50 protein-coding genes, 5 tRNA genes and 2 pseudogenes are annotated in these 51,839 nt (G+C 67.6%); 19 read left to right on the top strand and 38 right to left on the bottom strand.

Annotation, left to right across the window (positions count from 1 at the left end; all coding sequences use genetic code 11):
* From X946_RS36330 to X946_RS18315, 3 genes are all read left to right on the top strand, one after another.
* On the top strand, positions 1-435 hold a 435-nt coding region (locus tag X946_RS36330; RefSeq protein ID WP_038750368.1), incomplete at its 5' end, for a hypothetical protein.
* On the top strand, positions 320-913 hold the full coding sequence (locus tag X946_RS18320; RefSeq protein WP_235364039.1) for a restriction endonuclease fold toxin 5 domain-containing protein: 594 nt from the start codon (positions 320-322) through the stop codon (positions 911-913). The genes X946_RS36330 and X946_RS18320, both read left to right, overlap by 116 nt.
* Before the next feature lie 8 nt (positions 914-921).
* Positions 922-1,635, top strand: coding sequence for an immunity 52 family protein (locus X946_RS18315; RefSeq protein WP_038750363.1), 714 nt, complete (start codon positions 922-924; stop codon positions 1,633-1,635).
* Between the two features lie 68 nt (positions 1,636-1,703).
* Here X946_RS18315 and X946_RS31610 read toward each other — a convergent pair.
* The 6 genes and pseudogenes from X946_RS31610 to uvrC all read right to left on the bottom strand — a co-directional run.
* Positions 1,704-2,231, bottom strand: a pseudogene (locus tag X946_RS31610) (DNA adenine methylase); the annotation flags it as partial.
* A gap of 65 nt (positions 2,232-2,296) precedes the next feature.
* Positions 2,297-2,370, bottom strand: a tRNA-Cys gene (locus tag X946_RS18305).
* Positions 2,371-2,485: 115 nt separating this feature from the next.
* Positions 2,486-2,561 (bottom strand) — tRNA-Gly (locus X946_RS18300).
* 60 nt (positions 2,562-2,621) lie between these two features.
* Positions 2,622-2,697, bottom strand: a tRNA-Gly gene (locus X946_RS18295).
* A gap of 156 nt (positions 2,698-2,853) precedes the next feature.
* On the bottom strand, positions 2,854-3,447 hold the full coding sequence (gene pgsA, locus X946_RS18290) for a CDP-diacylglycerol--glycerol-3-phosphate 3-phosphatidyltransferase (RefSeq protein ID WP_038750360.1): 594 nt from the start codon (positions 3,445-3,447) through the stop codon (positions 2,854-2,856).
* Positions 3,448-3,560: 113 nt separating this feature from the next.
* On the bottom strand, positions 3,561-5,924 hold the full coding sequence (gene uvrC / locus X946_RS18285) for an excinuclease ABC subunit UvrC (RefSeq protein WP_038750358.1): 2,364 nt from the start codon (positions 5,922-5,924) through the stop codon (positions 3,561-3,563).
* Between the two features lie 213 nt (positions 5,925-6,137).
* Here uvrC and earP point away from each other — a divergent pair, with 213 nt between their 5' ends.
* From earP to X946_RS18270, 3 genes are all read left to right on the top strand, one after another.
* Entirely contained in the window at positions 6,138-7,358 is a 1,221-nt protein-coding gene (gene earP / locus X946_RS18280) for an elongation factor P maturation arginine rhamnosyltransferase EarP (protein WP_038750356.1), read from the top strand.
* Positions 7,359-7,542: 184 nt separating this feature from the next.
* On the top strand, positions 7,543-8,100 hold the full coding sequence (gene efp / locus X946_RS18275) for an elongation factor P (protein ID WP_038750354.1): 558 nt from the start codon (positions 7,543-7,545) through the stop codon (positions 8,098-8,100).
* 270 nt (positions 8,101-8,370) lie between these two features.
* Positions 8,371-9,768, top strand: a complete 1,398-nt coding sequence (locus tag X946_RS18270; protein ID WP_038750351.1) for a sigma-54-dependent transcriptional regulator — start codon at positions 8,371-8,373, stop codon at positions 9,766-9,768.
* Between the two features lie 55 nt (positions 9,769-9,823).
* On the opposite strand, the gene nagZ is transcribed toward X946_RS18270, so the two are convergent.
* The 22 genes from nagZ to X946_RS18160 all read right to left on the bottom strand — a co-directional run bounded on the left by nagZ (position 9,824) and on the right by X946_RS18160 (position 29,952).
* Complete coding sequence (gene nagZ, locus X946_RS18265) at positions 9,824-10,852, bottom strand: beta-N-acetylhexosaminidase (RefSeq protein ID WP_038750349.1); 1,029 nt, start codon at positions 10,850-10,852, stop codon at positions 9,824-9,826.
* Positions 10,853-10,877: 25 nt separating this feature from the next.
* Positions 10,878-11,309, bottom strand: coding sequence for a holo-ACP synthase (gene acpS / locus X946_RS18260; RefSeq protein ID WP_038750345.1), 432 nt, complete (start codon positions 11,307-11,309; stop codon positions 10,878-10,880).
* Positions 11,310-11,314: 5 nt separating this feature from the next.
* The gene (pdxJ, locus tag X946_RS18255; protein WP_038750344.1) at positions 11,315-12,088 is read right to left on the bottom strand and encodes a pyridoxine 5'-phosphate synthase; all 774 of its coding nucleotides are present in this window, start codon (positions 12,086-12,088) and stop codon (positions 11,315-11,317) included.
* Positions 12,085-12,963 (bottom strand): DNA repair protein RecO, encoded by an 879-nt coding sequence (gene recO / locus X946_RS18250; protein ID WP_038750342.1) that lies wholly within the window; start codon positions 12,961-12,963, stop codon positions 12,085-12,087. Before recO ends, pdxJ begins: the two co-directional genes overlap by 4 nt.
* Positions 12,950-13,849 carry a GTPase Era gene (era, locus tag X946_RS18245; protein ID WP_038750341.1) on the bottom strand — a complete coding sequence of 300 codons (900 nt, stop codon included), beginning with the start codon at positions 13,847-13,849 and terminating at the stop codon, positions 12,950-12,952. The genes recO and era overlap by 14 nt, the downstream gene beginning before the upstream one ends.
* Before the next feature lie 69 nt (positions 13,850-13,918).
* Complete coding sequence (rnc, locus tag X946_RS18240; RefSeq protein ID WP_038750338.1) at positions 13,919-15,400, bottom strand: ribonuclease III; 1,482 nt, start codon at positions 15,398-15,400, stop codon at positions 13,919-13,921.
* Positions 15,401-15,551: 151 nt separating this feature from the next.
* Entirely contained in the window at positions 15,552-16,445 is an 894-nt protein-coding gene (gene lepB, locus X946_RS18235; RefSeq protein WP_038750336.1) for a signal peptidase I, read from the bottom strand.
* A 16-nt stretch (positions 16,446-16,461) separates the two neighbouring features.
* A complete protein-coding gene (gene lepA, locus X946_RS18230) occupies positions 16,462-18,255 on the bottom strand; it encodes a translation elongation factor 4 (protein WP_038750333.1) in 1,794 nt (597 codons plus the stop codon).
* Positions 18,256-18,517: 262 nt separating this feature from the next.
* Positions 18,518-18,772: a glutaredoxin family protein gene (locus X946_RS18225; protein WP_038750331.1), complete on the bottom strand. Its 255-nt coding sequence runs from the start codon at positions 18,770-18,772 to the stop codon at positions 18,518-18,520.
* Complete coding sequence (locus tag X946_RS18220; protein ID WP_038750329.1) at positions 18,769-20,277, bottom strand: DegQ family serine endoprotease; 1,509 nt, start codon at positions 20,275-20,277, stop codon at positions 18,769-18,771. The genes X946_RS18225 and X946_RS18220 overlap by 4 nt, the downstream gene beginning before the upstream one ends.
* Before the next feature lie 16 nt (positions 20,278-20,293).
* Complete coding sequence (locus X946_RS18215) at positions 20,294-21,349, bottom strand: MucB/RseB C-terminal domain-containing protein (RefSeq protein ID WP_038750327.1); 1,056 nt, start codon at positions 21,347-21,349, stop codon at positions 20,294-20,296.
* Positions 21,350-21,354: 5 nt separating this feature from the next.
* Complete coding sequence (locus X946_RS18210; RefSeq protein WP_038750325.1) at positions 21,355-21,954, bottom strand: sigma-E factor negative regulatory protein; 600 nt, start codon at positions 21,952-21,954, stop codon at positions 21,355-21,357.
* An 81-nt stretch (positions 21,955-22,035) separates the two neighbouring features.
* A complete protein-coding gene (rpoE, locus tag X946_RS18205) occupies positions 22,036-22,635 on the bottom strand; it encodes an RNA polymerase sigma factor RpoE (protein ID WP_038750323.1) in 600 nt (199 codons plus the stop codon).
* A gap of 102 nt (positions 22,636-22,737) precedes the next feature.
* Positions 22,738-23,211 carry a hypothetical protein gene (locus X946_RS18200; RefSeq protein ID WP_038750322.1) on the bottom strand — a complete coding sequence of 158 codons (474 nt, stop codon included), beginning with the start codon at positions 23,209-23,211 and terminating at the stop codon, positions 22,738-22,740.
* Positions 23,212-23,222: 11 nt separating this feature from the next.
* The gene (gene fabF, locus X946_RS18195; RefSeq protein WP_038750320.1) at positions 23,223-24,461 is read right to left on the bottom strand and encodes a beta-ketoacyl-ACP synthase II; all 1,239 of its coding nucleotides are present in this window, start codon (positions 24,459-24,461) and stop codon (positions 23,223-23,225) included.
* 156 nt (positions 24,462-24,617) lie between these two features.
* The gene (acpP, locus tag X946_RS18190; RefSeq protein ID WP_004197638.1) at positions 24,618-24,857 is read right to left on the bottom strand and encodes an acyl carrier protein; all 240 of its coding nucleotides are present in this window, start codon (positions 24,855-24,857) and stop codon (positions 24,618-24,620) included.
* A gap of 144 nt (positions 24,858-25,001) precedes the next feature.
* On the bottom strand, positions 25,002-25,751 hold the full coding sequence (gene fabG, locus X946_RS18185; protein WP_038750318.1) for a 3-oxoacyl-ACP reductase FabG: 750 nt from the start codon (positions 25,749-25,751) through the stop codon (positions 25,002-25,004).
* Between the two features lie 53 nt (positions 25,752-25,804).
* Complete coding sequence (gene fabD, locus X946_RS18180; RefSeq protein ID WP_038750315.1) at positions 25,805-26,737, bottom strand: ACP S-malonyltransferase; 933 nt, start codon at positions 26,735-26,737, stop codon at positions 25,805-25,807.
* A 71-nt stretch (positions 26,738-26,808) separates the two neighbouring features.
* Positions 26,809-27,798, bottom strand: a complete 990-nt coding sequence (locus X946_RS18175) for a beta-ketoacyl-ACP synthase III (RefSeq protein WP_038750313.1) — start codon at positions 27,796-27,798, stop codon at positions 26,809-26,811.
* Positions 27,798-28,904, bottom strand: coding sequence for a phosphate acyltransferase PlsX (gene plsX / locus X946_RS18170; RefSeq protein WP_038750311.1), 1,107 nt, complete (start codon positions 28,902-28,904; stop codon positions 27,798-27,800). Before plsX ends, X946_RS18175 begins: the two co-directional genes overlap by 1 nt.
* Positions 28,905-29,043: 139 nt before the next feature.
* On the bottom strand, positions 29,044-29,223 hold the full coding sequence (gene rpmF / locus X946_RS18165) for a 50S ribosomal protein L32 (protein WP_004192741.1): 180 nt from the start codon (positions 29,221-29,223) through the stop codon (positions 29,044-29,046).
* Between the two features lie 96 nt (positions 29,224-29,319).
* The gene (locus tag X946_RS18160; RefSeq protein ID WP_038750309.1) at positions 29,320-29,952 is read right to left on the bottom strand and encodes a DUF177 domain-containing protein; all 633 of its coding nucleotides are present in this window, start codon (positions 29,950-29,952) and stop codon (positions 29,320-29,322) included.
* 311 nt (positions 29,953-30,263) lie between these two features.
* Between X946_RS18160 and X946_RS18155 the strand changes: the two genes are divergently transcribed.
* Entirely contained in the window at positions 30,264-30,911 is a 648-nt protein-coding gene (locus X946_RS18155) for a Maf-like protein (RefSeq protein ID WP_038750307.1), read from the top strand.
* A complete protein-coding gene (locus X946_RS18150; protein WP_038750305.1) occupies positions 30,908-31,636 on the top strand; it encodes an SAM-dependent methyltransferase in 729 nt (242 codons plus the stop codon). The genes X946_RS18155 and X946_RS18150 overlap by 4 nt, the downstream gene beginning before the upstream one ends.
* Positions 31,637-31,654: 18 nt before the next feature.
* On the opposite strand, the gene X946_RS18145 is transcribed toward X946_RS18150, so the two are convergent.
* Genes X946_RS18145 through X946_RS18130 form a run of 4 tightly spaced genes read right to left on the bottom strand, consistent with a single transcriptional unit; the run spans position 31,655 to position 34,730 of the window.
* A complete protein-coding gene (locus X946_RS18145) occupies positions 31,655-32,656 on the bottom strand; it encodes a S49 family peptidase (RefSeq protein ID WP_038750303.1) in 1,002 nt (333 codons plus the stop codon).
* 9 nt (positions 32,657-32,665) lie between these two features.
* Positions 32,666-33,061 carry a Rieske (2Fe-2S) protein gene (locus X946_RS18140; protein ID WP_038750301.1) on the bottom strand — a complete coding sequence of 132 codons (396 nt, stop codon included), beginning with the start codon at positions 33,059-33,061 and terminating at the stop codon, positions 32,666-32,668.
* A complete protein-coding gene (locus tag X946_RS18135) occupies positions 33,058-33,717 on the bottom strand; it encodes an HAD-IA family hydrolase (protein WP_038750300.1) in 660 nt (219 codons plus the stop codon). The genes X946_RS18140 and X946_RS18135 overlap by 4 nt, the downstream gene beginning before the upstream one ends.
* 5 nt (positions 33,718-33,722) lie before the next feature.
* Entirely contained in the window at positions 33,723-34,730 is a 1,008-nt protein-coding gene (locus tag X946_RS18130; RefSeq protein WP_038750298.1) for an RluA family pseudouridine synthase, read from the bottom strand.
* Positions 34,731-35,453: 723 nt separating this feature from the next.
* Here X946_RS18130 and X946_RS18125 point away from each other — a divergent pair.
* From X946_RS18125 to X946_RS18100, 6 genes are all read left to right on the top strand, one after another.
* Positions 35,454-38,606 carry an Rne/Rng family ribonuclease gene (locus X946_RS18125; RefSeq protein ID WP_038750296.1) on the top strand — a complete coding sequence of 1,051 codons (3,153 nt, stop codon included), beginning with the start codon at positions 35,454-35,456 and terminating at the stop codon, positions 38,604-38,606.
* A 139-nt stretch (positions 38,607-38,745) separates the two neighbouring features.
* On the top strand, positions 38,746-39,858 hold the full coding sequence (moaA, locus tag X946_RS18120) for a GTP 3',8-cyclase MoaA (RefSeq protein ID WP_038750293.1): 1,113 nt from the start codon (positions 38,746-38,748) through the stop codon (positions 39,856-39,858).
* A gap of 36 nt (positions 39,859-39,894) precedes the next feature.
* Entirely contained in the window at positions 39,895-40,518 is a 624-nt protein-coding gene (mobA, locus tag X946_RS18115; RefSeq protein WP_038750291.1) for a molybdenum cofactor guanylyltransferase MobA, read from the top strand.
* A gap of 109 nt (positions 40,519-40,627) precedes the next feature.
* Positions 40,628-41,926, top strand: a complete 1,299-nt coding sequence (gene moeA / locus X946_RS18110; protein WP_038750290.1) for a molybdopterin molybdotransferase MoeA — start codon at positions 40,628-40,630, stop codon at positions 41,924-41,926.
* A gap of 36 nt (positions 41,927-41,962) precedes the next feature.
* Positions 41,963-42,250, top strand: a complete 288-nt coding sequence (locus X946_RS18105; RefSeq protein ID WP_038750288.1) for a hypothetical protein — start codon at positions 41,963-41,965, stop codon at positions 42,248-42,250.
* Positions 42,247-42,750, top strand: a complete 504-nt coding sequence (locus X946_RS18100; protein WP_038750286.1) for a GNAT family N-acetyltransferase — start codon at positions 42,247-42,249, stop codon at positions 42,748-42,750. The genes X946_RS18105 and X946_RS18100 overlap by 4 nt, the downstream gene beginning before the upstream one ends.
* Before the next feature lie 259 nt (positions 42,751-43,009).
* On the opposite strand, the gene rmuC is transcribed toward X946_RS18100, so the two are convergent.
* From rmuC to pncB, 5 genes are all read right to left on the bottom strand, one after another.
* On the bottom strand, positions 43,010-44,485 hold the full coding sequence (gene rmuC / locus X946_RS18095; RefSeq protein WP_038750285.1) for a DNA recombination protein RmuC: 1,476 nt from the start codon (positions 44,483-44,485) through the stop codon (positions 43,010-43,012).
* A complete protein-coding gene (locus X946_RS18090; RefSeq protein ID WP_038750283.1) occupies positions 44,482-45,471 on the bottom strand; it encodes a 2-hydroxyacid dehydrogenase in 990 nt (329 codons plus the stop codon). The genes rmuC and X946_RS18090 overlap by 4 nt, the downstream gene beginning before the upstream one ends.
* Positions 45,472-45,553: 82 nt before the next feature.
* Positions 45,554-46,984 (bottom strand): sodium:proton antiporter, encoded by a 1,431-nt coding sequence (locus tag X946_RS18085; RefSeq protein WP_038750281.1) that lies wholly within the window; start codon positions 46,982-46,984, stop codon positions 45,554-45,556.
* A 68-nt stretch (positions 46,985-47,052) separates the two neighbouring features.
* On the bottom strand, positions 47,053-47,715 hold the full coding sequence (locus X946_RS18080) for a LutC/YkgG family protein (RefSeq protein ID WP_038750279.1): 663 nt from the start codon (positions 47,713-47,715) through the stop codon (positions 47,053-47,055).
* Between the two features lie 156 nt (positions 47,716-47,871).
* Entirely contained in the window at positions 47,872-49,071 is a 1,200-nt protein-coding gene (gene pncB, locus X946_RS18075; protein ID WP_038750278.1) for a nicotinate phosphoribosyltransferase, read from the bottom strand.
* 265 nt (positions 49,072-49,336) lie between these two features.
* Between pncB and fdxA the strand changes: the two genes are divergently transcribed.
* From fdxA to X946_RS18050, 5 genes are all read left to right on the top strand, one after another.
* Positions 49,337-49,660, top strand: a complete 324-nt coding sequence (gene fdxA / locus X946_RS18070) for a ferredoxin FdxA (protein WP_038750276.1) — start codon at positions 49,337-49,339, stop codon at positions 49,658-49,660.
* A 108-nt stretch (positions 49,661-49,768) separates the two neighbouring features.
* Positions 49,769-49,844 (top strand) — tRNA-Asn (locus tag X946_RS18065).
* Positions 49,845-49,924: 80 nt separating this feature from the next.
* Positions 49,925-50,000: transfer RNA gene (locus X946_RS18060), tRNA-Asn, on the top strand.
* 139 nt (positions 50,001-50,139) lie between these two features.
* Complete coding sequence (locus tag X946_RS18055) at positions 50,140-50,622, top strand: CreA family protein (RefSeq protein WP_038750273.1); 483 nt, start codon at positions 50,140-50,142, stop codon at positions 50,620-50,622.
* Positions 50,623-50,662: 40 nt separating this feature from the next.
* Complete coding sequence (locus tag X946_RS18050; protein ID WP_038750270.1) at positions 50,663-51,676, top strand: AraC family transcriptional regulator; 1,014 nt, start codon at positions 50,663-50,665, stop codon at positions 51,674-51,676.
* Here X946_RS18050 and X946_RS35175 read toward each other — a convergent pair.
* Positions 51,607-51,839, bottom strand: a pseudogene (locus X946_RS35175) (hypothetical protein); the annotation flags it as partial. The gene X946_RS18050 and the pseudogene X946_RS35175 sit on opposite strands and share 70 nt — an antisense overlap.

Raw genomic sequence — 51,839 nt, 5'->3', positions numbered from 1 at the left:
GAGATCGACGAGCGCGGCTTCGTCGAACGCGTTCGGCAGGATCTCGTGAAGGAGAATCCGGCGTTTGCCGATGACGGCGGCTTGTCGTCCCGGCTCTGGGCCGCATATCGCGCCGCGCGCACATTCGGCATCGAGCAGGACGAGAACATCGTCGCGTTCCTGAGGCTCGAGGCGTACGCGCCGAGCTTCTACGAAAAGCCCGCGACGAAGGCTTGGCTCACGCGCCCCGGCCGCTCCGCCGACGAGCGCTTTCATGATTATCTACGCGTCATCAAATGGCGCATCGAACATCCGGACGGAGGGCTGGAACATGGCGGGATTGGTGTTTCCGGTGATAGAAGCGGCGGCGGTGGAGCTTGGACCGATCTTGGCGCGCGCTGGCGTCGCCTTGTTGGGCGGGGTGACGGTGGCGGGAACGGCGAGCCTGTCGGGTGACACGCCGGAGGAAGACAGCAAGGCGACGCCGGATGTACGGGCTTTGCCGCGCACCGGCGAAAGCTGCAAGAAATGCCCGCCCGAGGGTGGAGCGAAAATTCGCCGCAATCATGGTGTCAACTGGAATGCGTACCGATATCAGGCACGCATTACTGGCTTTGCGTTCGACACTAAGGAATGTCGCTGGAGCGATGAGTGGAATTGGCTCGGCATCGACTTCGACGGCTTCCAGCCCGGCGAGTGCTTGCTACAGGAAACCAAGGGCAATTACGATCAGTTCCTCGATGGTTCGATCCCGAAGGCCGACAAATTTTTCAAAGGATTCGACTCGATGGAAGCCACTGCCGTACGACAGGGCGCAGCCGTGCGGGCCAACCCTCCAGCGCGATTGATGTGGTACTTCCAAACACCGCTCGCCCACCAACGCATGCTCATTATATTGAGACGGTCGGGTATTACCTCCGTCGTTCAGCCCTGAGAACCTCCATGAACATCACCGCCAGTTTCCGCGATTCGTCGCTCACTGCATTCGATTTTCCTGAAATCTTGGCGCGGGTATCGAAGATCATCGACGCGCTGAAGGCGCACGATGACTCTTTACGATATGAGAACTGGATGCTCAAAGGAGACAGCCAGGAAGACGCAACTAGGTACCACGTCTATGACGCTGCCGGCATCGCCACGCCAGCGGCGCTCGCCGTACTTCGCGAGGAGTTTCGCAACAGCAAAGACTTCACCTACGTAGCGATGTGGGATGGCAATCTTACTAGCGACGACGGCGCGTCCATATCGTGCCACGTCGGGGATAAATCCCTCCCTGACACATTGACCCTTCGCATCGAGGGTGAACGGTGGAGCGCCTACGCGGCCATTTCCGGAATCGTATCGACAATGGTCGCTGTATTCAGCCCAGCACTCGTCGAGGTGAGTTTCGACGAGTACGCTGTAATGCAGGTTTTCGACGACAAGCCCGGCGTCGGCTGGATGCTCTACTTGCCGAAGGTCATTACGCAACAGCAGGTTCCCGAGGCCCGAGCGCTGATTCCCGTACCCGCCAAAGGCAAACAGACCGGCACGATCATCGTCAGCGTCACCGACGCCCCGTTCTCAGTCGACAATCCCGAGCACGTGGCGATCGCGAACCGCATCGAGATCCGGCTCGTCGATCAAGACCTGCTCCCCGCCTACGTCGATATCTGAGCCAGCCGGCGCGATTACCGCGCCGGCTGCAATCAACAAAACAACCCGGCCGGCTCCGCTGAATCGCCTCAACCGAGAATGATCCGTTCGCGGCGATCGACGCCCTTTCCACCGCTCACCGTGTATTGAATCGGCACGCTCTCGATGCAGGAGCCGGCAAACACACACCGGATCTCCGGGTGGGCATTGAGGCTGACGATCGCGCGGCCCACGATCGACCGCAATCGATCGGCCATCTTCTCGTACTGCGCGAACGGAAACGGTACGCCGTACCCTTCCGTCTCGAAATATGGCGGGCCGAGGCAGAACAACGCGTGCGGCCGATCGCATCGATCTATGCACGTCACCGCCCATTCGAGCCGCTCAATGTAGGCATTCGCAAGGCGAATTTGCGCAGCCGACAGCGCTTCCTCAATGCGCGGCAGAACCAGCCGCCGCAACGCAGTCGTCGCCGTTCCGAACGGCTCCCCTTCCAGCTTGCCGCCGAAGCCATGTTCCCGAAGGCGGCCGATGCGCGCCGTGCGCCGGATATCGATGAAGACGCCCGGGACCGTATGCCTGAGCCATTCGCATACCTGCCCGCTCGCTGGTGCCCAATTGAGCGGCGCGGAAATTTGAGCGGCGCGGAAAAAAGAAAAGCCCCGATCAACGGGGCTTTTTCTGGAGGCGCGAGCCGGAGTCGAACCGGCCTACACGGCTTTGCAGGCCGCTGCATAACCGCTTTGCTATCGCGCCGTAAGCGGTCTGCCGAACATCGCGAAAACCAGTTGGCCTGCAACGATCGACAGTTTTTTGATTGAAGGCCATCGGGCCCATCAAACAAAAAGGGAAGCTCGGCTTCCCCTTGTTCTGGAGCGGGAGACGAGTCTCGAACTCGCGACCTCAACCTTGGCAAGGTTGCGCTCTACCAACTGAGCTACTCCCGCATCGTCCTGCACTGCATGCTTTGCCGAACAACACGCCAAGCAAAACGCTGCTTTCAAACCTGGAGCGGGAGACGAGTCTCGAACTCGCGACCTCAACCTTGGCAAGGTTGCGCTCTACCAACTGAGCTACTCCCGCGTTTTACTTCATCCACCGCACTGCGCCAGGCACCGTTCAGTGGAGAAACGAGATTATGGTGAAACTCGAATTATGTGTCAAGCGTTTTTCGCGCCCTTTTTCTTCGACCGCATCCTCGCGCTCGTTGACGCGCAATCGGGCATGCGCGCCGAATGCTTATGCGGCGCCCCCGCGTTCGCGAATCTGCGGCCACGCCAGCTTCATGTAGTAGAGCATCGACCAGATCGTCAGCACGGCCGCGAGATAGATGAGCCACTCGCCCCACACGCGCGTGTCGATCGCGATGCCGCCGCCGAACGGCAGCCGGCCGTAGTACAGCAGCATCGGAATCGCAATCATCTGGCACGCGGTCTTGAATTTGCCGAGCGAATTCACCGCGACGCTCTTCGACGCGCCGATGTGCGCCATCCATTCGCGCAGCGCCGAGATCGCGATCTCGCGGCCGACGATCACGAGCGCGATCGCCGCGTCGAGGCGCGCGAGCTGCACGAGCACGAGGAGCGCCGCCGTCACCATCAGCTTGTCGGCGACGGGATCGAGAAACGCGCCGAACGCCGACGTCTGGTTCCACTTGCGCGCGAGATAGCCGTCGAACCAGTCGGTCAGCGCGGCCAGGATGAAGATCGCCGCCGCGGCCAGATTGCGGTGGTCGGCGCTCAGCACCGTATCCGGCAGATAGAACACGCCGACGACGAGCGGAATCAGCACGATTCGCACCCACGTCAGGAAAATCGGGAAGTTGAACGGCATGGCACGCGACACGGTTGAAGGATTTGCCATTGTGCCGCGTCACCCGCGCCGCCACAAGCAACGCGCCCGGCGCGGGCCGCGCCGCCTGGCTCGCCGGCCGGCGCGGCCCGCCCTCAGTGCAGTTGCCGGTAGATCTGCTCGGCGAGCGCGCGCGAGATGCCTTCGACGCTCGCGAGCTCGTCGACGCTCGCCGCGACCACGCCGCGCAAGCCGCCGAAGCGCGCGAGCAGCCGCTGCCGACGCTTCGCGCCGACGCCTTCGAGCTCCTCGAGCCTCGACGTCTGGCGCGTCTTCGCGCGCTTCGCGCGCATGCCGGTGATCGCGAACCGGTGCGCCTCGTCGCGGATCTGCGCGACGAGCATCAGCGCCGCGCTCTCCTTGCCGAGCTCGAGCGGCGCGCGGCCGTCGGCGAAGATCAGCGTCTCGAGCCCGACCTTGCGCCCCTCGCCCTTCGCGACGCCGACGAGCATCGCGATGTCGAGCCCGAGCTCGGAGAACACCTGGCGCGCGATCTCGACCTGGCCGCGGCCGCCGTCGATCAGCACGATGTTCGGCAACCGGCCGGCCGACGCGGCCGCGTGCACCGCGTTGCCGTCGATGCCGGCCGCCTCGTCCGCCGACGCCTCGGCGGCCGCTTCCTCGACCATCTTCTCGTAGCGGCGCGTGAGCACCTGGCGCATCGCGGCGTAGTCGTCGCCGGGCGTGATCCCCGTGATGTTGTAGCGGCGGTACTCGGACGACTGCATCTTGTGATGGTGATAGACGACGCACGACGCCTGCGTCGCCTCGCCCATCGTGTGGCTGATGTCGAAGCACTCGATCCGCAGCGGCGCGAGATCGTCGCTCTCGTAGCCGAGCACGCCGGCGAGCGCGCGCGTGCGCGCCTGCTGCGAGCCCTGCTCGGACAACAGCCGCGCGAGCGCGAGGCGCGCGTTCTGCTCGGCCATCGCGAGCCACGCGCGCTTCTGGCCCTGCGGCTGCCGCACGACCGACACCTTGTGCCCCGCCTGCTCGACGAGCAGATCGATCAGCTCGCGATTCGCGATCGCGTGGCTCGCGACGAGAATCGGCGGCACGCGATTGCCGAGATAGTGCTGCGCGACGAACGCTTCGAGCACTTCGGTTTCGAGCGGCGCGGCGTCGGCCTCCTGCGGCGCGGCGTCGTCGCCGATGTCGGACGGCGCGGCTGCTTCGGTTGCTTCGGCTGCTTCGGTTGCTTCGGTTGCTTCGGTTGCTTCGGTTGCTTCGGTTGCTTCGGTTGCTTCGGTTACTTCAGTTGCTTCAGTTGCTTGCGCGGCTTCGCCGGCTTCGGCAATTGCGGCTGCCCGCGACGCTTCGGTGATCGCTTCGGCCATCGCGTCGGCGCTTCGTTCGACGCTTTCGTCGGCACACGCTTGCGCGCTCGCCTCGACATGGCGTGCCGCGCCGCCGTTCTCGCTCGCGCCCGCCGCATCCGCCGCATCCGCCGCGTCCGTTGCCGCATCGCCGGCGAGCCGCGCCTGCGCATCCGCTCCGGCACCCGCCTCGTCACCCACGTCGTCGCCCGCCTCGTCGCCCGCTTGCGCGCCCGGATCGCCGGCAAGCGCGAGCGCGCTTTCGACGTGCGTCGGGAAGTACGCCTTGTCGCCGAGATGCCGGCCGCCGCGCACCATCGCCAGATTCACGCACACGCGGCCGCCTTGCGCGACGACGGCGAGAATGTCGACGTCGCTGTCGCCGCCGACGTCGATCGCCTGCTGATGCAGCACCTTCGCGAGCGAGCTCATCTGGTTGCGCACGGCCGCCGCCTGCTCGAACTTCAGCTCGGCCGCGAACGCATGCATCTTCCGCTCCAGCTCGCCCATCACCTCGTTTTGCCGGCCGAGCAGGAAGCGCGACGCGTTGTCGACGTCGCGCGCGTAGTCCTCTTCGCCGATCGCGCCGACGCACGGCGCCGAGCAGCGGCCGATCTGGTGCAGCAGGCAAGGACGCGTGCGGTTGTTGAACACCGAGTCCTCGCAGGTGCGCAGCTGGAACACGCGCTGCAGGATCTGGATGCTCTCGCGCACCGCCCACGCGCTCGGAAACGGCCCGAAGTACTGGTTCTTCTTGTCGACCGCGCCTCGGTAGTACGCCATCCGCGGAAACTCGTGCCCCGTGAGCTTCAGGTACGGGTACGACTTGTCGTCGCGAAACAGGATGTTGTAGCGCGGCGCGAGCGCCTTGATCAGGTTGTTCTCGAGCAGCAGCGCCTCGGCCTCCGAGCGCGTGACGGTAGTCTCGATACGCGCGATGCGCGTGACCATCATCGCGATCCGCGGCGAGAGCTGCGTCTTCGTGAAGTAGCTCGACACGCGCTTTTTCAGGTCGCGCGCCTTGCCGACGTACAGCACCGCGTCCTGCACGTCGTAATAACGGTAGACGCCCGGCAGATGCGGCAATTGGGCGAGGATCGGCTTGGGTTCGAAACGGGATTCGGGTGCGTCGGGGGATGTCATGCTCAATGCGGGCGCGAGCGGCGCGCGCGAACAAGGTCATTTAGAATCGCCAGTTTAGAGCATTCGCCGCGCGCGATCGCGGCCGGCTCGCCGCGGCACGCGCCCGCTCGGCGTTCGGCTTGCCGGTTCGCCGGTTTGCCTGTCGGTTTGCGTGCCGGCTTGCGCGCCGATCGGCCGGTCGGCGCCCCACTCGCTTCGCTTGGCACAGATCAGATGACGTCGTCCGCTCCCCTCACGCCCCCCGCCTCCGCCCTCGCCGACATTCGCCCCACGGACGCCGCCGCAAGCGCGATCGCATGCGACATCTTCTGCGCGGTCGTCGACAACTTCGGCGACATCGGCGTGTGCTGGCGTCTCGCGCGCCAGCTCGCGGCCGAGCACGGCTGGCAGGTGCGGATCTTCGTCGACGACCTCGCGACGTTCGCGCGCCTTCAGCCGGCCGCCAGGCCCGACGCCGCGCGCCAGACCGTCGACGGCATCGTCGTCGAGCACTGGCGCGCGCCCGCGCACGCCGGCGACACGCTCGAGATCGCCGACGTCGTGATCGAAGCGTTCGCATGCGAGCTGCCGGGCGCGTACGTCGCCGCGATGGCGCGCCGCGCGCGGCCGCCCGTGTGGATCAATCTCGAATACCTGAGCGCCGAGGACTGGGTCTGCGACTTCCATCTGCGGCCGTCGCCGCACCCGCGCTACCCGCTCACGAAAACCTTCTTCTTCCCCGGCCTCGGCCCCGGCACGGGCGGCGTGCTGAAGGAGCGCGACCTCGACGCGCGCCGCGCCGCGTTCGAAGCGAGCGGCGACGCGCGCCGCGCGTGGTGGCAAAGCGTCGCACGCGCGCCGATGCCCGGCCCGGACGCGACCGTCGTGTCGCTCTTCGCATACGAAAACCCGGCGCTCGACGCGCTCCTCGAGCAATGGCGCGACGGCGGCGAGCCGATCGCGCTGCTCGTGCCGGAGGGCCGGATCTCCGCGAGCATCGCGCGCTTTTTCGGGGTCGGCTCGTTCGGCGCCGGCGCGCACGCGGCGCGCGGCAGCGTCGCCGCGCACGGGCTCGCGTTCGTCGCGCAGCCCGACTACGACCTGCTGCTGTGGGCGAGCGACGTGAACTTCGTGCGCGGCGAGGATTCGTTCGTCCGCGCGCAATGGGCGCGCCGGCCGTTCGTCTGGCAGATCTACCCGCAGGCCGACGCCGCGCATCTGCCGAAGCTCGACGCGGCGCTCGCGCACTTCAACGCGCGCGTCGATCACGCAACGCGCGCGGCCACCGAGCGCTTCTGGCACGCATGGAACGGCGCGGGCGCGCCCGACTGGGCCGATTTCTGGCGGCACCGCGCGGCGCTCGCCGCGCGCGCGGCAAGCTGGGCGGACGAACTCGCGGCCGTCGGCGGCCTCGCCGGAAATCTGGCGAATTTTGCAAAAACTCAGTTAAAATAAGCGGTTATCCAATGGCTGACCACGCAAGCGCGTCCGTTATCGGCGCGACGCGCCAGGATAAAGGGGGCCGTCCGGCCGCGACCGATCACAGACGCGGCCGCTCGGCTGCCGGATCGAGCCCGCTTGCGCCGTTGGCCGTTGAGCAACGCTCAGGCAATTTCTCTCGTTCAGGATAGTTTTAGTTATGAAAACCGCACAGGAACTCCGCGTAGGCAACGTCGTGATGGTCGGCAACGACGCTTGGGTCGTGTCGAAGACGGAATACAACAAATCGGGCCGCAACGCCGCCGTCGTCAAGATGAAGCTGAAGAATCTGCTGACGAACGCGGGCCAGGAATCGGTCTACAAGGCGGACGACAAATTCGACATCGTCGTGCTCGACCGCAAGGAAGTGACGTACTCGTACTTCGCGGACCCGATGTACGTGTTCATGGACGCCGACTACAACCAGTACGAAGTCGAAGCGGAAATGATGGGCGACGCGCTCAACTACCTCGAAGACGGCATGACGTGCGAAGTCGTGTTCTACAACGAAAAGGCGATCTCGGTCGAACTGCCGACGATCCTCGTTCGCGAGATCACGTACACGGAGCCGGCCGTCAAGGGCGACACGTCGTCGGGCAAGGTGCTCAAGAACGCGAAACTCTCGACGGGCTTCGAGCTGCAGGTGCCGCTCTTCTGCAATACCGGCGACAAGATCGAAATCGACACGCGCACGAACGAATACCGCAGCCGCGCATAAGCGCCGTTTGCGCGATCAGGTCGAACAAAGCGCCCTTCGGGGCGCTTTTTGTTTATTCGGCGCCGCTTATTGCATAAAGGCGCCACATCATAAACAATGCTTTGCAGAAACCGTGACGGGATTCAATTTGTATCATCCGTAACTGTTTTATAGTCAATAACAAATACCGTACGCCAAGTGCGCGATGGGGCATAAAATTCATTTCTCATCCCGAAATGGGGGCTGTACGCCGGTCCGGCCGACGGATCGGTCTTTCAACTCGCGCACACCATGCCACACGCCCTGATTGTCGAAGACGATCCCAATAGCTTGTCCGGCCTGACCGCGCTGCTCGCGGCGGACGGATTCTCGGTCGATACGGCGACGTCGCTCGCCGAGGCGCGCGGCGCACTCGCCCGCTCGATTCCCGACGTCGTGCTCGTCGACCTGAACCTGCCCGACGGCAGCGGCTTCGATCTGTTGCAGAACCTGCCGCAGCAGCAGCCGAACGGCTCGCTGCCGGTGATCGTGCTGACGGGCAACGCGACCGTCGAGAGCGCGATCGAAGGGCTGCGGCACGGCGTCTGGGATTACCTGCTGAAGCCCGTCAACATCCCGCGGCTGCGCAGCCTGCTCGCGCGGATTCCCCGCCCGTACGAGCTGATCGAGGAAGTGCAGGCGCTGCGCGCGACGCTGCGCCGCCTCGGCCGCTTCGGCTCGCTCGTCGGGCGCAGCGACGCGATCCAGCACGTCTACGACATGATCGAGCACAACGCGCGGACCGAAACCGCGGTGCTGCTGTGGGGCGAGCCCGGCACGGGCAAGGAGGCGGCCGCGCGCACGCTGCACGACCTGAGCCGCCGCCGCAAGGGCCCGTTCGTCGCGTTCGACTGCCGCGCCGCCGTTCAGTCGCCGCGCAACATCGAAACCAACGGCCGCGCGGTCGAGAGCATGCTGCTCGGCCGCGAGCGCGGCGCGTACACGGGCGTCGAGCGGCGCGACCCGGGCGTCTTCGAGCAGGCGAGCGGCGGCACGCTGTTTCTCGAGGAAATCACCGCGTTGCCGCTTTCGCTGCAGGAGGCGCTGCTGCGCGCGCTCGATTCGCAGAACTTCATGCGCGTCGGCGGCACGATCGAGATCGCGAGCGACTTCCGGCTGATCGCGACGACGCGCCGCCCGGCCCGCGAGGCGGTCGCGAACGGCACGCTGCGCGAGGATCTGTGGCTGCGCCTCGACGCCGCGTCGATCGGCCTGCCGCCGCTGCGCGAGCGCGACAACGACGTGATCGAAATCGCGGAAGCGTTCGTCGACGACCTGAACCGCGACGCGCGCGCCGCGGGCCTGAACATCACCGACAAGCGCGCCGCGCCGGGCTTCATCCGCGAATGTCTCGCTTACGACTGGCCCGGCAACGTGCGCGAGCTGCTGGAGCGCGTGCGGCTCGCATACGACCAGTCGGGCGACTTCATCGAAACGCTGCGCGCGGGCGACGCGTATCCACAGCCCGGCGCGGCGCTGAACGGCAGCAGCGTGCAGGTGCGCGTCGGCACGCCGCTCGCCGACGTCGAAGACCTGCTGATCCGCGCGACGCTCGACGCGGTCGGCGGCACGCGCCACCGCGCGGCGACGCTCCTCGGCATCAGCCCGAAGACGCTCTACAACAAGCTGCAACGCATGAAGATCGGCTGACGCCCGATCGACGTCGACGCGAGGGCGGCCGCGCGCCGCCCTCGCCCGTTTCGCATCAGGCGAACGTACTGCGCAGGAGCGCCTGCGCGCGCAGATAGCGCGGCTCGCGCATCAGCTTGTTCCATTTGAGCGCCTTGCCGCGCGGCCGCATCTGCTTGATTCGCCGCAGCGATTCGCGCGACGTCGTCGCGCGCAGCGCGTCGAGCACCCGCTCCGCCGCATCCGGCTGATTGCAGATCAGCACCATGTCGCAGCCCGCGTCGAGCGCGGCCTGCGCCGCCTGCGCGAGCGTGCCGCCTTCGCGCGCCGCCTCCATCGACAGATCGTCGCTGAACACCGCGCCCGGAAAGCCCAGCCGGCCGCGCAACACGTCTTGCAGCCACACGCGCGAGAAGCCCGCCGGCCTCGCATCGACTTGCGTGTAGATCACGTGCGCCGGAATGACCGCCGAAAGCGACAGCCCGAGCCAGTCGTACGGCGCGGCGTCGTTCGCGAGGATCTCGTCGAGCGGACGGTCGTCGGTCGGCAGCGCGACGTGCGAATCGGCTCGCGCGAAACCGTGACCGGGAAAATGCTTGCCGCAGTTCGCCATCCCGGCGAGCGCGAGCCCGTGGTTCAAGCTCTTCGCGAGCAGCGCGACGACGCGCGGATCGCGATGGAACGCGCGATCGCCGATCACCTTCGAGCGGCCGTAATCGAGATCGAGCACGGGCGTGAAGCTCATGTCGACGCCGCACGCGCGCAGCTCGGACGCGAGCACGTAGCCGGCCGCGGTCGCCGCCTTCGTCGCGTGCAGCACGTCCTTGTCCCACAGCTCGCCGAGCCGGCGCATCGCGGGCAGCACCGTGAAGCCGTCGGTGCGAAAGCGCTGCACGCGGCCGCCTTCGTGGTCGACCGCGATCAGGATGTCGTCGCGAATCGCGCGGATCGCGTCGGTGAGCGCGACGAGCTGCGCGCGGCTCTCGAAGTGGCGCGCGAACAGGATCACGCCGCCCGTCTGCGGATGTGCGAGACGGCGCGCGTCGTCGCGCGTGAGCGTCGTGCCGGCGACGTCGAGCATCACCGGGCCGGGAGTCAGTTTCATCGAATCAGCCCTTGCGGAGAAGGAATCAGGAAGCGGCGGCCGAGCGCGCGGCGGCGACGTCGTCGGGCGCCTCGGCGACGACGAACGTCACCGCGTAATCGCGCTCGTCGCTCACCGTCACGCGCGCGGTGATGCGGCGCGCATCGAGCCATGCGGCGAGCTCGCCCGACGCGACGACGTACGGCTCGCCGCTCGGCCGGTTGAGCGTTTGCAGCACGCGCCACGTCATCGGCCAGTGCATGCCGAGGCCGATCGCCTTCGAGAACGCTTCCTTCGCCGAAAAGCGCGTCGCGAGGAACGCGATGCCGCGCGCCTCCGAGCGCGCGCGCCGCGTGCGGAACACGCGCAGCTCGTCGGGGCCGAGCACCTTCTCCGCGAAGCGGCCGTCCGTGCGCGCGAGCACGGCGGCGATGCGGCTCACCTGGACGAGATCGGTGCCGATGCCGTAGATCGCCATGCGTATCAGCGGCCGCCGTGCAGCGCGGCGACGCGCGCCGCGACCATGATCGCCTTCATCTCGCGCACCGCGTTGTCCCAGCCGACGAACACCGCGTGCGCGACGATCGCGTGGCCGATGTTCAGCTCGGCGATGCCGGGCAGCGCGGCGATCGCCTGCACGTTCGTATAGTGCAGCCCGTGCCCCGCGTTCACCTTGAGCCCGAGCGCGATGCCCGCGTCGACGCCCGCCGCGATCCGCTCGAACTCGCGCCGCTGCTCGGCTTCGCCGTGCGCATCCGCGTAGCGGCCCGTGTGCAGCTCGATCACGGGCGCGCCCGTCTCGTGCGCGGCGCGGATCTGCGCGTCGTCCGGATCGATGAAGAGCGACACGCGCACGCCGGCGTCCGCGAGCTGCCTGCATGCGGCGCGCACCGCGTCGAAATGGCCGGCAACGTCGAGGCCGCCTTCCGTCGTCAGCTCCGAGCGCTTCTCCGGCACGAGGCACGCGTCGTGCGGACCGATCTCGCACGCGATGTCGAGCATCTCCGCCGTCACCGCGCATTCGAGATTCATCCGCGTTTTCAGCAACGGACGCAGCGTGCGCACGTCCGCGTCGACGATGTGCCGGCGGTCTTCGCGCAAATGCAGCGTAATCGCGTCGGCGCCCGCGTCCTCGGCGGCGAGCGCCGCGCGCACGGGGTCCGGATACGCTGTGCCGCGCGCGTTGCGCAGCGTCGCGACGTGGTCGATATTGACGCCCAGTTCGATGGCGGTGGGCGATGTCAGGAAAAAGCTCATAGGTTTTGCAGGTCGATCAGGATCTGACGCGTGGCGAGCGGCGTGCCGCCCAGATAGGTGTTGAGCAGGAAGCGCATCAGCGTCTTGCTTTGCGCGACGGTCTGCGCCCGATGGTAATCGTCCTCTTCCATGTCGAGCAACGTCTGGCCGGCGATCACCGGCCAGTGCGACGGTACGTCGCCGCCCGCGTCGCGCACGCCGCGCTCCGGATCGAACACATAGAGCTTGTCGGGCTCGACCGCGCGCCGCGCGACCGTGCGCTTGAGCGACATCGCATAGCCCGTCTCGCGCAACAGCACGCGCTCGAACGAGCGCAGCACCTGCACGGGCGGCTCGCCGTGCGCGAGGCGCGTGAGCGTGACGAGATAGTGCTTGAAGAGCGGCGGGTGCGGGTCCTCGCGCGCGCAGAACTTGACGAGCAGCTCGTTCACGTAGAAGCCGCACAGGAGCGCGTCGCCCGCGAGCGGCAGCATGCCGCCCACCCATTCGGCGCCCGTCAGCGTGCGCAGCTCGGACTTGCCGGTCCACGACAACGACAGCGGCTGGAACGTCTGCAGCACGCCGCGCAGCGCCGAATGCGGGCGTTTCGCGCCCTTCGCGACGAGCGCGATGCGGCCGTGATCGCGCGTCAGCACGTCGACGACGAGGCTCGTCTCGCGATACGGATAGCCGTGCAGCACGAACCCCGGCTGCTCCGCGATCCGGAATTCGGATGTGCGCGCGGCGGCGCGGCGCGGCTTGCGCGCCGGCTTCTCGGCGCCCGGCGCGGGCGGTGCAGACAGCGCGGGCTGCGTAGACGGCGCGATCGAAGGTTGCGGGTCGGCGTCGGCCTCGTCGGTCATCCCGACATCGGACGTCCCGTCATTCGTACCCATAGGCGCGCAGCCCCGCTTCGTTGTCGGCCCAGCCGCTCCTCACCTTGACGAAGGTTTCGAGATAGACGGGGCCGTCGAACAGCTTCTCCATGTCCTGTCGCGCCTCGGTGCTGATCTGCTTGAGCTTCGCGCCCTTCTTGCCGATCACCATCGCCTTGTGCGAGTCGCGCTCGACGAGGATCGTCGCGAACACGCGCGTGAGCCGCCCCTCCTCCTCGAACTTGTCGATGACGACGGTGCTCGTGTACGGCAGCTCGTCGCCCGTCCAGCGAAACACCTTTTCGCGCAGGATCTCGGCCGCGAGAAAGCGCGAGCTGCGATCGGTCAGATCGTCTTCGCCGTAGATCGCGTCGCCCTGCGGCAAGTACGGCTTGATCGTGTTCATCAGCCGCTGGATGTCCTCCGAATGCTTCGCCGACAGCGGCACGATCTCCGCGAACTCGCGCAGCTCGCCCATCTTCTGGAAGAACGGGTACAGCGTGTCCTTGTCCGACACGCGGTCGAGCTTGTTCGCGACGAGCAGCGTCGGCGTGCCGGGCGGAATCAGGTCGAGCACCTTCTGGTCGTCGGGGCCGAAGCGGCCCGCCTCGATCACGAACAGGATCGCGTCGACCGATGTCAGCGTCGACGTCACCGCGCGGTTCAGCGACCGGTTGAGCGCGGTGCTGTGGCGCGTCTGGAAGCCGGGCGTGTCGACGAAGATGTACTGCGCGTCGTCGAGCGTGCGGATGCCGGTGATCCGGTGGCGGGTCGTCTGCGCCTTGCGCGACGTGATGCTGATCTTCTGGCCGACGAGCGCGTTCATCAGCGTGGATTTGCCGACGTTCGGACGACCGACGATCGCGATCATGCCGCAACGGAAACCGGTGGGAGCGGGTGCGTTCATATCAGGTTGCTGCTGGGTTCGGAAGCGGCCGCGCGACCGTGCGCGACCGCAATGTCGATTGGGACGATGTCAATGACCTGCATCGGCGACGCGCACGGGCGCGGCGGCCAGATCGGGCTCGGCGGCGGACGGCGACGCATCGCGGGCGCGCGGCGGACGGTCGGACGCCCCCGCGGCGCCGCGCGCGGCGGCGTCGGTTTTCTCGGCCGTCTTGTCGGACGCTTTTTCCGGGGCATGATCGGACGGCTTGTCATGCGGCTTCTCGAGCCCCTTGTCGTGTCCTTTGTCGAGCCCCTTGTCGGACACGGGTTCCGTCGCCTTCTCCGCCGGCTTCTCCGGCAACTTGTCGGCCGCCGAAGCAGGCTTGTCCGCCGGCTTCGCCGCGCGCGGCTCGGCCTTGTCGACACCATGTTCGACGTGCGCCGCGCGGATCACCGCGACGGGCGTGGCGGCGTGCGAACGCACGGACGCATCGTCGGCCTGCGCGGGCGCAGCGAACGACGCCGCCGCATGAGCCTGCGCGCCCGCCTTCGCGTCGGCGGATTTCGCCTCGACGGGCTTCGCGTCGGCCGAGGCTTTCGCGTCGGCCGCCTTCGGATCGTCGGCTCGGAACTCCGCGATCTTCGGGTCGGCGTGCTTCGGCTCAGCCGCCTTCGCGTCGATCGGCACGGCTTCGAGCGCGGCCCTCACGTCAACCGCCTTCGCGTCGGCAGCCTTCGGATCGACGCCCGCCGCGTGATTCACGCCACGCTCCTTGCGATCCGGCGAGCGCAGGTCGAGCGCCTCCTGCACGCCCTTCACGCCCGGCACGATCTCCGGCTCCACGTGCTTCGCGCCGCGCGCGCTCTTCGAGCGCTTCGGCTTCGCGGCGAGCATCGGCGCGGCCGCCATCACCTCGTCGAGCGCCTTCTTCGCGGCGGCCTGCTCGGCCGCGCGGCGGCTCGCGCCCGAGCCGGACACCTTCACGTCCAGCTTCGGCACCGTGCATTCGACTTCGAATTGCTGATTGTGCGCCGCACCATGCGTCGCGACGACGGTGTAGGTCGGCAACGCGATCTTGTGGCCCTGCAGATACTCCTGCAGCAGCGTCTTCGCGTCCTTGCCGAGCGTGCGCGGATCGATGTGATCGAGAATCGGCACGTACAGGCGCTTGATGACCCCTTGGGCGGCTTCGAAGCCGCCATCGAGAAACACCGCCCCGATGATGGCTTCGAACGCGTCCGCGAGGATCGACGGTCTTCGGAACCCGCCGCTGCGCAGCTCGCCCTCGCCGAGCCGCAGGCCGTCCGAGATATTGAGGGCCTGAGCGATTTCGTAGAGCGACTGCTGCTTGACGAGGTTCGCCCGCACGCGCGACAAGTCGCCCTCGTCCAGCTTGCCGAAACGCTGGAACAAAAGGGCGGCCACCGCGCAATTCAGAACGGAGTCGCCAAGAAACTCGAGCCGTTCGTTATGCGTGGCACTGTGACTGCGATGGGTCAAAGCCTGGCGCAACAATTCCGCATTGCGAAATTCATAGCGCAGCCGGCTTTCCAACTGGGATAGGGCCATGGACAGGAGTATAACGCGGGCGCCGCTTCGGTCGGCAAACGCGACCTGGCGCGAAAAGGCGTGGCGAGGCGGTGTTGCCGCCGGTTCTTAAAGTCGTTCGGCAACACGCCGCGCAGCCCTCGCGCGGCGTGTCGCAACATCGACGCACAGCTCAGTTGAACGAGCCGACGCGTTTCAGTTCGCTGAAGTTCATCCAGATGAAGAAGGCGCGGCCGACGATGTTCTTGTCCGGCACGAAGCCCCAGTAACGACTGTCCGCGCTGTTGTCGCGGTTGTCGCCCATCATGAAGTAATGGCCGGGCGGCACCTTGCAGACGACGCCGCGGCTGTCGTACTGGCAGTTGTCTCGATACGGATAATCGTCCGCGCCCATTACGAACGGCGGCACCGCCGGATTATTGAGGATCGCGTTCTTGCGCGCGCCGATCGTTTCCTCGAACTGCTTCGCGTAGTTCATCCGCTCTTCGTCGAAGTAGTCGGGCAGCGGCGCCTCGGGCACGGGCTGGCCGTTGATCGTCAGCTTCTTGTCCTGGTACGCGACCGTGTCGCCCGGCAGGCCGATCGCGCGCTTGATGTAGTCGACCGATTCGTCCTTCGGATAGCGGAACACGACGACGTCGCCGCGCTGCAGCGGGCGGCCCTCGGTGATCTTCTGATTCGTGATCGGCAGGCGCAGGCCGTAGTCGAACTTGTTGACGAGGATGAAATCGCCGACGAGGAGCGTCGGCACCATCGAGCCCGACGGAATCTTGAACGGCTCGACGATGAAGGAGCGCACGACGAACACGACGAGAATCACCGGGAAGAAGCTCGCCGTGTACTCGAGCCACCACGGCTGGCGCAGCTTCTCGTCGCGCAGCCGCGCGCGCGTTTGCGGCGCGTTCTCGTCGGCGAAGCGCTCGCCGATCCGCTCCTGCTGGCGGTCGAACTCGGCGACCGCCGCGTCTGCCGCCTTCTTCCGTTGCGGCAGGAAAACCAGCTTGTCCAGCACCCATGCAATGCCCGTCACGACGACGAGCACGAAAAGGATCAACGCAAAATTCATAGAGGATCAGTCCTGTTTATTTGTCTTCGACTCGCAAGATCGCCAGGAACGCCTCCTGCGGGATCTCGACCGAACCCACCTGCTTCATTCGTTTCTTGCCTTCTTTCTGCTTCTCGAGCAGTTTCTTCTTGCGCGTGATGTCGCCGCCGTAGCACTTCGCCAGCACGTTCTTGCGCAGCGCCTTGATGTTCTCGCGCGCGATGATGTGCGCGCCGATCGCCGCCTGGATCGCGACGTCGTACATCTGGCGCGGAATGATCTCGCGCATCTTAGCGGCGACTTCGCGGCCGCGATACTGCGACTGCGAACGGTGGACGATGATCGAGAGGGCGTCGACCTTGTCGCCGTTGATCAGCATGTCGACCTTCACGACGTCCGACGTCCGGTATTCCTTGAACTCGTAATCCATCGACGCGTAGCCGCGCGACACCGACTTCAGCCGATCGAAGAAATCGAGCACGATCTCCGCCATCGGGATTTCGTACGTGAGCTGCACCTGCCGCCCGTGATACTGCATGTTGATCTGCATGCCGCGCTTCTGCTCGCACAGCGTGATCACCGAGCCGACGTAGTCCTGCGGCATGTACAGGTTGACCGTCACGATCGGCTCGCGGATCTCGGCGATCCGCGCGGGCTCCGGCATCTTCGCCGGATTCTCGACCATGATCGTCGCGCCGTCGCTCTGCACGACCTCGTAGACGACCGTCGGCGCGGTCGTGATGAGGTCCATGTCGAACTCGCGCTCGAGCCGCTCCTGGACGATTTCCATGTGCAAGAGGCCGAGAAAGCCGCAGCGGAAACCGAAGCCGAGCGCCTGCGACACTTCCGGCTCGTATTGCAACGACGCGTCGTTCAGCTTCAGCTTCTCGAGCGACTCGCGCAGCGCGTCGTACTGGTTCGCCTCGACGGGATAAAGGCCCGCGAACACCTGCGGCTTCACTTCCTTGAAACCCGGCAGCGGCTCGGGCGCGGACTTCGTCGCGTGCGTGACCGTATCGCCGACCTTCGCCGCCGTCAGCTCCTTGATGCCGGAGATGATGAAGCCCACCTGCCCCGCCGACAGCGATTCGAGGTTGCGCGACTTCGGCGTGAACACGCCGACGTGCTCGACCGCGTACTGCGCGTCGGTGGCCATCAGCTTGATCTTTTCCTTCGGGCGCAGCGTGCCGTTGACGATCCGCACGAGCATCACGACGCCGACGTAGTTGTCGAACCACGAATCGATGATGAGCGCCTGCAGCGGCGCGTCGGGGTCGCCCTTCGGCGGCGGCACCTTCGCGATCAGCGACTCGAGCACGTCCTCGACGCCCAAGCCCGTCTTCGCGCTGCAACGCACGGCGTCCGTCGCGTCGATGCCGATCACGTCCTCGATTTCGGCGATCGCGTTCTCCGGATTGGCCGCCGGCAGATCGATCTTGTTGAGCACGGGCACCACTTCGACGCCGAGCTCGATCGCCGTGTAGCAGTTCGCGACGGTCTGCGCCTCGACGCCCTGGCTCGCGTCGACGACGAGGAGCGCGCCCTCGCACGCGGACAGCGAGCGGCTCACTTCGTACGAGAAGTCGACGTGCCCCGGCGTGTCGATGAGGTTCAGGTTGTAGACCTTGCCGTCGCGCGCGCGATAGGTGAGCGCGGCGGTCTGCGCCTTGATCGTGATGCCGCGCTCGCGCTCGAGATCCATCGAGTCGAGCACCTGCGCTTCCATTTCGCGGTCGGACAGGCCGCCGCAAAGCTGGATGATGCGATCCGCGAGCGTCGACTTGCCGTGGTCGATGTGCGCGATGATCGAGAAGTTGCGAATATGATCCATTCAGTGCCGATCAAGCGAAAAAGGCGCGCTCGACGACCGCGGAGCACGCCTTGTAAGTCGGTGAAAAAACGGCCTATTTTAGCCGAAAAGGCCCGCTAGGGGCGGCATTTTGGACCTCGGGCGCGCGCCCCTGGCCAGCGGCGCGCGGCGCGATCGTTCGGCGGGCGCTGCTGGCCGCGCGGCGCATGCCGCTACGGTGCGGCCGCACCCACTCTCCCCATACGTTCTTTTAGGCGCCCGCCTTCGACGCCGGCGCCGCGCGTCACGCCCCGCGCCGCGCGAGCGCCTCCCTGACCCGCGCCTCGTCGAAGCGGTGCCGGCACACCTCGACGCCGTCGAGCAGCAGCACCGGCACGTCCTCGTCGTAGCGCGCGACGAGCGCCGGCTCCGCGTCGATGTCGACGTAGTCGACGCTCGCCGAGCATTCGGCCGCGACAGGCGCGAGCGCGTCGCGCATGTCGTCGCACAAATGGCACCAGCCTCGGCCGTACAGCGTGAATCGCGCGGCGGCGCTCACTTCTGACGCGGCCGGATCGGGATGAACTGCGTGTTGTCGCCGCGCCGCACGAGCACCGCGACCGCGCGCTGCGGATCGAGCTTCGAGGCCACGTCGACGAACTGCTTCGCGCTCGTGATGTCGACGTCGCCGACGCGCAGCACGATGTCGCCGCGCTGCAGGCCCGCGCGCGCGGCCGGGCCGTCGACCGCATCGATCTGCACGCCGTTGCGCAGCTTGAGCGTCTTCAGTTGCTCGGGCGACAGGTCGCTGACCGTCAGACCGAGCGCATTGCTGCGCGGCTTCTGCTGCGGCGCCTGGCGGCTCTCGGTCTTCGCGCCCTTGTCGGTCGGGAATTCGGCGATCGTGATCGGCAAATCGCGCGACTGCCCCTTGCGCCACACCGTCACCGTCGCCTTCGCGCCCGGCTTCGTGTCGCCGACCATGCGCGGCAGATCCGACGCCGTGTCCACCGGGCGGCCGTTGAACTTCAGGATGATGTCGCCCGGCTGCAGGCCGGCCTTGTCGGCCGGGCCGCCCGGCTCGACGCTGCTCACGAGCGCGCCTTCCGCCTTCGGCAGGCCGATCGAATCGGCGACTTCCTTCGTCACCTCGCCGATCGCGACCGCGATTCGGCCGCGCGTGACCTTGCCCGACGCCTTCAGCTGCTCGGCGACGCGCATCGCCTCGTCGATCGGAATCGCGAACGAGATGCCCATGAAGCCGCCCGTGCGGCTGTAAATCTGCGAGTTGATGCCGATCACCTCGCCCTGCATGTTGATGAGCGGGCCGCCCGAATTACCGGGGTTGACGGCGACGTCGGTCTGGATGAACGGCAGGTAGTCGCCGGTGTTGCGGCCCTTCGCGCTGACGATGCCGGCCGTGACCGTGTTGTCGAGGCCGAACGGCGAGCCGATCGCGACGACCCATTCGCCGACGCGCACGCGGTTCGAATCGCCGATCGCGACGGTCGGCAGGTTCGTTGCGCTGATCTTCACGATCGCGACGTCCGTGCGCTCGTCGACGCCGATGAGCTTTGCCTTGAATTCGCGCTTGTCGGTGAGCGTCACGTAGATCGTGTCCGCGTCGTCGACGACGTGCGCATTCGTCATCACGTAGCCGTCAGGCGACAGGACGAAGCCCGAGCCGACGCCGCGGTTCTGCTCGGTGTCGGGCGCGTCGGGCGTGCTCGGCGCGTTCTTCTGCCCGCCCGGCGGCTGCGGCAGCGGGATGCCGAAGAAGCGGCGGAAGAATTCCGACATGTCGCCGTTGTCGAGGCCGGGCGGCAGCGCGCCGCGCGTATCGGCCGGCACGCTGGCCGTCGTCCGGATGTTGACGACCGCCGGGCCGACTTTCTCGACGAGGTCCGCGAAATCGGGCAAAGCCGCGCGCGGCGCGGGCGCCGTGCCCGTGGCGGCGGGCGCGGCCGTGACATTCGGAGCCGCCGTCGCCGAGTGCGCGGCAAGCGGCGCCAAGGCCGCCACCGCTGCGGCGACGAGCCTGGTGCGCAGCGAGGGATTCATCATGTCGGAAACCGGAAGGTTACTTGGAAGCCTTGTATTCTATGGCAGACGCGAACTGCTGCAACGTCGCGGGAGGCGCTTCGCCGAGAACGGTGATCCAGAAATCGCCGCGGCGCTTGACGAGCACGTGCGTCGCGCCGGTGCTGCCCGCCCCTTCCTTGCGGCTGTTCTTTTCGGCAGGCTCGATAAAGACCGAAATGGTCGCGAGACCGTCGGTGAACACGGCCTGATCGACCGGAATCGGCGGATCGCTCGCGTCGCGCGCGGCCATCGGGCGGCGCACCTCGCGGATCTTGCGGAAGCCCGCGACCGTCGGCGCGATCTGCCAGCCCTGCGCCTCGATGTCGATGGGCGCCACCGGCGGCCGCACGACGGTCCAGCCGCCGAGATTGCGCATGCCGGCCGCGATCGCAGTCTTCTGGTTCGGCGCCGCGGCGCCGAGCTGCAGCTGCGAAAACGCGATCTGCTCGAGCACGTGATCGTCGGCATCGAGCGTCTGCGAACGCAGCAGAAGCCCCGTCTTCGCGTCGGTCCACAGCTTGTACGCGAAGCGGTACGCGTCCTTCGGCACGAGTTCGACGACCTGCGCGTCGAGGCCCGCGACGCGGTCGCGCCCGAGCGCCTTCGGCTCGTAGACGGACAGCACCTGCTCGCCGCCCGCACCCAGCAGCGCGGGGAACGAATCCTTGTTCTGGCGGCGCTCGACGACGCAAAGCCGCCGCTCGGGCACGAACGTGTAGAGATCGTCGTTGTGGCGCAGCAGCTTGCGCGGCTTGCCGTCGAGGCTTTCGACCTGCTCGAATTCGCCGTCGCCCTTCGACGCGAAATGGACGATCCGGGACGACTGCACGTACGCGCCGCGCTGATACACGAACGTGCCTTCGTAGTTCTGCTGCTGCGCGGCCTGCTGGATGCGATCGAGCCACTCGGCGGCCGAGCGCCGGGTGGCCACGGGATTGTCGGGCTGCTGAGCGAAGGCGGCGGATTGGACGGACAACAGCGCGGCCGCGCACAGCAACAGCGCCGGCAGCCGCCTCCAACCGAGGATGGCTTGATTCAACTGCAACGTCCGCATCGAATTTATTGGCCTTGCGTGGTGACGGCTGTGCGAATGACCGGCATCGAACCCGTCACGACGGGCTGCTGCGCGAACTGTTGATGCGCTTCGAGATATTGATCGAGGCTCGCATCGCGAATGATGTTCGCGTCCTGCAGCGCGGGCTGAGCGGCCGACACGCGTTGCAGGCCTTGCTGCGCGGGGCTCACCGACGCAACCTGGACAGCACCCGGCGCACCGACGCGCTGCATCTGCGGCACGACGATCCACGTCAGCGTCGCCGCGGCGGCCGCCACCGCGAACGCGGGCACGACCCGGCGCCGCAGCCCCAGCAGCCGGCGCGCGACGGGCGCGGCGGCGGGCGCGAGCAGGTGCGGCTCGGCCACGAGGCTCGCCGAGAAGCGGGCCATGAATGCGCCGCTTTCGGCCGGCTCGAGCGTGAGCTCGTCGGACCGAAGCGCGTCGCCGATCACGTGATACTGTGCCCATGTCGCGCGCTCGGCGTCGCCCAGCCCTGCGAGAATCTGTTTCAGCGAAAGGCCCTCAGGCGCTTCGCCGTCGACCAGAGCGGACACGCGCTCGCGTTGCGAACACGTATGCGACTGCGTAGAGACCGACCCCATGATGCTCCCCATCTTGCACACCCCGTCGTAACACACGACTCCGTAACTAGACCCCAAGCCGCTTCGATTCGCCTCAGGCACTCACCAGCGCTTGCCTTCCGGCGTATCGAGCAGCGGCCGCAATTTTGCAGCGATCGCCTCGCGGGCGCGAAAGATCCGCGAGCGAACGGTGCCGATCGGGCATCCCATCATCTCCGCGATCTCTTCGTAGCTCAGACCTTCGATTTCGCGCAGCGTGATGGCCGTTCGCAGCTCTTCCGGCAACAGCGCCATCGCGGCGTTGACCGTTTGGGCGATCTGCTTGCTCATCAACATCGACTCAGGCGTGTTGATATCCCTTAGTTGGTCCGCATCGGAGAAAGTTTCAGCCTCTTCGGCATCCGCGTCGGTGGACGTGGGCGCCCGGCGCCCCTGGGTCGCAAGGTAGTTCTTCGCCGTATTGACGGCAATCCGGTACAACCACGTGTAGAACGCCGACTCGCCGCGAAACTGCGGCAACGCGCGATAGGCCTTGATGAACGCGTCCTGGGCCACGTCCTCGACCTCCGCGGGATCTCGCACGAGGCGCGAGATCAACCGGATGATCTTGCGGTGGTATTTGGAGACCAGGAGTTCGAACGCCGCCTTGTCGCCATTCTGTACGCGCTCGACCAGTACCTGATCGATTTCTTTTTCACTCACCTGACAAATCCGTAAACGAGGGAAGCAACGCGGAGCGCTATTGTAACGTTCCCGCTCGAGGCGCTCATGCGCGTTTGAGCCAGGGAACGGTCCCGGCCGCGTTCATGCCGCCGCGAGCGTCCCGCGCGCGGCGCGCCGGCCGAGCACGCAGAGCGCGCGGAACACGGGCGCGTCGACCGCGTCCACCGGGATCACGAGCGGCGTTGCGCGCCGGCCGCGGCCTTGCACCGTCAGCACGACGAGCAGATCGCTCCATTGCGTGCAACCGGCGATCCGACCGCGCGCGAGCAGCCGCCCGCCGCGATCGAACGCCGCGAGCACGCCCGCACCGGCATCGATCCGCAACGCGGCCGGCTGGCGCCGCTCGCAGGCGGCCCGTGCGCGCAGCGCGACGAGCGCCGCGACCAGCACGGCGAGCGCCGCCGCCCCGCCGTTGCCGACGAGCGGCGCGGCGCCCGCATGCACCGCCGCGCCGACGACCGGCACGAACAGCGCGCATGCGGCGCGCAAGCACGCCGACGCGCGCAGCACGACGTGCTGCGCACCTGCCGATGCGGCGTGGAACGGCTCCGTCAAGCGACCCCGCGTCAGACGCGCTTGAAAACCAGCGTGCCGTTAGTCCCGCCGAAGCCAAACGAGTTCTTCAGCGCGATGTCGATCTTCATCTCGCGCGCTTCGTTCGCGCAATAGTCGAGATCGCACTCGGGATCTTGGTTGAAGATGTTGATCGTCGGCGGCGACACCTGATTGTGGACCGCGAGAACCGTGAACACCGATTCGAGCCCGCCGGCGCCGCCGAGCAAGTGCCCCGTCATCGACTTGGTCGAGTTGACGACGATGTCCTTCGCGTGGTCGCCGAACGCGCGCTTGATCGCGACGGTCTCGGCCAGATCGCCGAGCGGCGTCGACGTGCCGTGCGCGTTCAGATAATTCACCTGATCGGCATTCACGCCCGCGTTGCGCAGCGCGGCCAGCATGCAGCGGCGCGCGCCGTCGCCGTCCTCGAGCGGAGCCGTCATGTGATAGGCGTCGCCGCTCATCCCGTAACCCGCGACTTCCGCGTAGATCTTCGCGCCGCGCGCCTTCGCGTGCTCGTACTCCTCGAGCACCATCACGCCCGCGCCCTCGCCGAGCACGAAGCCGTCGCGGTCCTTGTCCCACGGACGGCTCGCCGTCGCCGGATCGTCGTTGCGCTGGGACAGCGCGCGCGCCGCCGCGAAGCCGCCGATGCCGAGCGGCGACACGGTCGACTCCGCGCCGCCCGCGATCATCACGTCGGCGTCGCCGTATTCGATGAGGCGCGCGGCCTCGCCGATGCAGTGCAGGCCGGTCGTGCACGCGGTGACGATCGCGAGATTCGGGCCCTTGATGCCGAACTTGATCGACAGGTGGCCGGAGATCATGTTGATGATCGACGCCGGCACGAAGAACGGCGAGATCCGGCGCGGGCCGCGATTGAGCAGCTCGGTCTGCGTGACTTCGATCATCGGCAGCCCGCCGATGCCCGAGCCGACCACGACGCCGACGCGCTCCGCGTTTTCGTCGGTGACCTGGAAGCCGCTGTCGTGCATCGCCTGCACGCCGGCCGCGATCCCGTAATGGATGAAGGTATCCATGTGGCGCGCTTCCTTCGCCGGGATGTAGTCCTCGACGTTGAAGCCCTTCACCTCGCCTGCGAAGCGGGTCGAGAAGTTCGTCGCATCGAACTTCGTGATATTGACGATGCCGGACTTGCCGGCCACGAGATTGGCCCAGCCGTCGGCAACATTATTGCCAACAGGCGAAATCAGCCCAAGGCCTGTAACAACAACACGACGGCGGCTCACGGTAACCTCTTTTCCATTGAATGACAAAAACAAAAGCCACAGCGGCCACAGGAACCACTCCTGCGAGCCCTGTGGCTGTTAGCTCGGCCGGCGACGACGCCGACGCGATCGCGCATCCAGCGCAGCGTGTGCAAAAACTTGCAGACGGCGTGCGTGTTACGCCTTGACGTTCGCGCGAGCGTAGTCGATCGCTTGCTGAACGGTCGTGATCTTCTCTGCCTCTTCATCCGGAATTTCCATGCCGAACTCGTCTTCGAGCGCCATGACCAGTTCGACCGTGTCGAGCGAGTCCGCGCCGAGGTCGTTCACGAACGACGCTTCGTTCTTGATTTCAGCTTCGGCGACGCCCAGTTGTTCGGCGACGATCTTCTTGACGCGTTGTTCGATATTGTCCATTACCCCTCCGAGGGAAAGTTCAGATTTACAAGTGCGCGCATTTTAGCAGGTTTGGTGCTGCCCAAAATGCGCGCCGGCTTTGCGGCCAAGCATGCGCCGGATGCGCTGTCACGCATGCACGGCGCGGATGGTAAACGAATTCCGTTACGACATGAACATGCCGCCGTTCACGTGCAGCGTCGTGCCCGTGATGTAGCCGGCCTGCGGCGATGCGAGGAACGCGACCGCATGCGCGATGTCCTCCGGGCTGCCCAGGCGGCCGAGCGGAATTTGCGTCTTCAGCGCGGCCTGCTGATCTTGCGGCAGCACCTTCGTCATGTCGGTGTCGATGAAGCCCGGCGCGACGCAATTCACGGTGATGCCGCGGCTGCCGATCTCGCGCGCGAGCGCGCGCGTCATCCCCGCGACGCCCGCCTTCGCGGCCGCGTAGTTGATCTGCCCCGGATTGCCCGCGGAGCCGACCACCGACGTGATGTTGACGATGCGTCCGCCGCGCGCCTTCATCATCGGGCGCAGCACCGCGCGCGACAGACGGAATACCGCCTTCAGGTTCGTGTCGATGACGGCGTCCCACTCTTCGTCCTTCATCCGCATCGCGAGCTGATCCTGCGTGATGCCCGCGTTGTTGACGAGCACGTTCAGCGCGCCGAACTCGCTGAGCGTCGACTCGACGAGCGCGTCGACCGTCGCCGCATCGTTGACGTTCAGCACGGCGCCGCGGCCTTCGAGCCCGGCTTCCTTGAATGCGGCGGAAATGCCCTCGGCGCCCGCTTCGGTCGTCGCGGTGCCGATCACCGTCGCGCCGCGGCGCGCGAGCTCGAGCGCGATCGCGCGGCCGATCCCGCGCGACGCGCCGGTCACGATCGCGACTTGTTTGTCGAGAGTCTTGTCCATGCAGTGGTTCCGTGTTTCGGTTGAATCGGCAAGCTTGCGCGCCTGACGCAACGTCAGGCGGCGGCGAGCTTGAGCGCTTCGTCGAGCGACGCCGGATCGAACACCGACGCGCCGACCAGGTTGCCGTCGATGCGCTTCGTGAGGCCCGCGAGCACCTTGCCCGGGCCGCACTCGATCACGTGCGTCACGCCTTGGCGGGCGATGTGCTGCACGCACTCGACCCAGCGCACGGGGCCCGCCGCCTGGCGCACGAGCGCATCCTTGATCGCCTCGGGATCGGACGCCTGCGCGACGTCGATGTTGTTGACGACGGGAATCTGCGGCGCCTTCACGTCGACCTTCGCGAGGTAGTCGCGCAGCTTGTCCGACGCGGGCTTGAGCAGCGACGAGTGGAACGGCGCCGACACGGGCAGCGGCAGCGCGCGCTTCGCGCCCTTCGCCTTCGCGATTTCGCAGGCCCTCTCGATGCCCGCCTTCGTGCCCGCGATCACGACTTGCGCGGGCGCGTTGAAATTCACCGCTTCGACGACGCCCGACGCCGACGCCTCGGCGCACACCGCGCGCACCGCATCGTCGTCGAGACCGAGAATCGCCGCCATCCCGCCCACGCCGACGGGCACGGCCGTCTGCATCGCCTGCGCGCGGAAGCGCACGAGCGGCAGCGCGTCGCGAAACGCGATCGCGCCCGCGGCGACGAGCGCCGTGTATTCGCCGAGGCTATGGCCCGCGACGATCGACGGCTCCACGCCGCCCGCCTGCCGCCACGCGCGATAGCACGCGTACGCGGCCGTCAGCATCACGGGTTGCGTATTCGTCGTCAGATTGAGTTCGTCGGCCGGGCCGTCGGCGATCAGCTTGCCGATGTCCTGACCCAGCGCGTCGGACGCTTCGTCGAGCGTCTCGCGCACGACGGCGACGTCGGCGAATGCATTGAGCATGCCGACCGATTGCGAGCCCTGGCCCGGAAAAACGAATGCAAATTTCATATCGTCCCCAAATGAATCGAATCGAGCGGCGCGCACGAACTGCGCGCCGATGGGATGCGAGGAGAAACCCGTCAGAAGCGGAAGACCGACGCGCCCCACGTGAAGCCGCCGCCGACGCCTTCGATCAGCACGTGCTGGCCGCGCTTGATGCGGCCGTCGCGCACGGCGACGTCGAGTGCGAGCGGGATCGACGCGGCGGACGTGTTGCCGTGCTCGTCGACGGTGACGATCATGCGTTCCTGCGGCAGGCCGAGCTTGCGGCACGTGCTTGTCATGATACGGATATTGGCCTGGTGCGGAATCAGCCAATCGACCTGCTCCGGCGCGAGATCCGCCTTCGACAGCGCTTCGACCGCGACCTTCTCCAGCACGTTCACGGCGAGCTTGAAGACGGCCTGGCCGTCCATGTGCAGGAATGCGCTGCCCGCGACGACGCCGCGGTTCACGTTGCCCGGCGTGCAGAGAATGTTCGAGTAGCTGCCGTCCGCGTGCAGCGCACTGCCGAGGATGCCCGGCTCTTCGGACGCCGACAGCACGACGGCGCCGGCGCCGTCGCCGAACAGCACGCAGGTCGTGCGGTCCTTGAAGTCGAGGATGCGCGAGAATGTCTCCGCGCCGACGACGAGCGCCGTGCGATGCTGCCCCGTGCGGATGAAGCTGTCGGCCGTGGCGAGCGCGTATGCGAAGCCCGAGCACACCGCCTGCACGTCGAACGCGGCGCCGTTGTTCTTGATGCCGAGCTTGTTCTGCAGCAGGCACGCCGTGCTCGGGAACACGAAATCGGGCGTCGACGTCGCGACGATGACGAGGTCGATCGACTGCGGATCGACGTCGGCAGCCTCGATCGCGCGCTGCGCGGCGACGAGCGCGAGATCGCTCGTCGTCACGTCGGGCGCGGCGAAGTGCCGCGCGTGGATGCCCGTGCGCGCGACGATCCACTCGTCGCTCGTCTCGATGCCATCCTTCGCGAGACGAGCGGCGAGTTCTTGATTCGTGACGCGGTCGGGCGGCAAGTAGCTACCCGTGCCGAGCACGCGGGAATAGAGGGTCGATTGGGCCATTATGTCTTCGAGGAAAGCGCGGCGGAGGGCTCGGCTGGCTGGCCTGCGGACGGACTCGCCTGCCCCGCTCCGCCCGCGTCGCGACCGCTTTCGCCAAGCGGCGCGGCGTTTTCCGCCATCGCTCGCGAAAGACGCTCCAGCACGCCATTTTTGACGGCATCATACCCGCGTTTGACCGCCCACTCAAACGCGTACGCGTCGGCGGAGCCATGGCTCTTGATGACGAGACTGCGCAAGCCGAGCAGCGCCGCGCCGTTGTACTGGCGATGATCGACCCGCTTCTTGAAGCGCAGCAGCACGGGCAGCGCGAGAAACGCCATCAGCTTCGACAAAAGCGAGCGGCTGAACTCTTCCTTGATGATGTCCGCGAGCATCTGCGCGAGGCCCTCGGACGTCTTCAATGCAACGTTGCCAACGAAGCCATCGCAGACGATCACGTCGACAGTGCCCTTGTAGATGTCGTTTCCTTCGACGTTGCCGCGAAAATTCAACGTGCTCGCGCGCAATAGCTCGCCAGCGCGCTTGATTGTTTCGTTGCCCTTGATGATCTCCTCGCCGATGTTGAGAAGACCGATCGTCGGCCGCTCCTTGCCCTCGAGCGCCGCGACGAGCGCGTGCCCCATTTCGGCGAACTGCAGCAGGTGCTGCGGCTCGCAGTCGACGTTCGCGCCGAGGTCGAGCATCATCGTGTAGCCCGTCGGATTCGGCAGCGCGAACGCGATCGCGGGCCGCTCGATGCCGGGCAACGTCTTCAGCACGTAGCGCGACACCGCCATCAGCGCGCCGGTGTTGCCGGCGGAGATGCACGCCTGCGCCTCGCCTTCCTTCACGTGATTGAGGGCGACGCGCATCGAAGAGTCCTTCTTCTTGCGCAGCGCCACTTCGACGGGATCGTCCATCGCGACCACTTCGGTGGCCGGCACGACGGACAGCGCAGGCTCGTCGAGCGCCTTGCACTTCTTGAGTTGCGCCCGGATCGCGCTTTCGATGCCGACGAGCATCAGGTGCGCGTCGGGATGCGACCGAACGAACTTGACTGCCGCGGAAACGGTCACGGACGGGCCGTGGTCGCCTCCCATGCAATCGATTGTGAGCTTTACAGTCATGGAATGCGACGAATTTCAGGCACAAAAAAGCGGCAGTTGAATGCCGCCTTCTTGTTGAGCCAGGAAAGTGTCAAGCGAACCGGTTGTCGCGCGACGAGCCTGAATGGCCATCAGACGCGCGCCACGGAGACGGAAACGCTTAGTCGTTCTTCGTCTTGACGACTTTCTTGCCGCGATAGTAGCCGTTCGGGCTGATATGGTGACGCAGATGCACTTCACCCGTGCTCGGCTCGACGGCGAGCGGCGAGGTCGTCAGGAAATCGTGCGAACGATGCATGCCGCGCTTCGACGGCGACTTCTTGTTTTGTTGAACTGCCATGACTAACTCCTAAAAATTTTCCGGATTCTAACACAGCCCGATCCGGCGCTTGCTACCCCGGCCCTGCGGCCTCACGCCTTCCCGCGCCCCAACTGCTTAGTGTTTGCCGCCGTCCCCGCCCTTTTTCAGCGCTTCGAGCGCCGCGAACGGATTCGGCCTGTCGCTTTCGCCCGCCGGTTCGTCGGACGTATCGTCCGTATCGGCCGCTGGACCGCTCACGCCCGACACGAGGCTTTCGTGCACCGCCGGACAAACGTCGTGCTTCGGCACGAGCGGCAGCGAAAGCAGCAACTCCTCTTCGATCAATTCGACGAGATCGAACTGGCGCGAGCCGACGATCACATCGACGTCATCTTCGTCGAGCGGAAATTCGTCCGCCTCTTCCTCGGAGGCGACGATCCGGTACACGACGTCGATGTCGAACGACTGCCGGTACGGCGTCACGCAGCGCTGGCACTCGAGCCACGCGGCACCGTGCAGCGCGAGCCGCAGATAAGGCTGTTGCCCCTCGGCGCCGTCGTCCTGCAGCTCGGGCTGCGTCGAACCCTCGGCCTGCCAGGTGAATACGGTGTCGCGGTCTGGCGCGTCCGCCGGCACTTCGTTTAACATGCGCGGCAACTGCGAAAGCCGGACGGCACCCGCCGCCTGCCGAGCGCTGCGCGCAAATTCGAACAGATCGATCGCATGCGGATCGAGCGAAACCGCAGGCTTACCTGAAGACGGATTCATGTGCGCTCCTGCCGTATCAACCCTCGGTACAACTCGTCGTTCGTGCAGGCGGCCCGCGCACCACGCGCCCGATGCGTGGCGCACGATGCGCACGCCCGATGTGTACGTACGCCGATGGGACGCATCGGGCCGTGGTCGGGCACTCGCAAAAACCCTGCCGATGAAAAGCGCAAGAGCATACCCGTTTTATCTTTTCGAGTCAAATACTTAAGGCATCACCGAACACACCCCCGCCGAGCGCCCGCGTGCCGCGCGGCGGAGGCCATTCCTTCACATCCGATCTTTCGAACCGACCGATACCCGACACCATCATGCCGGACAACGCTTCCAGCCCGCCGCGGCTGATCCTCGCCTCCAGCTCCCGCTACAGGCGCGAGCTCCTCGAACGCCTGCGCGTGCCGTTCGACGTCATCACGCCCGAAGTCGACGAAACGCCGCTGCCGGACGAAACGCCGTCGGCGACCGCGCTGCGGCTCGCCGCCGCGAAGGCGCGCGCCGCGGCCGAACGCGCCCGAGCGCCTCACGGCGCGCTCGTGATCGGCTCCGATCAGGTCGCGACCTTCGACGGGCTGCAGATCGGCAAGCCGGGCACGCATGAGCGCGCGCTCGCGCAACTGCAGGCGATGCGCGGCCGCGAGGTCGAATTCCACAGCGCGCTTTGCCTGTACGACAGCCGCTCGGGCGCGACGCAGATCGAAGACGTGGTGACGCGCGTACGGTTCCGCACGCTGACCGACGTCGAACTCGACGCCTATTTGCGCGCGGAGACGCCGTACGACGTCGCGGGCAGCGCGAAATCGGAAGGGCTCGGCATCGCGCTTCTCGACGCGATCGACTCCGACGATCCGACCGCGCTCGTCGGCCTGCCGCTCATCGCGCTCACGCGGATGCTGCGCGCGGCGGGCTATCCCCTCTTCGGCGCGCGGGCGCCGGCTTCCGGCGGAGCGAACGGACGATGACGGCAGGCACGCTTTATCTGATCCCGAACACGCTCGGCGAAGGCGAAGGCGACGCCGAGATGCTCGCCGCCGTACTGCCCGCCGCCGTGCAGGCGCGCGCCGCGTCGCTCGGCTATTACATCGGCGAGAACGCGAAGACGACGCGCGCGTTCCTGAAGAAAATCGGCACCGAGCGGCCGATCCAGGAAATCGAGATCCGCGAGCTGAACGTGAAGACGCCCGCGGGCGAGATCGGCAAGCTGCTCGCGCCCGTGCTCGCCGGCGCCGACGCCGGGCTCGTGTCGGAAGCCGGCTGCCCCGCCGTCGCCGATCCGGGCGCGCTGCTCGTGCGGCGCGCGCACGAGCGCGGCGTGAAGGTCGTGCCGCTCGTCGGGCCGAGCTCGATCCTGCTCGCGCTGATGGCGTCCGGCCTGAACGGCCAGAGCTTCGCGTTCCACGGCTATCTGCCCGTCGACGCCGCCGCGCGCGCGAAGCGCCTGCGCGAGCTCGAGCAGCAGTCGCGCAAGGCGAATCAGACGCAAATCTTCATCGAGACCCCGTACCGCAATCACGCGATGCTCGATGCGCTCGTCGCGACGTGCGCGCCGTCGACGCTCGTATGCGTCGCGGCCGACCTCACGCTGCCGACCGAGACGATCGCGAGCCGCTCGGCCGCAGAATGGAAAAAGGCGCCCGTGCCCGATTTGCACAAGCGCCCTGCGATTTTCCTGCTGCTCGCGAACTGAGCGCGGCGGACCGCGCCGTCAGCGCAGCTTCAGCTCGCCGCCGGCCACGGCCGCCTTCAGCGCGGCCTTGCCGACCGCCGCGCCGAAGCGGCGCGCGACGCGATCGGTCAGGCTTTCCTTGACCGTGTAGTCGACGAGATCGGGCGCCTTCAGCACGTCGCGCGCGACGGTATCGGTCGTCCCGTAATCGTCGGCGAGGCCGAGCTCGATGCTCTTCGCGCCCGTCCAGAAAAGCCCCGAGAAGATCTCCGGCGAGTCGTGCAGCCGCGCGCCGCGGCCGTCCCTCACCGCCTTGATGAACTGCTCGTGGATCTGGTCGAGCATCTCTTGCGCGTGCGCGTCCATCTTCGCCGTCTCCGGCGAGAACGGATCGAAGAAGCCCTTGTTCTCGCCCGACGTGTGCAGCCGCCGCTCGACGCCGAGCTTGCCCATCAGCCCGGTGAAGCCGAAGCCGTCCATCAGCACGCCGATCGAGCCGACGATGCTCGCCTTGTCGACGTAGATCTTGTCGGCCGCCGCCGCGATGTAGTAGCCGCCCGACGCGCACATGTCGGAGACGACGACGTAGAGCGGCTTCGCCGGATACTTCTTGCGCAGCCGGCGGATCTCGTCGTAGACGATGCCCGCCTGCACCGGGCTGCCGCCCGGGCTGTTGATGCGCAGCACGACGCCCACCGTGCCCGAATCCTCGAACGCGCTGCCGAGCGCCGTGTTGATGTCCTCGGCGTTCGCGTTGGTGCTCGCCGCGATTTCGCCGTCGATCGTCACGACGGCCGTGTGGCGTCCGCTCGCGAGCTTGCTGCCGTCGCCGGACACGCTGAGGAACGCGAACGCGAGCACGGCGAGCACGACGAGGAACGCGAAGCGGAAGAATATCCGCCAGCGCCGTGCGGCGCGCTGCTCCTTGATCGCCGCGAGGGCGACGCGCTCGAGCACCGCGCGCTCCCAGTTTGGTTCGCGAGCGGCGGCGCTCGCCGCGGAAGAGGAAGACGGATCGGGCGGATTGATTTGATCGGACATGCGTGAAAGTCAGTGGTCAGAAGAGGCCGGGCGCAGATCGCCGTCGGGCAGCCAGAACACCGCGCGGCCGCCCGGCGTATCCCGCTCGTCGACCTGAACGGCGCGCAGCCGCGCGCCGCGGCACGGGCCGCCGACGCACTTGCCCGTCTCCGGCTCGTAGATCGCGCCGTGCGTCGCGCACATCAAGTATAAGCCCGACGATTCGAAGAACTGGCCCTCGGCCCAGTCTAGTTCCATCGGCACGTGCGCGCAGCGGTTCAGGTAACCGTACGCGCGCCCCTCGTAGCGCACGAAGAACACGACGGCAGGCTCGCCGCGCAGCGTCGCGTCGACCCGCACGCCCTCGCCGCCGTCGACGAGCGCGTCGGCCGCGCAGACGAAGCGCGCGTCGCCGCCGCCCGTCATGCGTGCTCCCGCAGCCAGCCGGCGAGCGCCGCGACGTCGGGCGCGACGAAGCGCGGCGACAGCGCCGCGAGCGCGTCGGCCGAATGCGCGCCGTACGCGACGCCGATGCCCGCCGCGCCCGCGCTCGCCGCCATCTGCAGGTCGTGCGTCGTGTCGCCGATCATCACGGTGCGCGCCAGATCCTGCCCCAATTCGCGCGACAGCTCCTGCAGCATCGCCGGATGCGGCTTGGAGAACGTTTCGTCCGCGCAGCGCGTGCCGTCGAAGAGGCTCGTGAGCTTCGCCTGGTCGAGCGCGCGGTTCAGGCCGACGCGCCCCTTGCCCGTCGCGACGGCGAGCAGGTAGCCGGTGTCGCGCAGTTCCTCGAGCATCTCGCGCACGCCGGCGAACAGCTCGATGCGCTGGTCCTTGACGAAATAGTGGAACCGGTAGCGTTCGGCGAGCCGCGGATAGTCGGCGGTATCGAGGCTCGGCGCGGTCACGGCGAGCGCGTCGCGCAGGCCGAGCCCGATCACGTAGCGGGCGGCCTCGTCGGATGGCACGGGCACGCCGAGATCGCGGCACGCGGCCTGGATGCTTTGCGCGATGTGCGCGGTCGAATCCATCAGCGTGCCGTCCCAGTCGAAGACGATCAGATCAAATTGCTGTCGGGCCATGCGTGTCACGCGTGTTCGCGCAAGTCGGTGAGTTGGTCGAGAAATTGCCGGCACTCGGCGGGCAGCGGCGCGTCGAACTGCAGCGGCTCGCCCGTCAGCGGGTGCGCGAGGCGCAGCCGGTGAGCGTGCAGGAACATCCGCTTGATCGACGGCACCGCGCTCGCGCGCGCGAGCGTCTTGTTCAGCGCGAAATCGCCGTACTTCGCGTCGCCGACGATCGGCAGGCCCAGATGAGCGAGGTGCACGCGAATCTGATGGGTCCGACCCGTTTTGAGTTCCGCCTCGACGAGCGCATAGCCCGGCCAGCGGTCGACGAGATTGAACACCGTGTGCGACGGCAGCCCGTCTTCCTGGACGCGCACGCGCCGCTCGCCGTCGGGCGTCGAGTACTTGAAGAGCGGCGCCTTCACCGCGCGGCGGCGGCCCCAGTCCGCCGCCCAGTCGCCGTGCACGCATGCGTAGTAGCGCTTGTCCATCCGGTTGTCGCGGATCTGCTCGTGCAGCCCGACGAGCGCCGAACGCTTCTTCGCGAGCATCAGGATGCCCGACGTCTCGCGATCGAGCCGGTGCGCGAGTTCGAGGAACTTCGCGTGCGGCCGCGCATGGCGCATCTGCTCGATCACGCCGAACGCAACCCCGCTGCCGCCATGCACGGCGACGCCCGCCGGCTTGTTGAGCGCGATGATCGCGTCGTCCTCGAACAGGATCTCGAATTCCGCGGCGGGCACGGGCGCGGGACCGGCCGCGCGCGCGAGGTCGGCCGCCGCGACGCGCACGGGCGGCACGCGCACGACGTCGCCGAACGCGAGCCGGTACTGCGCATCGATCCGGCCCTTGTTCACACGGACTTCGCCGCTGCGCAGAATCCGGTAAATGTGACTCTTCGGCACGCCCTTGCAGACGCGCAGCAGGAAATTATCGATGCGCTGCCCGGCGGCGTTTTCGTCGATCTCGATGAGCGAAACCTGGCCGCTTGCGACCGAATTATGGGATTTTTTGCCTAACTCATTCATACTGAATATAATTTTGCGCAGCTTTCCGTAATGGAGCGGCCTGATCGGCCGGTTTTCGGGCGGACTGCGTGAGGCGCAAGCGCAAACTGTTATTTTACTTGCGCCCGGGGCGTGCTGCTCGTCCTCACGAAATGAAAGCAGCAAGTTGCACGCACGGCACCCCGCTCTGGCAGGGATCGCGCCCACAGGCGGATTCGGTCGGAGCCGTGCCGCGGTAACGGAATGTTGGACAAAAAGAATTTGTTGGGAGCTGCGGCGCGGCGCGATGTTAGCCCGGCGCGGCTCCCTGTTGCGAATAGAACGGCGTGCGCCCGATGTGGTTCCGCAAGAGCGCGGAGCTTGGCGACGTCAAAACCAAGGAAGGAACACCCCAGGCGGGAAAGTCGGGCTGGATTCGATACTCCCCGCTGCGGCCGAGCCGCAGCATATGCCGCCACCCGGCGCCGCGCGCACTTTGCGCCGCGCCCCGCGGCAGTGCCCGGTCGGAGGCTTAGCGCGCCCTGCGGCGCGCGGAGTGTCGACGCCGTGTGCTTTGAAGCCGTGTTCGCAGGCGCCCTCTGGCCGCGGCCCGTCGTATGGGCTCGCGCCTCATCAGGCCATTCTCCCGCCATCATTCCCGCTCCAGCGTGCTCGTGACAACACAACAAGGCGCGGCCTGACGTCGTCCCGCGCTCCGCCTGACAACCGGAGCGCGCCGCCGGCAGAGCCGCCTGGAGTCGTTCAATGAAACGCATGCTGTTCAATGCGACGCAGCAGGAAGAACTGCGCGTCGCCATCGTCGATGGGCAGAAGCTCATCGACATCGACATCGAAACCGCCGGACGCGAACAGCGCAAAGGCAACATCTACAAGGGCGTCGTCACCCGCATCGAGCCGTCGCTCGAAGCGTGCTTCGTCAACTACGGCGAAGACCGCCACGGCTTCCTGCCGTTCAAGGAAGTCGCCCGCCAGTACTTCAAGGAAGGCGTCGACATGCGCTCCGCGCGCATCCAGGACGCGTTGCGCGAAGGCCAGGAGCTGATCGTCCAGGTCGAGAAGGAAGAGCGCGGCAACAAGGGCGCGGCCCTCACCACGTTCATCTCGCTCGCCGGCCGCTACCTCGTGCTGATGCCGAACAACCCGCGCGGCGGCGGCGTGTCGCGCCGCATCGAGGGCGACGAGCGCCAGGAACTGCGCGAAACGATGGCGCAACTGCAGATCCCCGACGGCATGAGCATGATCGCCCGCACGGCGGGCATCGGCCGCAGCGCCGAGGAACTGCAGTGGGACCTGAACTACCTGCTGCAGCTCTGGCGCGCGATCGAGGCGGCGTCGCAAAGCGGCCACCCCGGCCAGCCGATGCTGATCTACCTCGAATCGAGCCTCGTGATCCGCGCGATCCGGGACTATTTCCAGCCGGACATCGGCGAAATCCTGATCGACACGACCGAGATCCATGATCAGGCCCGCGCGTTCATGGACATCGTGATGCCCGACAACGTCGGCAAGGTGAAGCGCTATCACGACGACGTTCCCCTCTTCTCGCGCTTTCAGATCGAGCACCAGATCGAGACCGCGTACTCGCGCACGGTGCCGCTGCCGTCGGGCGGCGCGATCGTGATCGACCACACCGAGGCGCTCGTCGCGATCGACGTGAACTCGGCGCGCGCGACCAAGGGCGCGGACATCGAGGAAACGGCGACCCGCACGAACCTCGAGGCGGCCGACGAAGTCGCGCGCCAGCTGCGCCTGCGCGACCTGGGCGGCCTGATCGTGATCGACTTCATCGACATGGAATCGGCGAAGAGCCAGCGCGAAGTCGAGCAGCGCCTGAAGGATGCGTTGAAGCATGACCGCGCGCGCGTGCAGATGGGCAAGATCTCGCGCTTCGGGCTGATGGAGCTGTCGCGCCAGCGCCTGCGTCCGGCCCTCTCCGAAGGCAGCCACGTGACGTGCCCGCGCTGCAACGGCACGGGCCACATCCGCGACACCGAATCGTCCGCGCTGCAAGTGTTGCGGATTATTCAGGAAGAAGCCATGAAGGAGAACACCGCGGCGATCCACTGCCAGGTGCCCGTCGAGGTGACGGCCTTCCTGCTCAACGAAAAGCGCCAGGAAATCAACAAGATCGAGTCGCGGTTCAAGGTCGGCGTCGTGCTGATTCCGAACAAGCATCTCGATACGCCGCACTACAAGCTCGAGCGCCTGCGCCACGACGACGCGCGCCTCGACGATCCGCGCGCCTCGTGGAAGATGGCCGAGGAAGCCGCCCGCGAGCTCGAGGCCGAAACCGGCTACAGCAAGCGCGCGGAGGAAACGAAGCCGCGTCAGGAAGCGGCCGTGAAGGGCATCACGCCCGAGCGTCCGGCACCGAGCCCCGCACCGCAGCGCCAGCCCGCACCCGAGGCGGCGCCCGCCGCCGTCGCACCGGCGAGCGGCGGATTCGTCAAGTGGCTGAAGAACCTGTTCGGCATGCAGCCGGCCGCGGCCTCCGCGCCGGCGCCCGCCGCGCAGGAAGCGGCCGCGCGTCCGGCGCGCGAGCGTGGCGAGCGCGGTGAAAAGGCCGAACGCGGCGGCGATCGCAATCGCAACCGTCGCGGCGGCGGCGCGCAACAGGCAGGCGGCCGCGACCAGGCCGCAGCGGGCGGCGGCCGCGCTCAGGCGCCGCGCGCCGAGCGCGAAGGCAAGGAAACCCGCGAGCCGCGCGAAGGCCGCGAGGCACGCGAAGGCCGCGGCGGCCGGGACAACCGCGAAGGTCGCGAAGGCCGTGAACCGCGCGAAAGCCGTGAGCAGCGCGAACAGCGCGAGCCGCGTGAGCCGCGTGAGCGCGCCGAAACGGTCGATGCCGCGGAAACACCGCGCAGCGAGCGCCGTGAGCGCGGCGAACGCGGCGAGCGGCGCAAGCCCGTGCCGCACGTCGCGACGCTCGAAACGGTGAACCGCGGCGAAAGCGCCCACGCGGAACCGGCCGAGAAGCCGGCGCATGCGCTCGGCGCCGAAGCCGGCGTCGAGGCCGATTCGAACGCCCGCGACGGCGAGGAACGCCGCCGTCGCCGTCGCGGTCGCCGTGGTGGCCGCCGCGAGCGCGAGGATGAAGCCGCAGGCGCCGTGCAAGCGGCGGAAGCCGGCGAAGACGTGACGGCCGAAGCGGCCGCAGCCGATGTGCACGAAGCCGCCGCGCCGGTTGCCGGCCATGAGCCGCAGCACGCCGCGCAGGCGGGTATAGCGGCGGTAGCGGCGTCAGCCGTCGCCGCGGAAGCGGTCGCTCACGTCGAGAGCGGCGCGACGGCCGAGCCGCAAGCGGCAGCCGAAACGCCCGCCGCCGGGGCCGAGCAGGCTCCGGCAGCGCCCGCTCGCGCTGTCGAAGCGCCGATGCAAGCCGCAGCGGTGGAGGCCGCACCGGCAGCCGCGGCGCACGCCGAGCCGGCTCCGGCCGAAACCGTGCAGGCGCAAGCCGCCGCGCCGGCCGAGGCCGCTGCCGTCGAGGCCGCACCGGTTGCAGCCGCCGCGGCGGACGTGTCCGAAGCGGCGGCTCCGGCGATTGCTCCGGCCCCGATTGCCGAGCCAGCGCCGGCCGTCGCGCCGCAGCCCGCGCCTGTCGAAACGCGCATCGCGCACGAGCCGCCCGCCGTCGCCGAAGCACCGGCTGCGCCGGCTGCCGAGGCCATCGCACCGGCTACGGCCGCCGCCCCCGTCGCGGCCGCGCCGGGCACGAGCCTCTCAACGGTGCTCGAAGCCGCCGGCCTCGTCTGGGTCAATACGGACGCGGACAAGCTGCATGCCGCTCAGGCCGTCGCCGCGCAAATCGTGCAGCCCATGCGCGTGCCGCGCGAACGCAAGCCGCTGCCGCCCGTCGACACGACGCCGATGCAGCAAGTCGAGACGACTCACCGCTGATCCGGTCGTCCATCGCACGAAAAAGCCCGCCCCGAAAAGGCGGGCTTTTTTGTCTGTGCTCCGGTTCTGCGGGTTTCCATGCCCGGCCCCTCCCGGCGCTTCCAGCTAAAATGGAGGTCTGGCTTATCTTGCAACGCACATGTCCCGACGCATCATCCCCGTGACCCCGGTGAGCGCGGCGCCCGATCTGCCCGGCGCCCTGCTCGCGCCGAGCGGCACGCTCCGCGACGCCTTCGCGCGCCCGTTGCGCGACCTGCGCATCTCGGTCACGGACCGCTGCAACTTCCGATGCGTGTACTGCATGCCGCGTACCGTGTTCGGCAAGGATTACCCGTTTTTGCCGCACAGCGCCCTCCTGACGCTCGAGGAAATCGAGCGGCTCGCGCGGCTTTTCGTCGCACACGGCGTCGAAAAAATCCGCATCACGGGCGGCGAGCCGCTCCTGCGTAAAAACATCGAATTCCTGATCGAGCGCCTCGCAAAGATGACGACCGTCGACGGACGGCCGCTCGACCTCACGCTGACGACGAACGGCTCGCTCCTCGTGCGCAAGGCGAGGAGCCTGCGCGACGCGGGGCTCTCGCGCGTGACGGTCAGCCTCGACGCGCTCGACGACACGCTCTTCAAGCGAATGAACGACGCCGACTTCGCAAGCGCCGACGTGCTCGACGGCATCTTCGCCGCGCAGGCGGCGGGCCTTGCGCCCGTGAAGGTCAACATGGTCGTCAAGCGCGGCACCAACGACGCCGAGATCGTGCCGATGGCGCGCCGCTTCAAGGGCACGGGCGTCGTGCTGCGCTTCATCGAATACATGGACGTCGGCACGTCGAACGGCTGGAACATGGCCGAAGTGCTGCCGTCCGCCGACGTGGTCGCGCGCATCGCCGAGCACTTCCCGCTCGTGCCGCTCGAGCGGCACACGCCGTCCGAAACCGCGCAGCGCTGGGGCTACGCGGACGGCAGCGGCGAGATCGGCGTGATCTCGAGCGTCACGCGCGCGTTCTGCGGCGACTGCACGCGCGCGCGGCTGTCGACGGAAGGCAAGCTGTATCTGTGCCTCTTCGCTTCGTCCGGCCACGACCTGCGCAGCCTCGTGCGCGGCGGCGCGACCGACGAGCAGATCGCCACCGTGATCGGCCACATCTGGCAGGCGCGCACCGACCGCTATTCGCAATTGCGCGGCAGCGCGCCGGCGACGGTAGAAGCGGCAAGCGAAGCGAAGCGCGTCGAAATGTCCTACATCGGCGGCTAGGCGCGCCGCCCGCTCGACGCGCCCGCCGCTTTCACGATGCCGCCGCACGCCGCCCCCTCCTCCACGATCACCGGCCTGCTGCTCGCAGGCGGGCGCGGCACGCGGATGGGCGGCGTCGACAAAGGGCTGCAGCCGCTGCGCGGCGAGCCGCTCGCGTTGCACGTGTTGCGCCGGCTCGCGCCGCAGGTCGACGCGCTCGTCATCAGCGCGAATCGCCATCTCGATGCATACGCGGCGCTCGGCGCGCCGTTTCACGCGCGCGTCATTACGGACACGCACGCCGACTTCGCCGGCCCGCTCGCCGGGCTCGCCGCCGGCATGCGCGCGGCGAGCACGCCGCTCGTCCTGTGCACGCCATGCGATTCGCCGTTCCTGCCCGCCGATCTCGCCGCGCGCCTGCGCGCCGCGCTCGACGCGCAGCGCGCGGAGATCGCGTTCGCGACGACCGTCGACGCGAACGGCGGCGCCTCGGCGCAGCCCGTCTTCGCGCTCGTGAGCACCGCGCTCGCCGACGATCTCTGCGCCTATCTCGCGTCCGGCGAGCGCAAGATGCGCGCGTGGTACGCACGCCACAAGACGGCCGAAGTGCCGTTTGACGACGAGCGGGCGTTTTACAATGCAAACTCTTTGCGGGACTTAGCCGGCCTCGAACGCGCATGACGGGCCGCATCTCGTTGCTCGCGCCGCCCGCCGCTTGCGATGCGAGCGCGTCACAACGGCGGCCGGGACACCGGCCCCGAACACAATCCGCCTAGCGGCGCCGTCATCGATGACCACGCACACCACGCCTACGCCATCCGCCACGTCCGAGAACGCCGTCGCGCTGACCGTCGACGAAGCGCGCGCGCTCGCGTTGCGTTTCGTCGAGGGCGTCGCGCAGGTCGAGCGCGTCGCGCTGCGCGATGCGCTCGGCCGCGTGCTCGCCGGCGACGTCGCATCGCCGTTCGACATTCCCGCCTACGACAACGCCGCGATGGACGGCTACGCGTTCGACGGCGCGGCGCTCGCCGCGCCGGCCGCCGACGGCACGCTCGAGCTCGCGGTCGCGGGCCGCGCGCTCGCGGGCCATCCGTTCGACGGCCCGCGTGTCGCGAGCGGCGCGTGCGTGCGGATCATGACGGGCGCGCGCATGCCCGCGGGCTGCGACACCGTGATCCCGCAGGAAAAAGTCGATGCGGCGGGCGACGTCGTGCGCTTTCCCGCATCGGCCGCCGCGCGCGGCGACCACTGCCGCCGCGCGGGCGAGGACCTCGCGCGCGGCGCGAGCGCGCTCGCCGCCGGCCGCGTCGTGCGCGCCGCCGATCTCGGCCTGCTCGCGTCGCTCGGCATCGCCGACGTCGCGGTGCGCCGCCGCGTGCGCGTCGCGTTCTTCTCGACGGGCGACGAACTGCAACTGCCGGGCGAGCCGCTGCGCGACGGCGGCCTCTACGACAGCAACCGCGCGACGCTCGCCGGGATGCTCGCGCGCGTCGGCGTCGACGCGCTCGATCTCGGCATCGTCCGCGACGATCCCGCCGCGCTCGAAGCCACGCTGAAGGCCGCGGCCGCGCAGGCGGACGCGGTGATCACGTCGGGCGGCGTGTCGGTCGGCGACGCCGATTTCACGCGCGCGCTGCTCGACAAGCTCGGCGACGTCACGTTCGCGAGCGTCGCGATGCGCCCGGGCCGGCCGCTCGCGTGCGGCCGCATCTGGGCGGGCGCACGCGACGCGCGGCCCGCGCTCTTCTTCGGCTTGCCGGGCAATCCGGTCGCGGTCGCGGCGACCTTCGTCGTGATCGTGCGCGACGCGCTCCTCGCGCTGATGGGCGCCGACGCGCCGCCGCTTCCGCGCTACCCGGCCGTCTGCGACGCGCCGCTCAAGAAGCGCGCGGGGCGCACCGAATTCCTGCGCGGGCGCGCGGCGCGCGACGCGAGCGGCGTCTGGCGCGTGACGCCCGCCGGCTCGCAAAGCTCGGCGTCGCTCAAGAGCCTGAGCGACGCGAACTGCTTCATCGTGCTCGCGCACGACGCCGCACGCGTCGACGCCGGCGCGACGGTCGACATCCTGCCGTTCGACGGCGTCATCTGAATCCGATCTCAGCACTTCCACGGGGGCAACTCGTATATGAAAAAACAAATCTCATCGATCGCGCCGGGGCAGACCGCGAAAGCGCTGATCCTCGTTTATCTGACGTTCAGCGTGCCGATCGTGCTGCTCGGCATCGTCAACGCATTCATCCGCGACCAATCGGTCGGGCTGGGCACGATCGTCAGCACGATCTTCAGCGCGCTGCTGCTGAACGCGATCGTCGGCTTCGTGCTGCTGTGGATCGCGTGCCACGCGTACAACTGGGTCGCATCGCGCTTCGGCGGCATCGAGATCGTGCTGTCGGACGCGCCGGAGGAAGCGTGAGCGCAGCGGCCGACGAGACGATCGCGATCCGCGCGGCCGCGGCGGCCGACGTGCCCGCGATGCTCGCGCTGATGCGCGAGCTCGCCGAATTCGAGAAGCTCACGCATCTGTTCGTCGCGACCGAAGCCGATCTCGCCGACGCGCTCTTCGGCGCGCGGCCGTCCGCCGAGGCGCTCGTCGCGGAAAACGGCGGCGCGATCGTCGGCTACGCGCTCTACTTTCACAACTATTCGACGTTCCTCGGCCGCCGAGGCCTCTATCTCGAAGACCTGTACGTGCAGCCGTCGCAGCGCGGCACGGGCCTCGGCACGCAGTTGCTGCGGCGGCTCGCGGCGATCGCGGTCGAGCGCCGCTGCGGCCGCTTCGAATGGACCGTGCTCGATTGGAATCAACCGGCGATCGACTTCTATCGGAAGATGGGCGCGGACGTGCTGCCCGATTGGCGCGTCGTGCGCGTGACGGGCGACGCGCTCGCGCGGCTCGCGGGCGGCGGCGCCTGAATCGGCCGCGAGCCGATGCACGTCCATGCGCGTCGATGTCACGCCGGCATCACGCCGACATCGCTTGCTTCGGCCCGCGATCGGCGCGAAACGCGACGGGCGGCCGGCAAAAACGCGAGCGCACGAAGCCGAACGAGGCCGCCCGGCACACGATCGAACCGGCAAAGCAAAACGGGGCGCACGCGGCGCCCCGTTTTTCGTTCCGCACGCCAGAGGCGCGCGAGACCAGCGATGCTTTCGCCGTTGCGCGCGGCGCGCGTCAGCTCTCGTCCGCCTCCGCGCCGTCGGCGCCCAGCAGCCCGTTCGCGACCTCGCCCGGCAGCGCCTCGACCTGCTTGAGCTTGCGGTTCATCACGCGCGTGCGCTGCTCGGCCGCCTCGATCGAGCGCGTGACCGTCTCGAGCTGCGACTTCGTCCGCGCGAGCACGTCGCCGAACTTGCCGAACTCGGTCTTCACCGCGCCGAGCACCTGCCAGACCTCGCTCGAGCGCTTCTCGATCGCGAGCGTCCGGAAGCCCATCTGCAGGCTGTTCAGGAGCGCCGTCAGCGTCGTCGGGCCGGCGACCGTCACGCGATAGTCGCGCTGCAGCAGATCGGTGAGGCCGGGACGGCGCAGGATCTCCGCGTAGAGCCCTTCGGTCGGCAGGAACAACAGCGCGAAATCGGTCGTATGCGGCGGCGCGACGTACTTCTCGGCGATCGTGCGCGCCTCCGCGCGAATCCGCGCCTCGAGCGCGCGCGCCGCTTCGTCGACGGCCGCCGCGTCCGCGCGCTCCTGCGCGTCGATCAGGCGCTCGTAATCCTCGCGAGGGAATTTCGCGTCGATCGGCAGCCACACCGGCTGAGCTTCGCCTGTCGCGCCGTCGTCGTGCCGGCCAGGCAGCCGGATCGCGAACTCGACGCGCTCGCCGCTCTTCGGCACCGTCGCGACGTTCTTCGCATACTGGTCCGGCGTCAGCATCTGCTCGAGCAGCGCCTCGAGCTGCACTTCGCCCCAGGTGCCGCGCGTCTTCACATTCGTCAGCACCTTCTTCAAATCGCCGACGCCCGCCGCGAGCGTCTGCATTTCGCCGAGCCCGCGATGCACCTGCTCGAGCCGGTCCGACACGAGCTTGAACGATTCGCCGAGCCGCTGCTCGAGCGTCGCGTGCAGCTTCTCGTCGACGGTGCGGCGCATCTCCTCGAGCTTCGCCGCGTTGTTCGCCTCGATTTCCTTCAGGCGCGTTTCGAGCGTCGCGCGCACTTCTCCGATCCGGCGATCGTTCGCCTCCGTCAGTTGCTTGAGCTGCTGATTGAGCGTGTCGCCGAAATGCCTGAGCGCCGCGCCCTGCTCTTCGCGCGCGAGCTGCGCCTGCCGCTGCAGCGTGTCGCGCATCGCGTCGAACTGCTGCGTGTTGCCCGCGACGAGCTTCGCGAGCTGCTGCGCGAAGCCGTCGATCTGACTGTTCTGCACGGTCGCGACGCTCGAGAGCTGCGCGGCGAGCGTCTGCTGCAGTTGCGCGAAGTTGCCCGCGAGCTCGGTGCGCGAGTTGCGCGCGCCGTCAACGATCTCCGCGCGCAGCTCGCGCTCGAGGCGCTCGGCCGCATGCGCGTGCGCGTCGTTTGCGTCGTCGATCTGCTCGGCGAGCCGCTCGAGGCCTTCGCCGCGCGAGCCGCCGCGCAGCAGCGCGAAGAGCGCGACGGCGAGCGCTACCGCCAACGCGACGACGGCGGCCAGCAACAAGGTTTCGGTCATATGCGAGCCTTCCCCAGCACGCCGGGATTGATCGGATTCGGCGGACGGCCCGCGCGCGGCCCGACGCCGAGCGCCGCGATCAGATTGTCTGCCGCGAGATTCGCCATCGCGCGGCGCGTGCCTTCGCTCGCGCTCGCGATGTGCGGCGTCAGCACGACGTTCGGCACCTCGAGCAGCGCCGGATGCACGCCCGGCTCGCCTTCGAACACGTCGAGGCCGGCTGCGGCGATCCGCTTGTCGCGCAGCGCCGCGGCGAGCGCGGCGTCGTCGACGATCCCGCCGCGCGCGATGTTCGTGAGCGTCGCGGTCGGCTTCATCAGCGCGAGCTCGGCCGCGCCGATCGTATGGCGGGTCTCGGCCGAATACGGCAGCACGAGCACCACGTGATCGGCCTGCGCGAGGAGCGCCGCCTTCGACACGTACTCGGCATTTAACTGCGCCTCGATCTCCGGCGCGACGCGCGAGCGGTTGTGATAGATCACGCGCATGTCGAAGCCGCGCGCGCGCCGCGCGAGCGCCTGGCCGATGCGGCCCATGCCGATCACGCCGAGCGTCGCGCCGTGGATGTCCGCGCCGAGAAAGCTGTCGTACGACCACTTGCGCCACTGCCCCGCGCGCAGCCAGTGCTCCGCTTCGGCCATCCGCCGCGCGGCCGCCATCATCAGCGCCCAGCCGAAATCGGCCGTCGTCTCGTTCAGCACGTCGGGCGTGTTGGTGCCGAGCACGTGCGCGGCGTTGAACGCGCCGATGTCGAAGTTGTTGTATCCGACCGCCATGTTCGACACGACGCGCAGCCGCGGCGCGGCCGCGAGCACCGACGCGTCGATCACGTCGCTCGCCGTCAGCGCGCCGTCCTTGTCCGCGAGACGCGCCTTCAGCGCGAAGGGCGACAGCGCGTCGCCGTCGTTCCAGTCCACGTCGAAATATTGCTTGAGCCGCTCGATCACGTCCGGGAAGATCGAGTGCGCGACCAGGATTTTCTGCATTGCCGTCTCCGTCACGCCGCGCGGGCGGCGAACGCGCGCATCGCGCCGCCCGCCGCCCGCGCGGCCGTCATCGTCATCTTGCCTAACCGCCGAAAAACACCCACGTCGTCAGCAAAAACACCGGCACGAGAATCACGAGCGCCCAGCCGAGGTACGCGAAGAAGCTCGGCATTCTCACACCGCGCGACTCGGCGATCGCCTTCACCATGAAGTTCGGCGCGTTGCCGATATAGCTGTTCGCGCCCATGAACACGGCGCCCGCGGAAATCGCCGCGAGCGTCGTCGCGCCCGTCGTCATCAGCGCCTGCGCGTCGCCGCCCGCGAGATTGAAGAACACGAGATAGGTCGGCGCGTTGTCGAGGAATGACGACAGCACGCCCGTCGCCCAGAAATACATCGCGTCGATCGGCTTGCCGTCGGCGTCCGTGACGAGATGGACGATCGGCGCGAACACGCCGTCGCCGCCCGCGCGCAGGATCACGATCACGGGCGCGATCGTCACGAAGATGCCCGCGAACAGCTTCGCGACCTCCTCGATCGGCGCCCAGTTGAACGCGTTGCCCTCGCGCGCCGAGCGCGGCGTGATCGCGAGCGACACGAGCGCGACCGCGACGAGCGCGACGTCGCGCACCGCGTTCTGCAGCGCGACGTGCGTGCCGAACAGGTCGAACGTGACGCCCGGCTTCCACAAGCCGCTCATCAGCACGAGCGCGATCACCGCGCCGAGCAGCACGAAGTTGATCTTGCCCTCGATCGACACGCCGTGCGAATCGGGCGTCGGATCGAGGAACGGCTTGCGCTCCTCGCCGCCCTTCCGATAGAAGTACGTATCGATCGCGAAGAAGAGCGTGAGCAGGATTGCGCAGATGAAAAGCATCGGCCGCGCGAGATGGATCGTCGTCCAGAAGAAATCGATGCCGTTCAGGAAACCGAGGAAGAGAGGCGGATCGCCGAGCGGCGACAGCGAGCCGCCCGCGTTCGCGACGAGGAAGATGAAGAACACGACGACGTGCACGACGTGCTTGCGGTTGTCGTTCGCGCGCAAGAGCGGCCGGATCAGCAACATCGCGGCGCCCGTGGTGCCCATCACGCTCGCGAGCACGGTGCCGAGCGCGAGAATGCCGGTGTTGAGCTTCGGCGTGCCGTGCAGGTTGCCGCGCACGCAGATGCCGCCCGCGACCGTATACAGCGACGTCAGCAGCACGATGAACGGAATGTATTCCTCGAAAAGCGCGTGCATCAGCGTGCCGAACGCGGTGCCGAAGCCGAACGTCGCGGCGAACGGAATCAGGAACGCGACCGCCCAGGCCGCGGCGATCTTGCCGAAATGGTGATGCCAGAACACGGGCGCGATCAGCGGAAAGAGCGCGATCGACAGCAGGATGCCCGCGAACGGGATCGCCCAGAACGCGGAAAGCGCGGCACCGTCGAGCGTTGCGGCCGATGCGAGCGCGGGAGCGGCGCCTAGCGCGCCTCCCAGCGCCATGCCCGCCCAGGCGGCATGTCGTTTCATGTGAGTTCCTCTTGAATTGCGAATGGATACGGCGCGCAACGCGACGGCGGCGACCGTGGCGTCACGCGTCACGCGTCGCGCACGACGATCGCGTGAACGCGATACGGCCCGTGCGCGCCGAGCACGATCGTCTGCTCGATGTCGCCGGTGCGCGACGGCCCCGACACGAAGTTCACCGCGCGCGGCAATGCGCCGCGCTCCGCGCGGATCAACGCGAACGCGTCCTCGTGCCCCGCGACGATGCGCGACGCGCTCACGAGCGCGATATGGGTTTCGGGCAACAGCGCGGCGGACGAGCACGTCTTCGGACTAGACAGCAGAACGAGCGAGCCGGTTTCCGCCGTCGCGCAAAAACAGCCGGTGATGCCGACGACGTCGCCGTCCACGGGCTTCCTGAATTCGACCGCGAGCCCCGCGCCCGCCCAGTCGAGTTCGTCGAGCGTCGGCCACGCGATCGCCTGCGTGCCGAGCCCCGTGCGCCGCAGATACGCGGCGGCCGCGGCGGGCGCGTCGCGCATCGACGCGACGGTGTCGACGGTCGTCTCGAGCCGCAGCGCCTCGTCGACGAAGCGCGCGACGAGATCGCCTTCGAGCGGCGGCCGCGGCCCCGCCGGATGGCGCGCGACGTAATCGGCCGCATGCTCGCGCTCCACCTCGGCCAGCTCGGCCGGGCGGCCCTGCGCGGCGCGGATGCGCGCGAGGATGTTGCGGCGGGCAGCCGATGTGTCCATGAACTCCTCGTGACGATGGCCTTCGATACCGGCCCGATTATACCGGCCGATGCGGCGCGCGCCCGTCGCGGCGGACACGAAAAAAAGCGGGCCGTGCGGCCCGCATGCGCGCTGCGTCGATGCGGCCGCGCTCGCGCGCCGCCCTTGCGGGCGGCGTCACTTGCCCGCGTCGTCGTCGGGCGGCTGCGTGATCCCGAACACCTGGCGCAGATACGCGAGGTACGCCTTGTCGTCGCACATGCTCTTGCCGGGCGAATCGGACAGCTTCGCGACGGGCTGCCCGTTGCAGCGCACCATCTTGATGACGATCTGCAGCGGCTGGTAGCCGAGATCGTTGGTCAGGTTCGTGCCGACGCCGAACGCGAGCTTGCAGCGCCCGCGGAACCGCTCGTACAGCTGCATGACCTTCGGGATGTCGAGCGCGTCGGAAAACACGAGCACCTTCGTGCGCGGATCGCAGCGATTTTCCTCGTAGTGCTGGATGAGCCGCTCGCCCCAGTCGAACGGATCGCCCGAGTCGTGGCGCGCGCCGTCGAAGAGCTTGCAGAAATACATGTCGAAGTCGCGCAGGAACGCGTCCATTCCGTAGACGTCCGACAGCGCGATTCCGAGATCGCCGCGATATTCCTTCGCCCACATCTCGAAGCCGTAGGTCTGCGAATCGCGCAGCCGCGGGCCGAGCGCCTGGCAGGCCTGCAGATACTCGTGCGCCATCGTGCCGAGCGGCGTGATCTCGTGCTGCATCGCGTAGTAGACGTTGCTCGTGCCGGCGAACTGCGCGCCGAGCCCGTCGCGCAGCGTGCGCAGCACCTCCTCGTGCCAGATCTTCGAGAAGCGGCGGCGCGTGCCGTAGTCGGCGATCTTGCAGTCGGCGAACTCGGGCTTCGCGCCGAGCAGTTGGATCTTCTCGCGCAGCCGCTCGCGCCCTTCGCGGTAGTCGGGCCGGCGCTGCGTGTTGCGAAAGTACACCTCGTTGACGATCGCGAGCACCGGGATCTCGAAGAGGATCGCATGCAGCCACGGCCCCTTGATCTCGATGTCGATCTCGCCGCTGCCTTTTTGCGACGGCATGATCGAGATGTATTTCTCGTTCAGATGAAAAAGCGCGAGGAAATCGACGAAATCGCTCTTGATGAAGCGCAGCCGGCGCAGGTAGTCGAGCTCGGGATCGGTGAAACGCAGCTCGCACAGCGAGCGGACCTCGGCGCGGATCTCGTCGATGTACGGCACGAGGTCGACGCCGGGCGTGCGGCACTTGAAGCGGTATTCGACGCTTGCGGCGGGAAAATGATGCAGAACGACCTGCATCATCGTGAATTTGTACAGGTCGGTATCGAGCAGCGAAGTGATGATCATGATTCCAGACTGCCAAGATCGAGACGGAGCCCGAGCGTTCGCGCGCGGCGCGCCTGCCCTCCGGTTGACGCATGTTACCCGAATGCGGCGCAAATCCGCGCCGAAGCGCCGCGGCGCCGCGCGTTCCGCCATAAACTAATCACGAAACGGTATAAGCGGCGAAGTCGAGCGCGCAATGCGGGTTTGGCGCATCAGTTACAATGCCGGTTTTGGCGCCATGCGTCGCCCCCATACATACCTAGATTCCGCCGCAGGAGCGTTTTGAATGACCCACGTTGTGACTGAAGCGTGCATCAAGTGCAAATACACGGATTGCGTCGATGTATGCCCTGTGGACTGTTTCCGTGAAGGCCCGAACTTTCTCGCGATCGATCCGGACGAGTGCATCGACTGCGCGGTGTGCGTCGCCGAATGCCCGACCAATGCGATCTACGCCGAAGAAGACGTGCCGGGCGACCAGCAGCAGTTCACCCCGCTGAACGCCGAGCTCGCGAAGAACTGGCCGTCGATCACGAAGACGAAGCCCGCACCCGCCGACGCCGACGAGTGGAAAGACGTGCAGGACAAGCTGCACCTGCTCGAGCGCTGATCGCCCGCGCTCGCGGGGCGCGACGCGACGTCGCGTGACGAAGCCGATGTGCAAAAGTATTGACAGATCGGCCAGCGCCTCATAGAATCTCATTTCTCTGCTGTTTGTTCCCCGATAGCTCAGTCGGTAGAGCGCCGGACTGTTAATCCGTAGGTCCCTGGTTCGAGCCCAGGTCGGGGAGCCAAGAATTGCAAAGGCCCGTTGCAGACGGGCTTTTTCATGGCCGCCTAGTTTCGAGGCGTCAAGCACGCCGAACCGTCTTATTCCCCGATAGCTCAGTCGGTAGAGCGCCGGACTGTTAATCCGTAGGTCCCTGGTTCGAGCCCAGGTCGGGGAGCCAGCTTCGAAGGCCCGTCGTTCGCGACGGGCCTTTTTGCTTTTCCCCTCTACGTTTTCGTTGTGCCGCGCACCGTCGCGCCGGCGGCGGCATGCTAGAGTCGTGCTCTGCTTCTCGCCACGCATCCGCCGCTTCCCCACCGATGAAAAACCGTTATTTCGCTGTCCTCGCGACCTGCGCCGCCCTCGTCTCGATCGCCACGCCGGCCGCGCGCGCCGAGGAAGTCGCAAGCGTCAACACCAATTTCCGCCTGACGGGCTCCGACCGCGTCGTCGTCGAAGCGTACGACGATCCGCTCGTGAGCGGCATCACGTGCTACGTGTCGCGTGCCCGCACGGGCGGCATCAAGGGCACGCTCGGCATCGCCGAGGACCCGACCGAGGCGTCGATCGCGTGCCGGCAGGTCGGCCCGATCCGCTTCACCGAGCCGCTCAGGCAGCAGACCGACGTGTTCAGCGAGCGGCTGTCGTTCATCTTCAAGACGCTGCACGTCGTGCGCGTCGTCGACAAGAAGCGCAACACGCTCGTCTATCTGACCTACAGCGACCGGATCGCGACGGGCAGCCCGAAGAACAGCGTGACCGCGGTGCCCGTGCCGACCGGCACGCCGATTCCGGTCAGATAACGGGCGCACCCGCATCGCCGGACCGTCGCGAGCCGCCGCCATGCGATCCGAACGCGCGCACGAGCAGGTCCGATACTGGCGCACGCCGCTGCTGCCGGACGCCGACTTCGTCACGGCGACCTACCGCGACCATGCGTTCGCGCCGCACTGGCACGACGCGTACACGATTCCCGTCATCGTGGCGGGCGCCGAGCGCTACACGTGCCGCGGCAGCGCCTATGTCGCCGACACGGGCTCGATCCCCGTCATCAATCCGGGCGAGATCCACACCGGCTCGCGCGCGGCCGAAGACGGCTGGCGCTATCGCGTGGCCTACGCGCCCGTCGACTTCATCCGCGCGCTCGCCGACGAAATCGCGGGCACGCCGCAGCCGCAGCCGTGGTTCCGGCTCGACGTCATCCACGACGCGGACCTCGCCGCGCGGCTCGTCGCCGCGCATCGGCTGATGGAAGCGAGCGGCGCGACGGGGCTGCGTGAGGCGATCGATCGGCTGCTGCGAGGCGAACGCGTCGCGGCGGCGGGCCGCGCTTCGGGTTTGGCTTCGGGTCCGGGTCCGGCTTTGGATTCGGGTTCCGGCTCGGTTTCGACTTCGGCCTGGCTGCCGGATGCGCTCCCTCGCGACGCAAGCGCGCCCCGGCCGATCGACGATCCGCTCTCCGCCGAAACCGCGATGCTCGACGCCTACTCGACATTGATCGCGCGTCACGCCGGCAATCGCACCGCGCCGCGCGACGTCGCGGCCGACCGCCGGCGCGTCGATGCGATGCGCGAGCGGCTCGCCGCCGATCTGTCCGAATCCGTCACGCTGTCGGACGTCGCGCGAGCGGCCGAGCTGTCGCCGTTCCATGCGGCGCGCCTGTTCTCGCGCGCAACCGGCATGCCGCCGCACGCATGGCGCAACCAGTTGCGCCTGCAACGCTCGCTCGCACCGCTGCGCGCGGGCGCGAGCGTCGCCGACGTCGCCGCCGCGTGCGGCTTCTCCGATCAAAGCCACTTCACCCGCCATTTCAAACGGATGTTCGGCGTGCCGCCCGGGCGATGGCAGCCGTCGTAGCGTTGTAGCGACAGACGCGCATCGCCGCCGCCGTCGCTTCCCGCTCCGGCGAAGGTACCGGTACCAGCTTTGGCTTTGGCTTTGGCTTTGGCTTTGGCTTTGGCTTTGGCTTTGGCTTTGGCTTTGGCTTTGGCTTTGGCTTTGGCTTTGGCTTTGGCTTTGG

This window comes from Burkholderia sp. ABCPW 111, assembly GCF_000773065.1.
Taxonomy (GTDB): domain Bacteria; phylum Pseudomonadota; class Gammaproteobacteria; order Burkholderiales; family Burkholderiaceae; genus Burkholderia; species Burkholderia savannae.
This window is presented reverse-complemented; position numbering and strand designations above follow the sequence as displayed.

Coding starts and splice junctions, on each gene's coding strand:
- pgsA (WP_038750360.1), bottom strand. CDS start 3,447: ATGCCGTTCAACTTCCCGATTTTCCTGACGTGGGTGCGAATCGTGCTG.
- X946_RS18050 (WP_038750270.1), top strand. CDS start 50,663: ATGCGATCCGAACGCGCGCACGAGCAGGTCCGATACTGGCGCACGCCG.
- rpmF (WP_004192741.1), bottom strand. CDS start 29,223: ATGGCAGTTCAACAAAACAAGAAGTCGCCGTCGAAGCGCGGCATGCAT.
- efp (WP_038750354.1), top strand. CDS start 7,543: ATGAAAACCGCACAGGAACTCCGCGTAGGCAACGTCGTGATGGTCGGC.
- X946_RS18130 (WP_038750298.1), bottom strand. CDS start 34,730: ATGAATGAGTTAGGCAAAAAATCCCATAATTCGGTCGCAAGCGGCCAG.
- X946_RS18140 (WP_038750301.1), bottom strand. CDS start 33,061: ATGACGGGCGGCGGCGACGCGCGCTTCGTCTGCGCGGCCGACGCGCTC.
- plsX (WP_038750311.1), bottom strand. CDS start 28,904: ATGACTGTAAAGCTCACAATCGATTGCATGGGAGGCGACCACGGCCCG.
- lepB (WP_038750336.1), bottom strand. CDS start 16,445: ATGAATTTTGCGTTGATCCTTTTCGTGCTCGTCGTCGTGACGGGCATT.
- X946_RS18150 (WP_038750305.1), top strand. CDS start 30,908: ATGACGGCAGGCACGCTTTATCTGATCCCGAACACGCTCGGCGAAGGC.
- X946_RS18210 (WP_038750325.1), bottom strand. CDS start 21,954: ATGGGGTCGGTCTCTACGCAGTCGCATACGTGTTCGCAACGCGAGCGC.
- nagZ (WP_038750349.1), bottom strand. CDS start 10,852: ATGAAACTGACTCCCGGCCCGGTGATGCTCGACGTCGCCGGCACGACG.
- mobA (WP_038750291.1), top strand. CDS start 39,895: ATGCCGCCGCACGCCGCCCCCTCCTCCACGATCACCGGCCTGCTGCTC.
- X946_RS18105 (WP_038750288.1), top strand. CDS start 41,963: ATGAAAAAACAAATCTCATCGATCGCGCCGGGGCAGACCGCGAAAGCG.
- X946_RS18085 (WP_038750281.1), bottom strand. CDS start 46,984: ATGAAACGACATGCCGCCTGGGCGGGCATGGCGCTGGGAGGCGCGCTA.
- moaA (WP_038750293.1), top strand. CDS start 38,746: ATGTCCCGACGCATCATCCCCGTGACCCCGGTGAGCGCGGCGCCCGAT.
- recO (WP_038750342.1), bottom strand. CDS start 12,963: ATGGGTACGAATGACGGGACGTCCGATGTCGGGATGACCGACGAGGCC.
- X946_RS18220 (WP_038750329.1), bottom strand. CDS start 20,277: ATGATGAATCCCTCGCTGCGCACCAGGCTCGTCGCCGCAGCGGTGGCG.
- X946_RS18215 (WP_038750327.1), bottom strand. CDS start 21,349: ATGCGGACGTTGCAGTTGAATCAAGCCATCCTCGGTTGGAGGCGGCTG.
- X946_RS18135 (WP_038750300.1), bottom strand. CDS start 33,717: ATGGCCCGACAGCAATTTGATCTGATCGTCTTCGACTGGGACGGCACG.
- X946_RS18155 (WP_038750307.1), top strand. CDS start 30,264: ATGCCGGACAACGCTTCCAGCCCGCCGCGGCTGATCCTCGCCTCCAGC.
- fabG (WP_038750318.1), bottom strand. CDS start 25,751: ATGGACAAGACTCTCGACAAACAAGTCGCGATCGTGACCGGCGCGTCG.
- X946_RS18175 (WP_038750313.1), bottom strand. CDS start 27,798: ATGGCCCAATCGACCCTCTATTCCCGCGTGCTCGGCACGGGTAGCTAC.
- X946_RS18090 (WP_038750283.1), bottom strand. CDS start 45,471: ATGCAGAAAATCCTGGTCGCGCACTCGATCTTCCCGGACGTGATCGAG.
- X946_RS18055 (WP_038750273.1), top strand. CDS start 50,140: ATGAAAAACCGTTATTTCGCTGTCCTCGCGACCTGCGCCGCCCTCGTC.
- acpS (WP_038750345.1), bottom strand. CDS start 11,309: ATGGCGATCTACGGCATCGGCACCGATCTCGTCCAGGTGAGCCGCATC.
- lepA (WP_038750333.1), bottom strand. CDS start 18,255: ATGGATCATATTCGCAACTTCTCGATCATCGCGCACATCGACCACGGC.
- pncB (WP_038750278.1), bottom strand. CDS start 49,071: ATGATCATCACTTCGCTGCTCGATACCGACCTGTACAAATTCACGATG.
- rnc (WP_038750338.1), bottom strand. CDS start 15,400: ATGGCCCTATCCCAGTTGGAAAGCCGGCTGCGCTATGAATTTCGCAAT.
- X946_RS18145 (WP_038750303.1), bottom strand. CDS start 32,656: ATGTCCGATCAAATCAATCCGCCCGATCCGTCTTCCTCTTCCGCGGCG.
- earP (WP_038750356.1), top strand. CDS start 6,138: ATGACGTCGTCCGCTCCCCTCACGCCCCCCGCCTCCGCCCTCGCCGAC.
- uvrC (WP_038750358.1), bottom strand. CDS start 5,924: ATGACATCCCCCGACGCACCCGAATCCCGTTTCGAACCCAAGCCGATC.
- fabD (WP_038750315.1), bottom strand. CDS start 26,737: ATGAAATTTGCATTCGTTTTTCCGGGCCAGGGCTCGCAATCGGTCGGC.
- era (WP_038750341.1), bottom strand. CDS start 13,849: ATGAACGCACCCGCTCCCACCGGTTTCCGTTGCGGCATGATCGCGATC.
- X946_RS18270 (WP_038750351.1), top strand. CDS start 8,371: ATGCCACACGCCCTGATTGTCGAAGACGATCCCAATAGCTTGTCCGGC.
- fdxA (WP_038750276.1), top strand. CDS start 49,337: ATGACCCACGTTGTGACTGAAGCGTGCATCAAGTGCAAATACACGGAT.
- X946_RS18080 (WP_038750279.1), bottom strand. CDS start 47,715: ATGGACACATCGGCTGCCCGCCGCAACATCCTCGCGCGCATCCGCGCC.
- X946_RS18125 (WP_038750296.1), top strand. CDS start 35,454: ATGAAACGCATGCTGTTCAATGCGACGCAGCAGGAAGAACTGCGCGTC.
- rmuC (WP_038750285.1), bottom strand. CDS start 44,485: ATGACCGAAACCTTGTTGCTGGCCGCCGTCGTCGCGTTGGCGGTAGCG.
- pdxJ (WP_038750344.1), bottom strand. CDS start 12,088: ATGAGCTTTTTCCTGACATCGCCCACCGCCATCGAACTGGGCGTCAAT.
- X946_RS18315 (WP_038750363.1), top strand. CDS start 922: ATGAACATCACCGCCAGTTTCCGCGATTCGTCGCTCACTGCATTCGAT.
- acpP (WP_004197638.1), bottom strand. CDS start 24,857: ATGGACAATATCGAACAACGCGTCAAGAAGATCGTCGCCGAACAACTG.
- X946_RS18160 (WP_038750309.1), bottom strand. CDS start 29,952: ATGAATCCGTCTTCAGGTAAGCCTGCGGTTTCGCTCGATCCGCATGCG.
- moeA (WP_038750290.1), top strand. CDS start 40,628: ATGACCACGCACACCACGCCTACGCCATCCGCCACGTCCGAGAACGCC.